The 55,898-nt window shown below is 67.7% G+C and carries 55 protein-coding genes (1 of these 55 cut by a window edge); 27 read left to right on the plus strand and 28 right to left on the minus strand.

Annotated features, from left to right (window positions below; translation table 11 throughout):
• The first annotated feature begins 67 nt into the window (after positions 1-67).
• From VK682_RS16205 to VK682_RS16220, 4 genes are read left to right on the plus strand one after another with little or no spacing between them, the layout of a single operon-like run.
• A complete protein-coding gene (locus VK682_RS16205) occupies positions 68-931 on the plus strand; it encodes an ABC transporter permease (protein WP_089846203.1) in 864 nt (287 codons plus the stop codon).
• Positions 928-1,713, plus strand: coding sequence for an ABC transporter permease (locus VK682_RS16210; protein WP_089846205.1), 786 nt, complete (start codon positions 928-930; stop codon positions 1,711-1,713). Before VK682_RS16205 ends, VK682_RS16210 begins: the two co-directional genes overlap by 4 nt.
• Entirely contained in the window at positions 1,713-2,723 is a 1,011-nt protein-coding gene (locus VK682_RS16215; RefSeq protein WP_324782223.1) for an ABC transporter ATP-binding protein, read from the plus strand. Before VK682_RS16210 ends, VK682_RS16215 begins: the two co-directional genes overlap by 1 nt.
• A complete protein-coding gene (locus tag VK682_RS16220) occupies positions 2,720-3,253 on the plus strand; it encodes a cysteine hydrolase family protein (protein WP_230796719.1) in 534 nt (177 codons plus the stop codon). Before VK682_RS16215 ends, VK682_RS16220 begins: the two co-directional genes overlap by 4 nt.
• On the opposite strand, the gene VK682_RS16225 is transcribed toward VK682_RS16220, so the two are convergent.
• Positions 3,250-5,703 (minus strand): hypothetical protein, encoded by a 2,454-nt coding sequence (locus VK682_RS16225; RefSeq protein ID WP_230796717.1) that lies wholly within the window; start codon positions 5,701-5,703, stop codon positions 3,250-3,252. The genes VK682_RS16220 and VK682_RS16225 overlap by 4 nt on opposite strands.
• A 12-nt stretch (positions 5,704-5,715) precedes the next feature.
• Entirely contained in the window at positions 5,716-6,582 is an 867-nt protein-coding gene (locus VK682_RS16230) for a MurR/RpiR family transcriptional regulator (RefSeq protein WP_230796715.1), read from the minus strand.
• 111 nt (positions 6,583-6,693) lie between these two features.
• Between VK682_RS16230 and VK682_RS16235 the strand changes: the two genes are divergently transcribed.
• Genes VK682_RS16235 through VK682_RS16255 form a run of 5 tightly spaced genes read left to right on the plus strand, consistent with a single transcriptional unit; the run spans position 6,694 to position 11,611 of the window.
• Complete coding sequence (locus VK682_RS16235) at positions 6,694-7,719, plus strand: ABC transporter substrate-binding protein (protein ID WP_230796713.1); 1,026 nt, start codon at positions 6,694-6,696, stop codon at positions 7,717-7,719.
• Between the two features lie 31 nt (positions 7,720-7,750).
• Positions 7,751-8,812 (plus strand): ABC transporter ATP-binding protein, encoded by a 1,062-nt coding sequence (locus VK682_RS16240; protein WP_230796711.1) that lies wholly within the window; start codon positions 7,751-7,753, stop codon positions 8,810-8,812.
• Positions 8,809-9,693 (plus strand): ABC transporter permease, encoded by an 885-nt coding sequence (locus tag VK682_RS16245; protein WP_089846219.1) that lies wholly within the window; start codon positions 8,809-8,811, stop codon positions 9,691-9,693. Before VK682_RS16240 ends, VK682_RS16245 begins: the two co-directional genes overlap by 4 nt.
• Positions 9,693-10,508 carry an ABC transporter permease gene (locus VK682_RS16250; protein ID WP_089846221.1) on the plus strand — a complete coding sequence of 272 codons (816 nt, stop codon included), beginning with the start codon at positions 9,693-9,695 and terminating at the stop codon, positions 10,506-10,508. Before VK682_RS16245 ends, VK682_RS16250 begins: the two co-directional genes overlap by 1 nt.
• Positions 10,505-11,611, plus strand: a complete 1,107-nt coding sequence (locus tag VK682_RS16255) for a DmpA family aminopeptidase (protein ID WP_230796709.1) — start codon at positions 10,505-10,507, stop codon at positions 11,609-11,611. The genes VK682_RS16250 and VK682_RS16255 overlap by 4 nt, the downstream gene beginning before the upstream one ends.
• 42 nt (positions 11,612-11,653) lie before the next feature.
• On the opposite strand, the gene VK682_RS16260 is transcribed toward VK682_RS16255, so the two are convergent.
• Positions 11,654-12,307, minus strand: a complete 654-nt coding sequence (locus VK682_RS16260; protein ID WP_230796708.1) for a flavin reductase family protein — start codon at positions 12,305-12,307, stop codon at positions 11,654-11,656.
• Positions 12,304-12,993: a GntR family transcriptional regulator gene (locus VK682_RS16265; RefSeq protein WP_089846226.1), complete on the minus strand. Its 690-nt coding sequence runs from the start codon at positions 12,991-12,993 to the stop codon at positions 12,304-12,306. The genes VK682_RS16260 and VK682_RS16265 overlap by 4 nt, the downstream gene beginning before the upstream one ends.
• Before the next feature lie 166 nt (positions 12,994-13,159).
• Between VK682_RS16265 and VK682_RS16270 the strand changes: the two genes are divergently transcribed.
• The 9 genes from VK682_RS16270 (at position 13,160) to VK682_RS16310 (ending at position 21,972) form a co-directional block, all read left to right on the plus strand.
• Positions 13,160-14,731, plus strand: coding sequence for an ABC transporter substrate-binding protein (locus tag VK682_RS16270; RefSeq protein WP_230796706.1), 1,572 nt, complete (start codon positions 13,160-13,162; stop codon positions 14,729-14,731).
• Between the two features lie 202 nt (positions 14,732-14,933).
• Positions 14,934-15,926: an ABC transporter permease gene (locus VK682_RS16275; protein ID WP_089846230.1), complete on the plus strand. Its 993-nt coding sequence runs from the start codon at positions 14,934-14,936 to the stop codon at positions 15,924-15,926.
• Between the two features lie 13 nt (positions 15,927-15,939).
• Positions 15,940-16,905, plus strand: a complete 966-nt coding sequence (locus tag VK682_RS16280; RefSeq protein ID WP_230796704.1) for an ABC transporter permease — start codon at positions 15,940-15,942, stop codon at positions 16,903-16,905.
• A 4-nt stretch (positions 16,906-16,909) separates the two neighbouring features.
• Positions 16,910-17,872: an amidohydrolase gene (locus VK682_RS16285; RefSeq protein ID WP_324782225.1), complete on the plus strand. Its 963-nt coding sequence runs from the start codon at positions 16,910-16,912 to the stop codon at positions 17,870-17,872.
• Positions 17,835-18,089, plus strand: a complete 255-nt coding sequence (locus tag VK682_RS16290) for a hypothetical protein (protein WP_324782226.1) — start codon at positions 17,835-17,837, stop codon at positions 18,087-18,089. Before VK682_RS16285 ends, VK682_RS16290 begins: the two co-directional genes overlap by 38 nt.
• On the plus strand, positions 18,089-19,525 hold the full coding sequence (locus tag VK682_RS16295) for a chlorohydrolase family protein (protein WP_230796701.1): 1,437 nt from the start codon (positions 18,089-18,091) through the stop codon (positions 19,523-19,525). Before VK682_RS16290 ends, VK682_RS16295 begins: the two co-directional genes overlap by 1 nt.
• Positions 19,522-20,490 (plus strand): ABC transporter ATP-binding protein, encoded by a 969-nt coding sequence (locus VK682_RS16300; RefSeq protein ID WP_324782227.1) that lies wholly within the window; start codon positions 19,522-19,524, stop codon positions 20,488-20,490. The genes VK682_RS16295 and VK682_RS16300 overlap by 4 nt, the downstream gene beginning before the upstream one ends.
• A complete protein-coding gene (locus tag VK682_RS16305; RefSeq protein ID WP_089846240.1) occupies positions 20,487-21,470 on the plus strand; it encodes an ABC transporter ATP-binding protein in 984 nt (327 codons plus the stop codon). The genes VK682_RS16300 and VK682_RS16305 overlap by 4 nt, the downstream gene beginning before the upstream one ends.
• Entirely contained in the window at positions 21,463-21,972 is a 510-nt protein-coding gene (locus VK682_RS16310; RefSeq protein ID WP_089846243.1) for a nucleoside deaminase, read from the plus strand. The genes VK682_RS16305 and VK682_RS16310 overlap by 8 nt, the downstream gene beginning before the upstream one ends.
• A 19-nt stretch (positions 21,973-21,991) precedes the next feature.
• On the opposite strand, the gene denD is transcribed toward VK682_RS16310, so the two are convergent.
• The 14 genes from denD to VK682_RS16380 form a co-directional block, all read right to left on the minus strand.
• On the minus strand, positions 21,992-22,975 hold the full coding sequence (denD, locus tag VK682_RS16315) for a D-erythronate dehydrogenase (RefSeq protein WP_089846247.1): 984 nt from the start codon (positions 22,973-22,975) through the stop codon (positions 21,992-21,994).
• A 21-nt stretch (positions 22,976-22,996) separates the two neighbouring features.
• Complete coding sequence (locus tag VK682_RS16320) at positions 22,997-24,943, minus strand: D-apionate lactonase family protein (protein WP_324782228.1); 1,947 nt, start codon at positions 24,941-24,943, stop codon at positions 22,997-22,999.
• A gap of 29 nt (positions 24,944-24,972) precedes the next feature.
• On the minus strand, positions 24,973-25,941 hold the full coding sequence (locus VK682_RS16325) for an ABC transporter permease (RefSeq protein ID WP_089846251.1): 969 nt from the start codon (positions 25,939-25,941) through the stop codon (positions 24,973-24,975).
• Positions 25,938-27,851, minus strand: a complete 1,914-nt coding sequence (locus VK682_RS16330) for a sugar ABC transporter ATP-binding protein (protein WP_230796698.1) — start codon at positions 27,849-27,851, stop codon at positions 25,938-25,940. The genes VK682_RS16325 and VK682_RS16330 overlap by 4 nt, the downstream gene beginning before the upstream one ends.
• Before the next feature lie 56 nt (positions 27,852-27,907).
• A complete protein-coding gene (locus tag VK682_RS16335) occupies positions 27,908-28,900 on the minus strand; it encodes a substrate-binding domain-containing protein (protein WP_230796697.1) in 993 nt (330 codons plus the stop codon).
• Between the two features lie 96 nt (positions 28,901-28,996).
• A complete protein-coding gene (locus VK682_RS16340; RefSeq protein WP_230796696.1) occupies positions 28,997-29,761 on the minus strand; it encodes a FadR/GntR family transcriptional regulator in 765 nt (254 codons plus the stop codon).
• 185 nt (positions 29,762-29,946) lie between these two features.
• Complete coding sequence (xylB, locus tag VK682_RS16345) at positions 29,947-31,398, minus strand: xylulokinase (RefSeq protein WP_230796694.1); 1,452 nt, start codon at positions 31,396-31,398, stop codon at positions 29,947-29,949.
• A gap of 23 nt (positions 31,399-31,421) precedes the next feature.
• Entirely contained in the window at positions 31,422-32,120 is a 699-nt protein-coding gene (locus VK682_RS16350) for an HAD family hydrolase (protein ID WP_324782229.1), read from the minus strand.
• 40 nt (positions 32,121-32,160) lie between these two features.
• Entirely contained in the window at positions 32,161-33,222 is a 1,062-nt protein-coding gene (locus VK682_RS16355; RefSeq protein WP_269062013.1) for an ABC transporter ATP-binding protein, read from the minus strand.
• Positions 33,223-33,234: 12 nt separating this feature from the next.
• The gene (locus VK682_RS16360) at positions 33,235-34,287 is read right to left on the minus strand and encodes an NAD(P)-dependent alcohol dehydrogenase (RefSeq protein WP_230796690.1); all 1,053 of its coding nucleotides are present in this window, start codon (positions 34,285-34,287) and stop codon (positions 33,235-33,237) included.
• A gap of 3 nt (positions 34,288-34,290) precedes the next feature.
• On the minus strand, positions 34,291-34,539 hold the full coding sequence (locus VK682_RS16365) for a DUF2160 family membrane protein (RefSeq protein ID WP_230796688.1): 249 nt from the start codon (positions 34,537-34,539) through the stop codon (positions 34,291-34,293).
• 4 nt (positions 34,540-34,543) lie between these two features.
• Entirely contained in the window at positions 34,544-35,380 is an 837-nt protein-coding gene (locus VK682_RS16370) for a carbohydrate ABC transporter permease (protein ID WP_089846266.1), read from the minus strand.
• Between the two features lie 4 nt (positions 35,381-35,384).
• The gene (locus VK682_RS16375; RefSeq protein WP_089846268.1) at positions 35,385-36,260 is read right to left on the minus strand and encodes a carbohydrate ABC transporter permease; all 876 of its coding nucleotides are present in this window, start codon (positions 36,258-36,260) and stop codon (positions 35,385-35,387) included.
• 121 nt (positions 36,261-36,381) lie between these two features.
• Entirely contained in the window at positions 36,382-37,818 is a 1,437-nt protein-coding gene (locus tag VK682_RS16380) for an extracellular solute-binding protein (protein ID WP_324782230.1), read from the minus strand.
• 214 nt (positions 37,819-38,032) lie between these two features.
• Here VK682_RS16380 and VK682_RS16385 point away from each other — a divergent pair, with 214 nt between their 5' ends.
• The 7 genes from VK682_RS16385 (at position 38,033) to VK682_RS16415 (ending at position 44,674) form a co-directional block, all read left to right on the plus strand.
• Entirely contained in the window at positions 38,033-38,989 is a 957-nt protein-coding gene (locus VK682_RS16385; protein ID WP_089846271.1) for a sugar-binding transcriptional regulator, read from the plus strand.
• Positions 38,990-39,228: 239 nt separating this feature from the next.
• The gene (locus VK682_RS16390) at positions 39,229-40,113 is read left to right on the plus strand and encodes a sugar phosphate isomerase/epimerase family protein (RefSeq protein WP_089846273.1); all 885 of its coding nucleotides are present in this window, start codon (positions 39,229-39,231) and stop codon (positions 40,111-40,113) included.
• A gap of 1 nt (position 40,114) precedes the next feature.
• Complete coding sequence (locus tag VK682_RS16395) at positions 40,115-41,089, plus strand: tagatose kinase (protein ID WP_324782231.1); 975 nt, start codon at positions 40,115-40,117, stop codon at positions 41,087-41,089.
• A complete protein-coding gene (locus VK682_RS16400; protein WP_230796679.1) occupies positions 41,086-42,366 on the plus strand; it encodes a D-tagatose-bisphosphate aldolase, class II, non-catalytic subunit in 1,281 nt (426 codons plus the stop codon). The genes VK682_RS16395 and VK682_RS16400 overlap by 4 nt, the downstream gene beginning before the upstream one ends.
• A 28-nt stretch (positions 42,367-42,394) precedes the next feature.
• On the plus strand, positions 42,395-43,162 hold the full coding sequence (locus VK682_RS16405) for an SDR family NAD(P)-dependent oxidoreductase (RefSeq protein ID WP_230796678.1): 768 nt from the start codon (positions 42,395-42,397) through the stop codon (positions 43,160-43,162).
• Between the two features lie 45 nt (positions 43,163-43,207).
• Complete coding sequence (locus tag VK682_RS16410; RefSeq protein ID WP_230796677.1) at positions 43,208-43,933, plus strand: SDR family oxidoreductase; 726 nt, start codon at positions 43,208-43,210, stop codon at positions 43,931-43,933.
• A 9-nt stretch (positions 43,934-43,942) separates the two neighbouring features.
• The gene (locus VK682_RS16415; protein WP_230796676.1) at positions 43,943-44,674 is read left to right on the plus strand and encodes an SDR family oxidoreductase; all 732 of its coding nucleotides are present in this window, start codon (positions 43,943-43,945) and stop codon (positions 44,672-44,674) included.
• A gap of 18 nt (positions 44,675-44,692) precedes the next feature.
• Here the strand turns inward: VK682_RS16415 and VK682_RS16420 are convergent, their stop codons facing one another.
• The 10 genes from VK682_RS16420 to VK682_RS16465 are packed head-to-tail and all read right to left on the minus strand — an operon-like array spanning position 44,693 to position 54,027.
• A complete protein-coding gene (locus tag VK682_RS16420; protein WP_324782232.1) occupies positions 44,693-45,775 on the minus strand; it encodes an ABC transporter ATP-binding protein in 1,083 nt (360 codons plus the stop codon).
• Complete coding sequence (locus tag VK682_RS16425) at positions 45,768-46,721, minus strand: ROK family protein (RefSeq protein WP_230796672.1); 954 nt, start codon at positions 46,719-46,721, stop codon at positions 45,768-45,770. The genes VK682_RS16420 and VK682_RS16425 overlap by 8 nt, the downstream gene beginning before the upstream one ends.
• The gene (locus tag VK682_RS16430; RefSeq protein ID WP_230796670.1) at positions 46,718-47,419 is read right to left on the minus strand and encodes a ribulose-phosphate 3-epimerase; all 702 of its coding nucleotides are present in this window, start codon (positions 47,417-47,419) and stop codon (positions 46,718-46,720) included. Before VK682_RS16430 ends, VK682_RS16425 begins: the two co-directional genes overlap by 4 nt.
• Positions 47,420-47,428: 9 nt before the next feature.
• Positions 47,429-48,208, minus strand: a complete 780-nt coding sequence (locus tag VK682_RS16435) for an alpha/beta fold hydrolase (RefSeq protein ID WP_324782233.1) — start codon at positions 48,206-48,208, stop codon at positions 47,429-47,431.
• Entirely contained in the window at positions 48,205-49,026 is an 822-nt protein-coding gene (locus VK682_RS16440) for a sugar phosphate isomerase/epimerase family protein (RefSeq protein ID WP_230796666.1), read from the minus strand. The genes VK682_RS16435 and VK682_RS16440 overlap by 4 nt, the downstream gene beginning before the upstream one ends.
• Entirely contained in the window at positions 49,026-50,090 is a 1,065-nt protein-coding gene (locus VK682_RS16445; protein ID WP_230796664.1) for a Gfo/Idh/MocA family protein, read from the minus strand. The genes VK682_RS16440 and VK682_RS16445 overlap by 1 nt, the downstream gene beginning before the upstream one ends.
• Positions 50,090-50,917 (minus strand): sugar phosphate isomerase/epimerase family protein, encoded by an 828-nt coding sequence (locus VK682_RS16450; RefSeq protein ID WP_230796662.1) that lies wholly within the window; start codon positions 50,915-50,917, stop codon positions 50,090-50,092. Before VK682_RS16450 ends, VK682_RS16445 begins: the two co-directional genes overlap by 1 nt.
• Positions 50,918-50,919: 2 nt before the next feature.
• Entirely contained in the window at positions 50,920-51,762 is an 843-nt protein-coding gene (locus VK682_RS16455) for a carbohydrate ABC transporter permease (RefSeq protein ID WP_230796661.1), read from the minus strand.
• Positions 51,759-52,709, minus strand: a complete 951-nt coding sequence (locus VK682_RS16460; protein WP_230796660.1) for a carbohydrate ABC transporter permease — start codon at positions 52,707-52,709, stop codon at positions 51,759-51,761. Before VK682_RS16460 ends, VK682_RS16455 begins: the two co-directional genes overlap by 4 nt.
• Complete coding sequence (locus VK682_RS16465; protein ID WP_089846299.1) at positions 52,699-54,027, minus strand: ABC transporter substrate-binding protein; 1,329 nt, start codon at positions 54,025-54,027, stop codon at positions 52,699-52,701. Before VK682_RS16465 ends, VK682_RS16460 begins: the two co-directional genes overlap by 11 nt.
• A 109-nt stretch (positions 54,028-54,136) precedes the next feature.
• Here VK682_RS16465 and VK682_RS16470 point away from each other — a divergent pair, with 109 nt between their 5' ends.
• Entirely contained in the window at positions 54,137-55,321 is a 1,185-nt protein-coding gene (locus VK682_RS16470; RefSeq protein ID WP_230796659.1) for a Gfo/Idh/MocA family protein, read from the plus strand.
• A protein-coding gene (locus VK682_RS16475) for an alpha/beta hydrolase (protein ID WP_230796658.1) crosses the window boundary here: on the plus strand, positions 55,318-55,898 show its 5' portion. 358 nt of this gene lie beyond the right edge of the window; 581 of the gene's 939 nt are visible here — the first part of the coding sequence; the start codon lies at positions 55,318-55,320; its stop codon lies off the right edge, out of view. The genes VK682_RS16470 and VK682_RS16475 overlap by 4 nt, the downstream gene beginning before the upstream one ends.

Here is a 55,898-nt window from a genome sequence, read left to right on the forward strand (position 1 = left end):
GAAACCCGGCTGGCCCGGGCCTGCGGGCCCGGCCCCCGCCCCGCAACCGGACGCGAAGGAGACCGGCATGGCCGACCTTGCCGCCGCGATGGATCGCAGGCGCCTCGTCACGCTGCTGAGCCCCGCTTATCTGTGGCTGCTGGTCGCGGTGTTCCTGCCGCTGTCGGCGATGCTGTTCTTCAGCCTGCTGACCGACCTGCCGCAGGATGCGCCGGACTGGGGGCTGACGCTGGACAATTACGGCCAGTTCCTGACCAATCCCACCTATGCGACGCTGCTGTGGAAATCGCTGAAGCTGGGGGTCATGGTCACGCTGGCCTGCATCCTGATCGGCTATCCCTGCGCTCTGGTGCTGGCCCGCACCATCAGGGGCCGCGCGCGCGAGACGCTGTTCCTGCTGGTGATCCTGCCGTTCTGGTCCAATTCGCTGGTGCGGATCTTTTCATGGGCCATCGTGCTGCGCGGCAATGGCGTTCTGGAGCGCAGCCTTGACTGGCTGCTGCCTTTCGACATCCGGCTGAACCTGATGTTCACCACCCCCGCCGTGGTGATCGGGCTGGTGCACAGCTATCTGCCTTATGTCATCCTCACCTCCTATCTGGCGCTGCAGGCCATCGACGACGACATCATCGAGGCGGCGCGGTCCATGGGCGCCTCGCGCTGGACGATCCTGCGCCGCCTGCTGCTGCCGCTGTCGCTGCCGGGGCTGCTGGCGGGGGCGGTGCTGGTCTTTGTGCCGGTGGTGGGGTCGTTCATGGAACCGCGCATCCTTGGCGGGCGCATGGGCACCTATTATGGCACGGTGATCGAGGACCAGTTCATCGCCGTCTACAACTGGCCGCTAGGGGCGGCGCTGTCCTTCATCCTGCTGGCCGTGGTGCTGCTGATCATCGCGCTGGCCAGCCCCGTGCTGAAAAGGGCCCGGACATGACCCGCGCCGCACTCCCGCTGCTGGGGCGCCTGTGGCTGGCGCTGATCCTCGTGTTCCTTTACGCGCCGATCCTCGTGATGGCGGCGATGTCGTTCAACGCCTCGCCCTTCTACCAGCTGCCCTTCGAGGCCTCGACGGTCTGGTATGAAAAGATGAGCGCCAATCCGCAGATCCTTGCCGCCGCGCTGCGCTCGGTGCTGATCGCGCTGGCAACGACCCTGATCGCCACGACGCTGGGCACCATGGCCTCCATCGCGCTCTTCCGCTATGACTTTCCCGGCAAGCGGGTGCTGCAGGTGCTGCTGTTTCCCCCCATCGCCATTCCGTGGCTGATCACCGGCACCGCCATGCTGATCTTCTTCTTCGCCGTGGGCATCGGGCGCGGCACGCCCGCCGTCATCATCGGCCATGTCGCGCTGGCGCTGCCCTATGTCATCGTCACCGTCACCGCCCGGCTGTCGAGCTTCGACATCACGCTGGAAGAGGCGGCGCGCTCCATGGGGGCAGGCGCATGGACGGTGCTGCGGCGCGTCACCCTGCCATGGATCGCGCCGGGGGTGGTGGCGGGGGCGCTTTTCGCCTTTGCCGTCAGCTTCGACCAGTTCGTGGTCAGCTATTTCCTGTCCGAACCGGGTGACAGCACGCTGCCGGTCCTGATCTATACCGCCATCCGCAAGGGTTTCACCCCTGAAATCAACGCCATTTCCACGCTCATCATCACGCTGTCGATGACGGTCATGGTCCTTGCCGCCCGCTATTCCAGACTAGGAGGAGACCGCTGATGTCCGGGGTCGAGGTGCAGAACATCACCAAACGGTTCGGTCGCGCGCTGGCGCTGGACGATGTGACGGTCAGCTTTCCCGATGGCGGCTTCTTTGGCCTGCTGGGGCCGTCGGGATCGGGCAAGACCACGCTTCTGCGCACCATCGCGGGCTTTCACTATCCCGAGGCGGGGCGCATCCGCATCGGCGACCGCCCGGTGGAACAGGTGCCGGTGGAACAGCGCGACATCGGCATGATGTTCCAGAATTACGCGCTGTTTCCCAATATGAGCGTGGCCGACAATGTGGGCTTTGGCCTGCGCGTGCGCCGCGTGCCCGCCGCCGAGGAACGCCGCCGCATCGCCGAGACGCTGGATCTGGTGCAGCTTGGCGGGCTCGCCGACCGGCGCCCGGCGCAGCTGTCGGGCGGGCAGCGGCAGCGGGTGGCGCTGGCGCGGGCCATCGTCACCAATCCCAAGGTGCTGCTGCTTGACGAGCCGCTGTCGGCGCTGGACAAGTCGCTGCGCGTCGACATGCAGATCGAACTGAAGCGCATCCAGCGCGACATCGGCATCACCACGATCTTTGTCACCCATGATCAGGAAGAGGCGCTGACCCTGTCGGACCGCATCGGCATCCTGCGCGCCGGGCGGATCGTGCAGGTCGGCCCCCCGCGAGAGGTCTATGACCGCCCCATAGATGCCTTTGCCGCGGGGTTTCTGGGCGAGGCGAACTGGATCCCCGACAGCTGTCTTGCCGGGCTCGATCTGCCCGCCTCCCCGCAGGGCCACCGCTTTGCCGTCCGCCCCGAGGCGCTGGCGATCGGCACGGCGCCCGAACCCGCGCGCAATGCGCTGCGGGGGCGGCTGGTGCAGCGCGTCTTTGCCGGGGCCATGGCCACCTGCCTGATCGAGGTGGAGGGCAGCCCGTGGAAGCTGGTCGCGCGTGACCGCGACATTCCCGATCTGCCCGGCGCGGGGGAGGTCTGGCTCAGCTGGGCGGCGCGCGACACCATCGCGGTGCCGTCATGACCGGCTGGCTTCTGGTCATCGACATGCAGCCGGGCTTTGGCCACCCGGACAGCCCGTGGTTCACCCCCGGCTACGAGGCCTGCGCGGCCCGGATCGACGCGCTGCTGCCCCGCTTCGCCGGGCGCGCGCTGTTTACCCGCTTCGTGCCGCCCGCCGAGCCCGAGGGCGCATGGCGCGCCTATTACGCCCGCTGGCCCTTTGCCATGGCGCCGGAAAATGCGGGGCTCTGGGCGGTGGATGCGCGCTGGCGGCATCTGCCTTCGGTCACAAGCCTGCGCTTTTCCAAATGGCGCGAGGCGGAGGCGCTGCTGCCGCCGGAGGTGCCCGTGACGCTTTGCGGCGTGGCCACGGACTGCTGTGTGCTGGGCACCGCGCTGGAGGCGGTGGATGCCGGGCGGCGCGTGGATCTGGTGCAGGATGCCTGCGCCGCCGGATCCGACGCGCTGCACGCGGCGGCACTGACGGTGATGGCCGACCGCGCGCCCATGCTGCGGCTGGTCACCACCGAGGCGCTGCTGGCGGGCAGCTAGTCCGCGCGCCGCAGCAGCGGCACCTGTGTCAGCCCCGAGGCATCGGGCCCGCCGCTGCCCGCAAACGGGGTTCCGGCGTAAAAGGCATTGGCCATGGTATTGGCCGCGTCGATGCGCAGCAGATGCGCCCCCGCCGCCACCCGCCCGAGGTCGAACCGGAACGGCGCGGCAAAGCGCTGGCCCAGATCGCGCCCGTTGAGCCAGACCCGTGCGGTGCAGGCGACGCCGGGCAGATCCAGCACCAGATCCGCCGCCTCTGCCAGATCAAGCGCCCGTTCATACCGCCCGATGCCGGACACTTCCGCCGCCCCCTGCGCCTGCCAGCCGCGATCGACCCGCACCGGGCGGGCCCGGTCGCCCAGATGCAGGGTCCAGCCGTCCTCCAGCTGCTGCAGCACCGGCCCCGGAGCCCTCCGCGTTGGGGCAAGCCGGGCGCTGTCCTGCTGCGCGGGCGCGGGGGTCAGGGTCAGGCAGCGCAGCTCCTGCGGGTCCAGCGGCACGGCGATCCGCCGCGCGGCGCTGTCCATCGTGCCGCAGGCGAGCCCGGTGCGCGACAGGATCTCTGTCACAAGGGGCGCGGCACTTTCGTTGACCAGCACCACGCGCCAGTCGCCTGCCGCATCCCGCCCCGCGACCAGCGCGCGCAGCCCCGGCACCTCTGGCACCACCGGGGCTGCGGCGGACAGGATCTCCGCCAGATCGGCGGGGGGTGCGGTCCAGACCGGCAGGCCAGTGTCGCGCAGCCGCGTCGCAGTCTGCGGTTCGGCAAGGCTAACCGGGCCGGGCAGCGCCACGCCCACTGCGGCACCGGGGCTGTCCAGCGCTGACAGCCCCGCCTCGTCACAGATCAGCGGGCGGTGCCCCAGCGACAGGATCGCCCGGCACCACGCGCCAAAGGCGGTGGCATGGCCATGCCGGGGCCCTTCGCGCAGGGCGGTCTCGTAGGGATAAAGCAGCAGCACCCGTGCGGGCGGCGTGGCGGCTTCGACAAAGGCGGCAAGCTGCGCCATCTCCTCCGCGATGGCACCCAGCACCGGCCACCATGGCTGCAGGTTGTAGCCGGGCGGGAAATCGAACCGCAGATTGTCCAGAACCGAGGCGCGGCTGTCGCCCGACCCGGCATAAAGCGCGTGCAGGATGATGCGGCTGGCGCCCAGCAGATGCAGCCGGATCAGCTGGCCGCGCAGCGCCTCTGGCGTCAGATCCCACTGACCGGCGGCCCGCGCCTCGGAGCGTTCCGAGGTGAGGTAAAGCTCGCACCACGCGCCGCGCCGACCTGCGGCCTGCGCCACGCTGTCCCCCAGCAGCGGCGCCAGCTGCGCGCCCAGATTGTTGGCATCCACCGCCGTCTCGTCGCGCCAGCGGTCGATTCCGAAAAAATCCGCCGCCAGCGCGACGCGCGGATCGATGGCGGAAAACCCGCCATTGAGGTCGAAACTGGCGACATGGGGCAGGATCTCGTGCCCGGTCAGCCGCAGGCCGGTGCGGTCGCAGAAGGCGCGCAGCGGGCCAAGAAAGGCCTGCGTCATCATCCGGGTCAGGGTGCGGTAGACCGTGGCCCGGATCGGGCCGGTGTCCGGCCCGGTGTCGCGCAGCAGCGCCGCAAGCTGCGGGGCAAGCGGGCCGCTGCGGCGCAGGGCGCGCGCCAGCCCGTCGCTCCATGGCAGGCTGTTGCGCAGGTTGCCCTGCCGTTCCGCCCAGTCATAAAGCCCCGGCGCGGGCTGGTCGAAAAACAGGCAGTCCACCGTGCGGCCCAGATGCGGGCCAAGGGCGTCGGCATAGGGCTCCAGCCCCTGCTCGACGAAGCGCGCGCCCGCCTCCGGCATCAGGTAGTTGATCAGCCGCGACCGGGTGGCGCGGGCGCGGGCAAAGACGGTCCAGCGCGCACCCTCTGGCAGCGGGCAGGTCAGGCGGAAGCTGGCCCCCGCCGGGCCGGTGCCGGTCAGGCGCACCGCCTCCGTCACATCCACCGGCGGGCCGCAGACCGGCCAGATCACCGCCGCCACCACCGCCCATGCGCCAAATCCCGGCGTGCCGCCGTCATGGATCCAGTGCCGCACCGCCGGGCCAAGGGCGGCGGCCAGCGTGGCGGTGATGCCGCTGATCCGTGCCTCGGGGCCGGGGCTTTCGGCCCAGAACAGATGCTCTTCGCGCAGCGCATCGGCCCCCGCCACGCTGCGCCCGCCCGCCTGTCCGCTGGTCCATGCGTAATCGTCGTAAATCCCGGCGGTCAGGCCAAGCTCGGCCATGATCGCCACCGCGCGGGCATAGGTGGCAAGATAGGCGGGCGACAGATACAGCGCCCGCGGCATCGACAGCCGCGCCTGAATGAAGATCCGCCCGAAGCCCTGCGCGTGAAACTGCATCAGCTGGCGGCGCAGCTCTGCCTCGGGCGGCAGGTGGTCCCAGAACCAGTAGGCATCCAGCCGGGTGGAGGAAAGCCGCGACATGGGCGCGCTCCGTCAGAAGATGTTGATGCGGTGGGCCAGCCGTTTCCAGTCGCGCAGGCGCTGCGGAATGTCGCGGCCCGGGGCGGTGGCGGTCGCATGGATCAGCAGGCTGGTGGCGGCGTTGAGCCCAAGGATGGATTCCAGAAACAGCCCGGTCTTGGACGGCGTGTTGATGACCGCCTTTGTCACGTCATGCGCCCAGTGGCAGTATTCATCGGTGACCACCACCACCGACCGGCCCTGTTCCCGCGCCAGCCGCGCCAGCGTCTCGCATTCGGCGGCATAGGGGATCACGTCGATGATGAGCAGGCAGCTTGTGCCCGGCGCGGGCGGGTCGAGCCATTCCGACAGCATGCTGTCATGGCCCGACAGAAACCGCACGCGGGGCCGGGCCAGCGCCAGCCGCCGCGCCACATCCTCGGCCAGACCGCGCACGGTCTGGAACCCGGTGACATAAACCTCTTCGGCCTCGCGCAGATGCCGTTCGGCGGCCTGAAAGGCGGGGGTGTTGATCTTGGCATAGACCGTGCGCACCGCGCGCAGTTCGGCATTCATCTGCTCCTGCCAGTCGGGGGGCAGATCGGCGCCGTCATCGGGAAAGCTTTCGGCGCTGACCGAATAATGCTGCAGCAGCATCGCCTTGAATTCCTTCATGCCCGCGCAGCCAAAGCGGCGCAGCATCCGGCCCACGGTGATCTCGGCCACGCCCGCCTTCTGCGCGATGGACTTGCCGGTCTCGAAGGAAATCGACGGCAGGTTGAGCAGGAAATACTGCGCGACCTTGGCCTCCTGCTTTGGCAATCTGGGCAGCCCGGCCTCGATCCTGCCTACAAATTCATCAAGTCGGGCCTCCGCATAGGAGGCAAAGCCCTGTGACATGCGCAAACTCCCCATGACAGAAAACTAACATTTGACGAAAAAGACAGTATCGCATCATTTTCTCGACTCAAGGAAAAACCGCAAAGGCCACCTGACAGGGAGACGACCATCATGAAACCGACCCACCTTGCCCTAACTTCCGCGCTTGTGCTTGCCCCCATGGCGGGCGCCGCACAGGAGACGCTGTCGCTTTACAACTGGGGGGATTACATCAACCCCGAGGTGCTGGACGCCTTCACCGAAGAGACCGGCATCGCGGTGACGCTGGACACCTACGGATCGAACGAGGAGATGCTGGCCAAGATTCAGGCGGGCGCCACCGGCTATGACATCGTGTTCCCGTCGGTGCACATGCATGACATCCTGTTCCAGCTGGGCCTGCTGGCCAAGACCGATATCGGGCAGGCGCCGGGTTTCGAGAACATCGACCCGCAGTTCATCCGCGCCAAGACCGACCCCGAGGCCGAATACTGCCTGCCCTATGCCTGGGGCAATGTGGGCATCGTCTACAACAAGGCGCTGGCGGGCGAGATCACCAGCTGGGAGGACTTCTTTGCGCTGGGATCCGAGGGCCAGAAGATCACGCTGCTGGACGATCTGCGCGAAACCATCGGCATTGGCCTGATCATGACCGGCAGCCCGGTCAATTCCACCGATCCGGCGGAAGTCGAGGCGGCGGCGGATTACATCGTGGACCATCTGCAGGGCGTCACCGCCTTCACCTATGACAGCGTGCCGCAGGTGATCTCTGGCGATGTGGCGGCGGCGCACTGGTATGTGGGCGCCAACATCTTCGTGGCCGACAATTCCGACACCATCGCCTATGTGATCCCCGAGGAGGGCGCCACGCTTTATCAGGAGGACATGTGCGTGCTCGCCTCCGCCCCCAATCCCGAGGCCGCGAAGAAATTCCTTGAATTCTACCTGCGCCCCGAGATTGCCGCGCTGAACGTCAAGCAGCAGATGAACGGCACGCCGAACATTCCGGCACAGGATCTGATCCCCGCAGAGATCGCGTCGAACCCGACGATCTACCCCCCGCAGGAGGTGATCGACACGCTGCAGATCTTCGAGGATCTGGGCCGCGACCTGCAGCTTTACAACACGGAATGGACGCGGATCAAAACCGCGCAGTAACCGGCCCCGCCGGGTCACAGGACGGAAGATCATGGCCGCACCTCTGGAAATCATCAACGCCTGCAAGGTCTTCCGTACGCCGGAGGGCGGCACGATGACGGCGCTGGATGGCGTCTCGCTGAAACTTGCCTCGGCGGAATTTGTCACCCTGCTGGGGCCTTCGGGCTGCGGCAAGACCACGCTGCTGCGCACCATCAGCGGTTTCGAGACGCTGGATGACGGCGACGTCCTGATCGACGGCGCCGCCGTGACCCAGCTGCCCGCCCACCGGCGCCCGGTGAACACGGTGTTCCAGCGCTATGCCCTGTTCGGCCACATGAGCGTGGCCCGCAACGTGGGCTACGCGCTGGAGATCGCCGGGCGCGACCGGCGCGAGATCGACAGCCGCGTGGGCGAGATGCTGGATCTGGTCGGCCTGTCGGGCATGGGCCAGCGCCGCATCTCGCAGCTGTCGGGCGGGCAGCAGCAGCGGGTGGCGCTGGCCCGCGCGCTGGCGGGCAAGCCCAAGCTTCTGCTGCTCGACGAGCCGCTGTCGGCGCTGGACAAGAACCTGCGCCAGAAGATGCAGCAGGAGCTGAAGGCGATCCAGCGCGAGCTGGGGATCGGCTTTGTCTTCGTCACCCACGATCAGGAAGAGGCGCTGACCATGTCGGACCGCATCGCCGTTCTGGCGCATGGGCGGATCCAGCAGATCGGCGCGCCGTCGCTGCTGTATCAGAGCCCCGCCAACCTCTTCACGGCGGAATTTCTGGGCGAAAGCAACCTGCTGCCCGTCACGCTGGAAGGCGGCCATGCGCGGCTTTCTGACGGGCAGGGCTTCGCCTGCACCCACGCCCCGGGCCGCGCCACGCTGCTGCTGCGCCCCGAGGCGCTGGTGCTGACCGCCCCGGAGGGGCCCGCGCTGCGCTTCAGCGGCACGCTGCGCGAGACCTATTACACCGGCAAGGATCACCAGATCGCGCTGGAAACGCCCGGTTTCGGCATGATCCGCGCGCTGCTGCGCACCGGCGGCACGCTGCCCGAACCGGGAGCGCCGCTGACCCTGCACGCGCCCGCCACGGGCCTGCATCTGATCGACGAGGTGGCGCCGTGACCCTTGCCCGCCGCAAGCTTCTGCAACTGATCGGCCTGCTGGGGGTGCCATCGGTCTTTCTGCTGGTGTTCTTCCTGTGCCCGCTGGTCATCATGCTGATCTATAGCGGGCTGACGCCCGGGCTTTACGGCGGGGTGGACTGGGTGTTTTCCCACCTCAATTATGGCCGCATCCTTGGCTGGGCCGACACGCGTTACGAAAAATTCGATCCCGTCTATCTGGCGATCTTCCTGCGCTCGCTGCGGCTGGCGGCGCTGACCGTGCTGGCCAGCCTGCTGATCAGCTATCCGGCGGCGTTCTGGATCAGCCGCATGCGCCCGGCGCGGCGGGATTTTGCGATCTTCCTCGTCACGCTGCCGTTCTTTGTCAGCCTGATCGTGCGGCTTTTTGCATGGGTGCTGATCCTGCGGCCCACCGGCTTTCTCAATCAGGGGCTGATGGGACTGGGGCTGACCTCGGCGCCGGTCGAGTTTCTTTATACCGATTTCGCCGTCATCCTTGGCATGACTTACGTCTTCATCCCGTTCATGTTCCTGCCGCTTTACGGATCGCTCGAAAAGCTGGACATGACGCAGATCGAGGCTTCCGCCGATCTGGGCGCGTCGCGGCTGCAGACCTTCCGCAAGGTGGTGCTGCCCGCCACCCTGCCCGGGATCATCGGCGGGTCGATCATCACCTTCATCCCGGCCTTGGGCAATTTCATCGTGCCCTCGGTGCTGGGCGGGGCCAAGGTGCTGATGATCGGCAACCTGATCGAACAGCAGTTCCTGTCGGCGCGCAACTGGCCCTTCGGCTCGGCGCTGGCGATGCTGGTGATGACGGCGGTGCTGGTGCTGCTGGTGGTGCAGCTGCGCCTTGCCCGGCGGGAGGGGATGTCCTGATGCTGCGCCGTCTTCTGGGGCTTTATGGCCTGCTGTTCTTTGCCTTCATCTATGCGCCGATCCTGCTGGTGGTGGTCTATTCCTTCAACGCCAATACCGTGAACATGATGGTCTGGGACGGCTTCACGCTGGACTGGTACCGCCAGATCTTTGGCCTGCAGACCACCGTCACCGAAAGCGCCACCTATGTGGACAGTTCCGCGCAGCTTTACGCGGCGGTGCGCACCAGCCTTGTGGTGGCGGTGACCACCTCCGTGCTGTCCACCGTGTTCGGCACGGCGCTGGCGCTGGCGGTGGCGCGCTACCGCTTCCGGCTGGCGGGGCTTTACCGCACCGCGATGATGGTGCCGATGATCATGCCCGACATCGTGCTGGGGCTGGCGCTGCTGATCTTCTTCATCACCATCGGCATGAACCTGTCGCTGCTGACCATCATCATCGGCCAGTCCACCTTCCTCATCTCTTATGTCTTCGTCACCGTCTCGGCCCGGCTGGCCGAGGTCGATACCAGCGTCGAGGAGGCCTCTGCCGATCTGGGCGCCACGCCCGCGCAGACCTTCCGCAAGGTGACGCTGCCGGGGATCGCGCCGGGCATCCTTGGCGGCTGGCTGCTGGCCTTCATCATCTCCATGGATGATCTGGTCATCACCTATTTCATCGCGGGCACCGGCGACACGACGCTGCCCGTTCACATCTGGGGGATGCTCCGCCGGGGCATCAAGCCGGAAATCAACGCCATTGCGACCCTGATGCTGCTCTTCACGCTGGGGGTTGCGGCCATCGGGCTTTACTTCAGATCGAGACGCCAGAAATGACCCTGCCCTGCAAACCGCGCGCCCGCGCGCTTGGCCTGCCGCTGCCCGGCACTCCCGGCCCGCTCAACGCCATCACCGACGTGCCCGGGGTGGAGGTGGGCACGACCGAGCTTCTGTCCTCGCGCGAGCCTGCTCTGGCCCGGCGCGGCATTCAGGTGCAGACCGGCGTGACCGCGATCCTGCCCCGGGGCCGCGATCCGGTGCCCCGCCCGGTCTGGGCGGGACAGTTCAGCCTGAACGGCAATGGCGAGATGACCGGCGCGCACTGGATCCGCGATGGCGGCTGGCTGGCCGGGCCGATCCTGCTGTCCAATTCCCATGCCATCGGTCCCTGCCATGGCGCGGCGGTGCGCTGGATGATCGACACCTATGGCGCCACATGGGAGGACAATCACCTTTGGGCCATGCCGGTGGTCGCCGAAACCTATGACGGGGTGCTGAACGACATCAACGGCCTGCATGTGACCGAACAGCATGCCCGCGCGGCCCTTGACGCCGCCCGCCCCGGCCCGGTGGCGGAGGGCAATTCCGGCGGTGGCGCCGGGATGATCTGTTACGAATTCAAGGGCGGCACCGGCACCGCCTCGCGCCGCGTGCCGGTCGAGGGGCAGGAGTTCACCCTTGGCGCGCTGGTGCAGGCCAATCACGGGCTGCGGCCATGGCTGACCGTGGCGGGGCGACCCGTGGGCCCGCAGATGCCGGAGGACCGCATCACCGGCATGACCACCGAACGCGGATCGATCATCGTGATCCTCGCCACCGACCTGCCGCTGGGGCCGGGACAGCTGGAACGGCTGGCGCGGCGCGCCGCGCTTGGCATCGGGCGGGGCGGCACGCCGGGGGGCAACAATTCCGGCGACATCTTTCTGGCCTTTTCCACCGCCAATGCCATGCCGCTGCCGCAGCTGTCGGGACCGTGGCGGCAGATGACCACGCTCAATGACGAACGGCTGGACCCGGTCTATCTCGCGGCGGTGGAGGCGGTGGACGAGGCGGTGCTGAACGCGCTCTGCGCCGCCGAAGACGTGCCGCTGGCCCGTCCCGCCACCGGCATCTGCCGCGCCATCGACACCACGCGGCTGCAGGCGCTGGTCGCAGGCTGAGACGGGAAGGGGGGCGCGAGGCCCCCCGCGCCCGCGCCCGCGTCAGGCCTTGACGCGGCGCTTGTCCAGAACCTCGGCAGCCGTGGGCGTGGGCCAGTCGAAATAATCCAGCGTCCCGGCATAGCCGTTGCCGCCCATGCGCCCGATGGCATCAAGCCGCGCGTGATCGGAATACTGCGTCGCGGGGTCAAGGATGTCCTCGCGCACATGCGCCATGACGATGCGGCCCAGAATGATTTCGCGCGCGGAACTGACCTCGATGGCCAGATAGCGTTCGCATTCAAAGGCCACCGGCGCCTCGGCGATGCGGGGGCTTGCCACCTTCACGCCCGGAATGGCGGTCAGCCCCGCCATCTCCAGCTCGTCGACCTCGGGGGCAAAGGCGGCAGCGGTGACGGCCATCGCCTCGACATTGGCGCGGTCGACGATGTTGACGGTGAAACATTCCGTCATGCGGATGTTCCACGCGGTGTCCTTGAAGCTGCGGTCGGGCTTGTTTTCCACCCCCAGCGCAAGGATCGGCGGATCGGCGGAAAGGCAGTTGAAAAACGAATAGGGCGCGGCATTGACCACGCCGTCGGGCGACACCGTGGTGACCCATGCGATGGGGCGCGGCACGATGGTGCCGATCATCACCTTATAGGCCTCGCGCGGGGTGAGGGCGGAAAAATCCAGTTCGTGATGGGTCTTGCTCACGGGGCAAGCTCCTTTCCGTAATGTGACAGGATCTCCTGAACGCTTTCGGCTCTGGGAGACAGTTCCGCCCGCCCGGCCACCGCGCCAAGATGATGGCCCATGATCTCGATCGCGCGGGACTGGTCGCCGCTGCGGATCGCCTCGATGATCTGGGAATGCTCGTCCACCGCGCAGTCGGACGAATGGCTGCGGGCATAAAGCGACATGATGAGCGAGCAGCGCAGCACCACCTCGCGCACGTAGCGGGCCAGCACCTCGTTGCCGGTGAGTTCGGCGAGCAGGATGTGAAATTCCCCCGCCAGCCGGATCGAGACCGGGCCATCCTTGCCGCGCGCGGTGTTTTCGCTGCGCACATGCGATTCCAGCTGGTCGAAGCCGCTGCGCGGCATGCGCAGGCACAGCATCCGGATTACCTCGTTTTCCAGACAGCGGCGCACCTCGAAAATCTGCTGCGCCTCCTCGCGCGAGGGTTCGGCGACAAAGGCGCCACGGTTGCGGCGGGTGACCACCAGCCCTTCGTTTTCGAGCCGGACAAGGGCGTGGCGCACGATGGTGCGGCTGACGCCGAACTGGTCGCCCACCGTGTCCTCGGGCAGGCGCATGCCGGGTTTCAGCGCCTGTTCGATGATCGCGCGGCGCAGCAGGTCATGCACTGCATCGGTCAGGGTCGTCTTGCTGTCAGTCATGTCGCTCGCTGCTCATCAAAGGTGCGGTCGTCATATCGCATACAGATTTTTCCGTCAATTGGATACAATTTACTTGATTCACCGTATCCGGTCCGGCATCAAACTTGCATCGTATCCAATCACAGCGAATCCAAGATACAATCCTCAGGGAGAGGGAGACATGCAGATGAGACGGATTTTGCTCGCATCCGCCGCCATTGCCGCTTTTGCAGGCACGGCACAGGCGGAGACGGTGCTGAAATGGGGCGCCAACCGGGACATCGGATCGCTGGATCCCTATTCCTACGGCGACAGCTTCACCATCAACGTGCTGAACCACGTCTATGAAGGGCTGGTGCGCTACAACCGCGATCTCAAGATCGAACCGGCGCTGGCCACCAGCTGGGAGATCCTAGAGGATCAGATCACATGGCGGTTCACGCTGCGCGAAGACGTGACCTTTCACAACGGCAATCCCTTCACCGCCGAGGATGTCGTCGCCTCGCTGGAGCGGGTCAGCCACGAGACCTCGCCGCTGAAGGGCAATCTGCCCGCCTATGTCAGCGCCGCCGTGGTCGACACGCATACGGTTGATGTCACGCTGAACGGCACCTATCCGCTGCTGCTGAACGACCTGACCAACATCCATATCTTCGACAAGGAATGGATGACCGAGCATGACGCGCTGCTGCCCACCGACATTGGCGCGGGCACCGAAGGCTATGCCACCTACAATGCCAACGGCACCGGGCCCTTCGTGGTGGAAAGCCGCCAGCCCGACGCAAAGACGGTGTTCGTGGTCAATCCCGACTGGTGGGACGAGGCGCAGCACAATCTGGACCGGATCGAACTGACCCCGGTGACCTCTGCGGCGACCCGAGTGGCCGCGCTGCTGTCGGGCGAGATCAATTTCACCAATGACGCGCCGGTGCAGGATCTGCCGCGGCTGGCGGCAGCACCCGACGTGCAGGTGCTGGAAGGCGTCGACCTGCGCACCGTGATGATCGGCTTTCCCTTCCGCGAGACACTGAGCACCGGCGCCCCCAATCCGTTTTCCAAGCGCGAGGTGCGCGAGGCGCTCTATCGGGCCATTGATCTGGATCTGATCCACCAGCGGGTGATGCGCGGCAAGTCGCGGATCGCGGGGGCCACGGTCGCGCCCGAGATCCCGGGCTATGTGGAGGCGCTCGACACGGTGCCGGGCTTTGATCCCGACGCGGCGCGGACGGCTTTGGCCGAGGCGGGGGTGCCCGAGGGGCTGGAATTCGAGTTCAACTGCCTGAGCGACGGTCTGGTGAACGAGGAGCAGGTCTGTCAGGCCATCGCCTCCATGTGGTCGCGGATCGGGCTTGCGCCCAAGCTCGACGTGGCGCCGCGCGCGGTGCAGACGCCGAAGCGCACCGGCGGCACCACGGATGTCTATACGCTGGGCTGGGCCACGCTGCCGATGCTGGACGCCTATTCGCCGCTTCTGCAGATTTTCCACACCAAGGAAGGCAATTCGGGCGTGTTCAACTGGGGCGGCTGGTCCTTTCCCGAGCTTGACGCGCTGGTGCAGGCCGCAGGCAGCGAGCTCGACGTGGAGAAGCGCCTGAGCCTTGAGACCGAGGCGCTGCAGATCGTCAAGGACCAGCACATCATGATCCCGCTGCACCAGCAGCCGATGGCATGGGCGGTGACCGGGGAGGTGGCGGAGATGCCGCTCTTTCCGGACAACAAGCCGCGGCTGTGGTTCGCGCGGGTGACCCCCGACGCCTGAGCGCGGCGCTGCGGACCGCCACTGGCGGTCCGCCTGCGAGAGGTTTCGGATCGCCTTTGGCGATCCGGCTGGGAAGAGGTTTCGGATCGCCTGCGGCGATCCGACCGGCCGGGGGATTTCATCCCCCGGACCCCCTGAGAGTTTACTTGGCAAGATGAAGGGGCGCGGGCGGCCCCGGGCGTGAGCCGGATCGGAGACAGAGATGATTGCCTTTCTCATCAAGCGCATGGCCAATGCGGCCTTTGTGATGCTGGCGGTGGCCCTGCTGGCCTTTGTCATCTTCCGGTTCTTCGGCGACCCGGTGGAGATGATGGTCAACGAGCAGGCGACGCAGGCCGACCGGGCCGAGCTGCGCGAGCGGCTGGGGCTGAATGACGGGTTTGCCACGCAATATGCCCGATTTGTCACCAATGCCGTGCAGGGCGATTTCGGCATCTCCTATCGCAACCAGCAGGATGTGATGGTGCTGATCAAGGACCGCTTTCCCGCCACGTTCGAGCTGGTGCTGGTGGCCACGGTGATTTCGCTGGTGGTGGGCATTCCGCTGGGGGTGATCACGGCGGTGCATCGCCGCTCGCGGCTGGCGCAGGCGCTGCAGCTGGGATCCATCGTGGGCGTGTCGCTGCCGAGCTTCGTGGTGGGGATCCTGCTGATCCTTGGCTTTTCCGTCTCGCTGGGCTGGCTGCCCGCCTTTGGCCGGGGCGAGACGGTGCAGATCGGCTGGTGGTCGACCGGGCTGCTGACGCCTTCGGGGCGCGCGGCGCTGGTGCTGCCCGCGGTGTCGCTGTCGACCTTTCAGATCACGCTGGTGATGCGGCTGGTGCGGGCCGAGATGCTGGAGACGCTGCGCAGCGATTACATCAAGTTTGCCCGGGCGCGCGGCGTGCCTGCGGCGCGGGTGCAGTGGCGCCATGCGCTGCGCAACTGCCTGATGCCGGTCATCACCCTGACCGGCATGCAGATCGGCAATCTCATCGCCTTCGCGCTGGTGACGGAGACGGTGTTCCAGTGGCCGGGCATGGGGATGCTGTTCATTCAGGCGGTGACCTTTGTCGATATCCCGGTGATGGCCGCCTACCTGCTGCTGGTGTCGCTGATCTTTGTGGTGCTGAACACCGTGGTGGACATCACCTATGCCTGGGTCGACCCGCGGCTGCGCGATGACAGCGCCCGATCCGGAGGCGCACATGGCTGATCAGGAGAGCCCGATGGACCACACCGCATCCCCCGCCGCCCCGGCGCGGCCCGAGACCGCCGCACGACCGTCGCGCCTGACCCGGCTGCGGGACAGCGACCTTGCGCATTCCTTCCGCGCGCATCCCTCTGCGATGCTTGCCGCCGCGGTGCTGGCGCTGGTCGCGCTGAGTGCGGTGCTGGCACCGCTCATCACCCCGCAGAACCCCTATGATCTGGCGGCGCTGGAGCTGTGGAATTCCGAGATCCCGCCGATCTGGCAGGCGCAGGGCCAGTGGCCATATCTGCTGGGCACCGACACGCAGGGCCGCGACATCCTGTCGGCCATCCTTTATGGCTCGCGGATTTCGCTGATCATCGGCTTTGCCTCGGTGCTGCTGGCGCTGAGCGTCGGCCTGTCGCTGGGGCTGGTCGCGGGCTATCTGGGCGGCTGGGTCGACAATGTGATCATGCGCGTGGGCGACGTGCTGCTGTCCATGCCCTTCATCCTGATCGCGATCCTGATCACCGCCATCGCCACCGCCTCGCTGCCCGCCGGGCTGCGCGACGTGCTGGCGGCGCCGATCCTGATCTTCGCCATCGCCGTGCCCTCCTGGGTGCAATATGCCCGCACGGTGCGCGCCTCGGCCATGGTGGAGGCGAAGAAGGAATATGTGCAGGCGGCGCGGCTGATCCGGGTGCGGGCGTGGCGGATCATGCTGCACCACATCCTGCCCAACTGCCTGACGCCGATCATGGTGGCGGCGACGCTGAATTTCGGCCTTGCCATCCTGTCCGAGGCGACGCTGTCCTTTCTGGGCGTGGGCATGCCGCCGGACCAGCCAAGCCTTGGCACCCTGATCCGGATCGGCAACCAATACCTGTTTTCCGGCCTGTGGTGGATCGTGGTCTTTCCCTCGGTCCAGCTGTGCCTGATCGTCCTGTCGGTCAACATGATCGGCGACTGGCTGCGCGACGCGCTCAACCCCAAACTCCGGTGATGTGATGACTTCCCTGACCCTCAAGAATGTCCGCCCCATGGCGGGCGCCCTGACCGACCTTTACATCCGCGATGGCCGTTTCGCCGACAGCGCCCCCGAGGGGGCGGAGGTGATCGACGGCGGCGGGCGCATCGTGATCCCCGGTCTGGTCGAGGCGCATACCCATCTCGACAAGTCGCTGCTGGGACTGCCGTGGTATCGCAACGAGGTGGGGCCGCGGCTGATCGACAAGATCACCAACGAGCGCGAGGTGAAGGTCGCTCTGGGGCTCGATCCGCAGGTGCAGAGCGAACGGCAGGCCATCCTGTCCATGAGCCATGGCACCACGCAGATCCGCAGCCATGTGGATGTGGACACGCATCACGGGCTTGCCGGGATCGAAGGCGTGATGGCCACCCGCGAAAAGCTGGCCGGGCTGGTGGAGATCGAGATCGTGGTCTTTCCGCAATCCTCGATGATGCCGCGCCCGGGCACGCTGGAGCTGATGGACGAGGCGCTGGCGCTGGGGGCCGAGGTGGTGGGCGGCATCGATCCCTGCGGCATCGACCGCGATCCGAAGGGGCATCTGGATGCGGTCTTTGCGCTGGCCGAGAAACACGGCAAGCCCGTCGACATCCATCTGCACGAACGCGACGCGCTTGGCGGCTTTTCCATGGAGGAGATCATCGCCCGCACCAAGGCGCTTGGCATGCAGGGCAAGGTGACCATCAGCCATGCCTTCTGTCTGGGCGCGCCGGACCGGGGCTATGTCGCCGGGCTGCAGGACCAGCTGGCCGAGCAGCGCATCCATATCGTCACCACCGCCCCTGCCTCGGCCCCGGTGCCGCTGGTGAAGGAACTGCGTGCGGCGGGCATCCTGACCGGGGCGGGATCGGACGGCATCCGCGACACATGGGGCCCCTATGGCAATGCCGACATGCTGGAGGGCGATGTTCATCGGGCTGCGCAACAACCTGCGCCGCGATGACGAGGTGGAGCTTGCGCTTGACATCTGCACCTTCGGCGGCGCCGCGATCATGGAGACCGAAGGCTACGGGCTCGGGCCGGGCGACCGCGCCGACTGCGTGCTGGTCGAGGGCGAGACGCTGGCCGAGGCGGTGGCGCTGCGCGCGCCGCGTCCGCTGGTGCTGAAGGGCGGGCGGGTGATCGCGCGCAACGGCACCTGCGTGATCGAGGCGCCGTGATGGGGCGGCGCATCCTGCTGACCGCGCGCTGGGTGATCGGCCATGCGGCGGACGCGCATGTGATCCACGAACAGGGCGTGGTGGTGATCGAGAACGGCGCGGTGCTGCATGTGGGGCCGTCCTTCGATGGCGAGGTGGCCGAGCGCATCGATTACGGGCAGGCGGTGATCTCTCCGGGGTTTGTCGATCTGGACGCGCTGGCCGATCTGGACACCACCATTCTGGGCTATGACAACGGCCCCGCGTGGAAAAAGGGCCGGGTCTGGCCGGAAAGCTATGTCGCGCGCGGCCCCTACGAGATGTATGGCCCCGAGGAACTGGCCTTTCAGAAACGCCATGCCTTCGCGCATCTGATCCGCAACGGCATCACCACGGCGCTGCCCATCTCCTCGCTGTTCTACCGCGAATGGGCGGAGACGGTGGCGGAATTTGATGCCGCCGCCGAAGCCGCCGCCGTTCTGGGGCTGCGGGTCTATCTGGGCCCCGCCTATCGCAGCGGCGGGCAGGTCACCGACGATCAGGGCCGCATCACCGCGCGGTATGACGAGGCGCGCGGGCTGGCCGGGCTGGAGGAGGCCGCAGCCTTTGCCGCCCGGATCGAGGGGCGCGCGGGCGGGCTGATCCGCGCCATGTTCGCCCCCGACCGGATCGAGACCTGCACGCCCGCGCTTCTGCAGCGCACCGCTGCCCTTGCCGCCGAACTGGGCGCGCCGGTGCGCCAGCACTGCTGCCAGTCGCCCACCGAACTGCGGCTGATGCAGGAGCAGCACGGCACCAGCCCCATCGTCTGGCTGGACCGGCTGGGGGTGCTGGGGCCGCGCTGGCTGCTGCCGCATGGCACGCAGGCGACCGAGGCCGATTTCGACCACCTTGCCACCAGCGGCGCGGCTCTGGTGCATTGTCCGCTGGTGAGCGCGCGCCATGGCAGCGTGCTGCGCAGCTTTGCCCGCTGCCGCGACCGGGGCATCGTGACCGGGCTGGGCACCGACACCTTCCCGGCGGACATGATCCTGAACATGCAGGTGGGCATGATGATGGCCCGCATGGTCGATGGCACAGAGGCGGTGCGGTCCGAGCATCTGTTCGACGCGGCGACCCTTGGCGGGGCGCAGGCGCTGGGGCGGTCCGATCTGGGCCGTCTGGCCCCGGGGGCGCGGGCGGACATTGCCGTGATCGACCTGCGCCATGTGCTGCAGACCCCCGACCCGGTGCAGACGCTGATGACCTCCGCCTCGGGGCGCGACACCCGCGATGTCTGGATCGACGGGCGGCGGGTGATGCGGGACGGCGTGATCCCCGGCGTGGACGCGCTGGCCGATGCCGCTCGCGCGCAGGCGCAGTTTGACGGGCTGGTGTCGAAATACCCCGACCGCACGGCGGGCCATCCGCCGGTGCAGGAAATCTTCCGCCCGAGCTATGAAAGGCGCGACGCATGAGCGACATCGTTCTGGACATCCGCAATTTGCGCGTCGAATTTCCCACCCGCCGCGGCGTGCTGACCGCCGTCGATGACATCTCGCTGCAGATCCGGCGCGGTGAGATCCTTGGCATGGTGGGGGAAAGCGGCGCGGGCAAGTCGATGACCGGCATGGCGATCCTTGGCCTGCTGGAACCGCCGGGCCGCATCGCCGCCGGATCCATCCACCTGTCGGGCGACCGGATCGACGGGCTGGACGACCGCGCCCTGCAGGCGATCCGGGGCCGCCGCATCGGCGCGATCTTTCAGGATCCGCTGACCTCGCTCAACCCGCTGTTCCGGGTCGGCGACCAGCTGGTGGAAACGATCCGCCTGCATACCGGCCTGTCGCGCAGCCGCGCCCGGGCGCGGGCCAAGGATCTGATGCACGAGGTGGGGATCCCGGCGGTGGAGGAACGCATCGACAGCTACCCGCACCAGTTTTCCGGCGGCATGCGGCAGCGCATCGTGATCGCGCTGGCGCTTTGTGCCGAGCCGGAACTGATCGTGGCGGATGAACCCACCACCGCGCTCGACGTGTCGATTCAGGCGCAGATCACCGCGCTGCTGCGGCGGCTCTGCCGCGAACGGGGCACCGCCGTGCTGCTGGTCACCCATGACATGGGGGTGATCGCGGAAACTGCCGACCGGGTGGCGGTGATGTATGCCGGACGGCTGGCCGAGCTTGGCCCGGTCGACGAGATCGTGCGCCGCCCGAACCATCCCTATACCAGCGGGCTCATGGGCTCGATCCCGTCGCTGCGCAAGGATGTGGACGAACTGCAGATGATCCCCGGATCCATGCCCCGGCTTGACGCCATCCCGCCCGGCTGCGCCTTCAACCCGCGCTGCGCCCATGCGGGCCCCAGATGCCGCCGCGAGACGCCGCGGATCGACAGCCCCGGCGCCGCCTGCTGGCTTGCGCTTGAAGGAGAGGTTGCATGACCCAAAGATCCGGAGCCATTCTGGAGGTCGACGCGCTGGAGCGGCGGTTCGACGTCTCCGCGCCATGGCTGAACCGCCTGCTTGAAGGCAGGCCGCGCCGCACGCTGCGCGCGGTGGACGGGGTGGATTTCACCATCCAGCGCGGCCAGACGCTGGCGCTGGTGGGGGAATCCGGCTGCGGCAAAAGCACCATCGCCAAGCTGGTGACCGGGCTGCACGCGCCCTCGGGCGGGGCGATCCGCTTTCACGGCGACCGCGACCGGATGCAGATGATCTTTCAGGATCCCTTTGCCAGCCTGAACCCGCGCTGGCGCGTGGCGCGCATCGTGGCCGAACCGCTGCGGACCCTGCGCCCCGACACACCCGAGCCGGAGGTGACGGCGCGGGTGGCGGATCTGCTGCGCACCGTGGGGCTGAGCCCCACGGACGGCACCAAGTTTCCGCACGAATTTTCCGGCGGCCAGCGGCAGCGCATCTCGATCGCGCGGGCGCTGGCCGGAGAGCCGGAGTTTCTGGTCTGTGACGAGCCGACCTCTGCGCTTGACGTGTCGGTGCAGGCGCAGGTGCTGAACCTGATGAAGCGGCTGCAGCGCGAGATGGGGCTGACCTATCTTTTCATCAGCCATGACCTGAGCGTGGTGCGCCACATGGCCGATGTCATCGCGGTGATGTATCTGGGCCGCATCGTGGAAATCCAGCCGACCGCCGACCTGTTCGCGGCACCGCTGCATCCCTATACGCGGCTGCTGCTGGACACGATCCCCGATCTGGAGGCGCCCGACCGCAACCGCATCCCCATGGGCGGAGAGGTGCCTTCGCCGGTATCGCCGCCGCCGGGCTGCAGCTTTCACCCGCGCTGCCCGCTGGCCTTTGACCGCTGCCGGACCGAGCGTCCGGAACGCCGCGCCGATGTGCATGACCGCCGGGTCGCCTGTTTTGCCTGCGAAACCCCGGCTGACGGAGCCGCTGCCGATGTATGACGAAACCTTCCTGCGCCACGCCATAGCGCTGTCGGCGCGGGCGATGACCCTGCCGGGGACGGAACCCTTTGGTGCTGTGGTGGTGCGCGAGGGTCGGATCGTCGGCACCGGGCTCAACCGGTCGCGGCTGCACAGCGATCCCACCTCCCATGGCGAGACCGAAGCGATCCGCGATGCCTGCCGCAGGCTGGGCACCGTCGATCTGCGGGGCTGCGCGCTGTATTCCAGCTGCGAACCCTGCCCGATGTGCGTGGCGGCCATGGGGATCGCGGGGATTTCCGTGCTGTATTATGCGGCGGACATGGATCAGGCGGGGGCAGCGCTTGGCGATCTGCCCGAAGCGGCACGGTTTCCCGTCGACGTGGCGCGTCTGGTGCAGGACTGCGGCAGCGACGTGACGCAGCGGCAGATGCCTGCCCATCAGCACCTTGCCGCAGAGGCGGCGGAGGTGCTGACCGGCTGGGCTTCCATGGCGCGCGACAGGGCGCGGACCGGGGGCTGAGCCCCGGCCCGGCCATCGTTCAGATCTGGCCGCCCAGTTCATCCTCGATATGGATGCGGATGATCTCCTCGAACGAGGATTCGGCCCGGAACCCCAGCGCCTCGGCGCGGGCGGTGGTGAAATCGCGGGGCCAGCCTTCGACGATGGCCATGATCGCGGGATCGGGTTCGGGACGGATCAGCGCCACCGCCTTGTCGCCCGCCACCTTGCGCAGCGCCTCGATCTGTTCGCCGACCGTGGCCGAGAGCCCGGGCATCGACAGCGCCCGCCGCGCCCCCAGCGGCGCCAGATCCATGGTCGCGGCATGGATCAGGAAGCCCACGGCGGCACGCGGGCTGGCATGCCAGTGCCGCACGTCCTCGGGCACCGGCAGCACCGCTTCCTTGCCCGCCAGCGGTTCGCGCAGGATGTTGGAGAAAAAGCCCGAAGCCGCCTTGTTGGGCAGGCCGGGGCGGATGCAGATGGTCGGCAGCCGGATCGCGATGCCGTCCAGAAAGCCCTTGCGAGAATAATCCGACAGCAGCAGTTCGCCCACCACCTTCTGTACGCCATAGCTGGTGCGCGGGGTGCAGAAGAATTCGTCGTCGATCTTGTCGGGGAAGGGCGCCCCGAACACCGCGATGGAGGAGGTGAAGACCACGCGCGGCCGGTAACCTTCGGCCTGATGTGCGGCGCGGATCGCCTCCAGAAGCTGCCGGGTGCCATCAAGGTTGACCGCATAGCCCTTGTCGAAATCCACCTCGGCCTCGCCCGAGACGATGGCGGCCAGATGGAAGATCACGTCGGGCCGGTCAGCCACCAGCCGGGGCGCCGTGGCGGGGTCGGCGATGTCCGCGGCATAGCGGGTGCAGGGGCCGGAGAACCCGGCAGGCGCCGCGGGTTCGATCACGTCGACCAGCGTCAGCGCGGTGATGGCGGCCCCGCCCAGCTGTCCCTCCGCGACAAGTCGGGCGGTCAGTTTGCGGCCCACCATGCCAGCGGCGCCAAGGATCAGGATATGCATGTGGTTTGGTCCTTCATTGTCTCAGAACGCGCCCAGAAGGCGCAGCACGGAATAGGCATCAAGGCTGATCCCGGCATCGGGCACCGGGGCCAGCCTGTCAAGAAAGCCCGGATCCCCCGCCGCCTCGGCAAACTCCGCCGCCGACAGGCACGCCATCTGCCGCGCCCCCTGCGGCAGGTGCAGCCGGACCGGATCGGCGGTGAGGTTGGCAAGCCAGATCTCGGTCTCGCCGGGGGCGCCCACGGCCAGACCCAGCACGCGGGCGGGGTCGGAGCTGTCGACGCGCCGCAGCGGCTGCCCGCGACGCCGGGCCAGCCCGCGCAGCGGATGGAACAGCGGATAGAGCCCGCCATGATCGTCATACCATGGCTGCGGGAACCGGGTCGGGACATGCACCGCGCCAAAGGCGCCGACCGGCGCACCAAGCGCCACCGCTTCGGCCCCGCCGGTGGCGAACTGCGCCAGCGCGCCCAGTGTCCATGCCGCCCCCAGCAGGCCGCGCTGGCGCGGATCGTTGAAATTCATCGCCTGCCGGATGTTGTCGGGGTTGTCCTTGGGGGCGGCGCCATAGGGATTGGCGCGCATGCCCATGGCCGAGGGCCCCACCGCGAAGGGCAGCGGACGGGCGATCTCTGCCGCGCTGCGGGCGATGGCGGGCAGCGCTTCAAGGCTTTCCATCACCGACCGGTCATCCCCGGCATGCACCATCGCCGAGGTGGTGAAGCTGACCAGATCAAGCGCGTCCACCGGCGGGCGCTTGCGGTTCAGTTCGGTGAAATAGCTGAACATGCCGCCGCCAAGCCGCGCGCCGGGAAAGGCCCGCCGCGCCACCTGCGCCAGCGCCGCCGCATCGGGCGCCTCGGGCCAGACGCTGCCCGGCAGGGTGCATTTCAGATCGGGCGCGGGCGACAGCAGCACGGTGGCGAAAGGCGCGCCAAGCCCGGCCACGGTGACGCCAAGCGCCGTCACCTCGGCCTCGGCCCCGGCATCGTCGGTGGCGGCGATCACCGCCTCCAGCCATGGCTCCGCCCCAAGGGCCTGCGCCACGTCCAGCTGTGCCTGCAGGCTGGCGCGGTCATGGCCGCGGCGCGGATCGTGATGGCAGAGCAGATGCGCCGGGCCAAGCGCGCGCAGCGGATCGGCGCAGGTCAGCGCCGCTGCCGCATCGCCGGGATCAAGCCCCATGCCAAGCGCGGGCATCCGCCCCGCCTCCCTGCCCAGATCCAGCGTCACGCCTTCGGCGCGGGTGGCGGCGCCCGCCGCCCCGGTGATGCGCAGGGTGATCTTCTGTTCCAGCCGCGCGCCCGGCTCCAGTTCATAGGGCCATGGCAGCGCCAGCGGGCGGACATAGGTCTTGTAGGAGGCATCGGTCCAGTTGCGCTGGTCCTCCATCTCGAAGGTGTCCCCTTCCATCAGGCAGTGCACGCGGTGGCCTTCGGGGCTGACATGCTCCAGCGCGCGCAGATCCATCATCGGCTGCACCGGGTCGATGAGGTCGGGGAACCGCCCCTCCACCTGCCGTCCGTCCACATGGGTCAGCATCACCGGCCCGCCCGCCACGCCCGCGATGGGATGCAGGATCACAAAGCCGGTGCGGTTGGTCAGGAACGGTGTTTCGGCGGCGCCGCTGCCGGTGAAGGTCAGCGTGCCATCGGCCCGGCCTTCGATCCGCGCCTCATAGGCGAAGGCCTGCCCGGGCTCCGCGACGCGGGCGCGGTAGGTGACCACAAAGCGGTCGGGCTCCTGCTGCACCTTGAGCGCGTCAAGGGTGGGGCTGTAGGTGCCCCAGTCCTTGTCGCGCACGATGTAGGACACGGCGCGCAGCACCTCTGCCCCGGCGAAGCGGATGTCGCGCAGGTTGCCCGCCTCCAGCTCGGCGCTCAGCGGTCCGGCGGTCAGCAGGCGGGGCGGCGGCACCTGTTCTTCGGTGCCATAAAGCGCCACGGCGCGGGAGGGGGTCGGGGTCATGGGGGATCTCCTTGTCTGCGGGCGCGGCCTCAGCGGGCCGAACGCCAGTTGAACAGCCGCTCCGCCAGCAGCGCGAGAATGATGATGGAACCGATGGCCGTGCCCTGCCAGAACGGCGAGACCCCCATCAGGTTCAGCCCGTTGCGGATCATCACCATGATCAGCACGCCGATCAGCGTGCCGATGATCGAGCCGCGCCCGCCGTAAAGGCTGGCCCCGCCGATCACCACGGCGGCGATGGCATCAAGCTCCATCTGGTTGCCCGCCAGCGGATCGGCGGACAGGATCTGTGCGATGGAAAAGGTGATGGCCACCGCCGCCAGCGCGCCCGAGATGACGTAAGGCAGGATCGAATAGCCCAGCACGTTCAGCCCCGCCGCCCGCGCCGCCTCGCGGTTCGATCCCACGGCATAGATGGTGCGCCCGCCCTTGGTGTAGGTCAGATAGGCCCATGCCGCGAGATAGAGCAGCAGCAGGAAGATCACGTTGGCGGGGATGCCCAGCACCGTGGTGTAGACGATGGCCGACAGGCTTTCGGGAATGCCGGAAATCGCGGTCTGCCCGGAAAAGATATAGGCCAGACTGCGCCCGATCGCCATCATGCCCAGCGTCACCACAAAGGGCGCAAGCCCGAACACCGCGACCAGCACACCCGAGATCAGCCCGATGAAGGCCCCTGCCGCCACCGCCGCCGCGATGGCCAGCGGAATGGGCAGGTCGCGCAGCGCCAGCCCCAGCACGATGCCGGTCAGGCCCGCGACCGACCCCACCGACAGGTCGATGCCTCCGGTCAGGATCACGAAGGTCATCCCCACCGCGACGATGCCGATGACCACGGACTGGTCGAGGATGTTGAAGATGTTGTTCTGGGTCAGGAAATAGGGCGACATCAGCGACAGCCCCACCGCGATGACAAGCGCAAGGCCCAGCATTCGGACTTCCAGCGTGCGGATCAGGCGGCCCGGCAGGGCAGGGCGGGCGGCGGTGGGTGCGCTCATGCGGCGTCTCCTTCGATGTCGTCGCTGTCCCGGGTCAGGCGGCGCACCTGCGCCGCGATCTGTCCGGGGTCGGGCAGGGGGGTGTCGGCGGCGGCGGTCAGGCCGATCCAGCCCAGATCATGGCCGCGGGCATTGCGCAGCGGCACCAGCAGCGTGGCAAGCGCGCCGTCCGTCACGATGCCCTGCGCGCGCGCCGCAAGGGCGCGGGGGATGGGGGTGTCCCGAGGGTGCAGCGCCTCTCCGGCGCGCAGGTCAAGCGGGGGCGCCGTGGCGGCGGTGGCGGTGCCAAGACAGATCAGCGAGTCCTCCTCCAGCAGCGCCCACCACGCGAAGGCGCCATGCTCCCGCGCCAGCGTTTCCAGCAGCGCGCGGTTGCGGGTGGTGGAACTGCGCGGCGCGGCCAGCAGGGTCAGCTTTTCCTCGGTCAGGATCGGCGTCGGCAGATCGGCGATGGTGATGCCGTCGCTCATCACCACCACGCGTTCGGTGACGCCCAGCAGTTCTTCGAAATCCGAGGAGATGACCACCACCGCCACGCCCTGATCGGCGATGTCGCGCAGAATGCGGTAGATCGCGCTGCGGGTGCCGATGTCGACGCCCTTGGTCGGCTCGTCAAGGATCAGCACCTCGGGGTCGATCAGCAGCCAGCGCGCCATGATGATCTTCTGCTGCATGCCGCCGGAAAAGGTCAGCAGGCTTGCGTCCATCCGGTCGGTGGGCAGGCCAAGCTGCGCCAGAAGCGTGTCCACCCGGTCCTGCCGCTGCCGGTAGCCCAGCCCAAAGCCGCGATGGCGGCCCAGATGCGCCAGCATCAGGTTCTCGCGCACGCTGAGATCGGGCACGATGTTCTGCGCGCGGCGGTCTTCGGCGACAAAGCCGATGCCCTGCCGGATCGCATCCACCGGCCTGCGCAGCGCGATCTCGCGCCCCTTCAGCCGGATGGTGCCGCCGTCGCGCGGACGCAAGCCGAACAGCGCCTCCATCGCTTCGGAGCGGCCCGCACCCACCAGCCCGCCAATGCCCAGAATCTCGCCTCGGTGGACGGTGAAGCTGACATCGCGCACGATGGGCTTGGCGGACAGGTTCGTCACCTCCAGCACCGGGTCACGCGCGCCGCCGCGCCGGTCGAGCCCCGGCGTGGCATAGATCGCCCCCAGATCGCGCCCGACCATGTGGCGGATGATGTCGGTCTGGGTCAGCCGCGCGGTGTCGAGGCTGGCGGCGACGGTGCGGCCTTCACGCAGGATGGTGACGCGGTCGGTGACGGTGAACACCTCCTCCAGCCGGTGCGAGACAAAGATCAGCGCATGGCCCTGCTCGCGCAGCCGCGCGAGGATGTCGAACAGCCGGTCCACCTCCGACGGCGAGAGCGAGGCGGTGGGTTCGTCAAAGATCATCAGATCGGCGTCAAGCGCCAGCGCCTTGGCGATCTCGACCAGCTGGCGCTGCGCGGCGGACAGGCGCCGCACCTCCTGATCCAGCGGCAGCGCATGGTCGCGCCCCAGCCGGGCAAGGATGTCACTGGCGCGGCGGCGCATGTCGGGAAAGGACAGGCGGCCCGGACGGCCCAGTTCGGGCAGGAAGATGTTTTCCAGCACCGACAGATCGGGCGCGAGGCTGGTTTCCTGCGCCACCAGCGCGATGCCGGAATCCAGCGCCTCGCGGGTGGAGCGGGGCGACAGCGTGCGGCCCCGATACAGCAGCTCGCCGCTGTCGCGTCCGACATGGCCGCAGATGATCCGCGACAGCGTGGATTTGCCCGCGCCATTCGCCCCCAGCAGGCCATGCACCTCGCCCGCGCGCACCTCAAGGCTGGCATCGGACAGCGCCTGCGTGCTGCCGAACCGCTTGGCGACCGACCGGGCGATCAGCGCCGGGCCGCTGTCCGGGGCGGACATCGGATTGCTCATGCTCGTCTCCGTGGAAAGGTCCGGCACCGGGGAAGCCGGTGCCGGAACGGCGTCGCTCAGCTGTCGCCCAGCTCGCCTGCAAAGACGGTTTCGGTGATGGTCGGCAGCATCTCTTCGATGTTCTGGTCGGTCACCACCACGATCGGCACGAGGATTTCCTTTTCAGGCGTCTCGCCGTTCAGATGGGCGAACAGCGCCTTGGCGGATTCCTCGCCCATCAGATGCGGCTGCTGCATGCCGGAGGCGACGATTTCCCCCGATTGCAGCATCGGCACAAATTCCGGAATGCCGTCAAAGGCCGCCACCAGCACCTCGCCCTGACGCCGCGCCGCCTTGATCGCGCGCAGCGCGCCGATGGCGGGCTGGTCGGTCTGCACAAAAATCCCGCGCATGTCGGGATTGGCGGTCAGCATGTCCTGGGTAAAGCGGAAGGTCTCGTCGGCGGTGTAGGACTGCATCTGCTGCAGGCCCGCCTCCTTGGCCACCCCGGCTTCGGTCACCGCGTCCTTGAAGCCCTTGGTCCGGGCCTGCCCGTTCAGCCGCGCCTGACTGATCGCCACGATGCCGACCGAGCCGTCTTCCCAGCCGCGTTCCTTCATCGCGGCGGCCAGCGCCTCTCCGGTGCCATGCGCGCCTTCGTAATTGTCGGAGATGATGAAGGACACATAGGTGCCGCTATTGGTGCCGATATCGGCGATCACCACCGGAATCCCCGCCTTTTCCGCAAGGCTCAGCACGCTGGGGGCGGTGGAACTGTCGGTGGGCGACAGCACGATGCCCGCCACCCCGCGCGCGATGGCATCCTGCGCATTCTGAAGCTGCTGCTGCGCGTCATTGTGCGAATCCAGCGCCTGAAAGCCGTAACCTTCGGCGGTGGCCACCTTTTCGACGCCCTTGGACAGGTAGCGCCAGAACGGCAGGTCAAGGCCGGGCGTTAGATAGACGACCTCCTTGTTCTGCGCGGCGGCGGGCATGGCCCCGCCCAGCGTCAGGCTCGCCGCGGTCAGGGCCGCTGTGGCGACCCCCAGAATATGACGTCTCTTGAACATGGTGTCTCCTCCCGTGGTGGCCCCTCCTCCAAAGGGCCCGTGATGGCGGCCTTGTTGGGCCTGCCTCTGGGTGCGCCGCATGCGGCGCGCCCGGTGTCAGGATCCCGCTCCCGGCGACGTGTCGCGTTCGGAAAGCAGGGATCGTGTGGTGGTGTAGATGCGGTCCTCGTGCCGGGCAAAGGCGGCGCGGGTGCGGGCGGCGTCGCGCGCCTCCAGCGCGGCAAGGATCTCGGCATGGTCGGACAGGCTGCCCGCGATGGCACCGGGCCGCGACACGATGCGGCGGCGATACTCCATCATATAGGTGTAAAGGTCGGTCACCACGTCGCTCAGCAGGCTGTTGCCGCTTTCGCGATAGATGGCGACGTGAAATTCTCGGTCCGCGATCAGAAACCGCAGCGGATCCTCCAGACAGCCCTGCTGCGTGACCAGCGACCGGCGCAGATCCTCCAGCACCCGGTCCGAGATCCGCGCCGCAGCCTCCCCCACCACCTGCTGTTCGATGAGCAGCCGGGCCGCGTGGACCTCGTCCACGTCATAGCGGTTGACGTCGATCTGCCGGATCATCCCCACGGCCATGGCGCCGATGTCATCGGTCAGCACCTTGGTGCGCGCGCCCTGACTGACCGCAAGGATGCCGCGCGCGGCCAAGGTCTGGATCGCCACGCGCACGGTTTCGCGGCTGACCGACAAGGCGGCGGCAAGGTCGCGTTCGCTGGGCAGTTCATCCCCCGGCGCCAGCAGCCCCGAGCCGATCATCGCGGCGATCTTTTCCGCGATCACGTCTTTCATGGTCAGCCGCCGCATGTCGCGCCCGATCTCGCTGGCACTGTCGAGCAGCAGCTTCTGGACATTTCGCACTGCCGCACTCCCCCTGCCGCGCAGATAGACAACTGGTCCGGTCACCATGCCAGCTAAGGTGAGTCTGCTGCGGCTGTCAATTCCGCAGCGTTGCGGGGACACGCAGCGGTCAAGCTGCGCCGGCCCGAACGACAACAGCCCCGGCCCATCGGGCCGAGGCTGTTGCAGACAGACGGAGAGGGGCGTTACTGCGCGGCGCGGATCGCCGGATAGGCCTGCCGGAACCTTTCATAGGCGGCGTCGAACTCCGCCCGCAGCGCGGGATCGGGTGCGATCTCCTCGCGGATGGCGGGCTGGGTCATCACCTCTTCGATGGTGCCGTCGCCCACCGACAGCATCGCCAGCCGGGCCGCGCCAAGGGCCGCGCCAAATTCGCCGCCGCTTGGCAGATCCAGCGTGACGTTCAGCGCCGTGGCGATCAGTTTCAGCCAGTAGCGCGATCCGGTGCCGCCGCCGATGGCCATCAGCCGGTCCAGCCGCAGCCCGGTGCCCGCCAGCGCGGCCTGACTGTCGCGCAGCCCGAAGGCGACACCTTCCAGCACCGCGCGGGTCAGGTCGTCGCGCGTGGTTTCGGCCCCGAGCCCGGTGAAACTGCCGCGGATTTCCGCATCATTATGCGGCGTACGCTCTCCGGAGAGGTAGGGCAGGAACCGCACCCGGCCCGGCGCGCGCAGCGTGTCCCCCAGCGAGGCGGTCAGATCCTTGGGTGGCGTGCCGGTGATCCGCGCCAGCCAGTTGAGGCTGTCCGTGGCCGACAGCATGACCCCCATCTGATACCAGCGCCCCGGCACCGCGTGACAGAAGGTGTGCAGCGCGGTTTCAGGCGCGGGCCGGTAGCCGTTGCGCGCCGCCAGCAGCACGCCCGAGGTGCCAAGCGAGACAAAGCCCTGCCCCTCGTCCATGGCGCCGATGCCGCAGGCGGCGGCGGCATTGTCCCCCGCCCCGGCGGCCACCACCACGGGGCCAGTCAGGCCCCAGCGCGCCGCAAGCTCCGGCTTCAGTTCGCCGCCGGGCTGGCAGCCCTCCAGCAGGTCGGGCATCTGGTCGCGGCGCATGCCGCCTGCGGCCAGCAGCGCCTCGGACCAGTCGCGCGCGCCGGTATCCAGCCACGAGGTGCCCGCGCTGTCGGACATGTCGGCAAAAAAGCCCCCCGTCAGGTAGAAGTTCAGATAGGCCGCAGGCAGCAGCACCTTGGCGATCTGGGCAAAATTCTCGGGCTCGTGCCGCCGCAGCCAGTCAAGTTTCGGCGCGGTGAAGCCCGGAAAGACGATGTTGCCGGAAATCTGGCGGAAGCCTTCGGTGGCGTCCAGCGCCGCCGCCTCGGCATGGGAGCGGGTGTCGTTCCACAGGATGCAGGGCCGGATCACCGCGCCGTCCGCATCCAGCAGCGTGGCGCCGTGCATGTGCCCCGCCACCCCGATCCCGCGCAGGTCGGCAAAGCGCGGATGCGCCGCGCGCAGATCCCCGATCGCGCCGTCCAGTGCGGTGATCCAGTCGCCCGGATCCTGTTCAGACCAGCCCGACCGGGGATGATCCGCCGTATAATGCCGTTCGGCAGCGCCAATCGGCGCGCCTTTTTCGTCCATCAGCAGGGCGCGCAGCCCCGATGTTCCCAGATCAATGCCCAGATAGACCATGTCTTTTCCTCCCGGCGGCAAGCTCAGCGCGGCGCATGCCGCAGGGCGCTGAGGGCCGCATACATTTGTGACATGTCCGCGAGCACCTCCTCCGCGCCCGCCTGTCTGAGGGTATCTGCGTGCACCTCGCGCCGTCCGTCAAGATGCGTGCCGCCGGTAAAGCCGATGGCGCGCATTCCGGCGGCGCGGGCGGCCTTTACCCCATGCGGGGAATCCTCGATCACCACGCAGATCTCTGGCGGCACGCCAAGCTTGCGCGCGGCCAGAAGAAACAGATCCGGCGCGGGCTTGCCCTGCGCCACCTGATCGGCGCTGAAGCCGCGTTCCTCGAAATAGGGGGCAAGCCCCGACAGGCGCAGCGTCGTGGCAAGGCGCAGCAGCGATCCCCCGGTGCCGATGGCCATGGGCACCTCTTCGGCCTGCAGCTGCTGCAGCAGGTCGGGCACGCCGGGAATGCAGGTCAGCCCGGTTTCATAGGAGGCAAACAGGCGGCGTTCGAAATTCGCCGAAAACTCCGGCGGGCAGGGCGCGCCGGACCGGCGTTCCACATAGTCATGGATGACGCTGATCGACACGCCCAGAAACCGCGCGCCGATCTCTTCGGGGGTGGCATCCGCAATCCCCAGCGCCCGCATCTCGGCGGCGACCGCCGCCAGAGACTGCGGTTCGCTGTCCACAAGGCAGCCGTCTAGATCGAAGATGATGGCCTGCGCCTGCGTCATTGCCTGTCCTTTGCCTGTCTCTGCCCTGCCGCGCGCCGTCTCAGATGCGCTGTTCGGTCTCGCGGTCAAAAAGATGCACGTTCACCGGATCGATCAGGAAGCCGACCTCGGTTCCGGGCCGCACCATGATGCGGTCCTTGACCACGGCGTCAACCAGATCGGTCCCTGCGCGGGCAAAGATCTGCGTCTCTGACCCGGTGGGTTCCACCACCACCACGCGCACCGGCACGCCACCTTCGCCCACGCCGATATGTTCGGGGCGGATGCCATAGGTCACCTTCTGCCCGTCCTGCGCGGAGGTCTCCGGCAGCGGCAGGACCAGCCCGCCCTCCGAGACGAAGCGCTTTGCCCCGTCGCGCATGGCGATCTGGCCATGCACAAAATTCATCGAAGGCGAGCCGATGAACCCCGCCACAAAGACGTTCCGGGGCCGGTCATACAGATCCAGCGGCGCGCCGATCTGTTCGACCCGGCCATCGCGCATCACCACGATCTTGTCGGCCATGGTCATGGCCTCGATCTGGTCATGGGTGACATAGACGATGGTGGTTTTCAGCCGCTGGTGCAGTTCCTTGATCTCGACCCGCATGGTGACGCGCAGCTTGGCGTCAAGGTTCGACAGCGGCTCGTCGAACAGGAACACCTGCGGATCGCGCACGATGGCCCGCCCCATGGCGACCCGCTGCCGCTGCCCGCCCGACAGCTGCTTGGGGTAGCGGTCCAGATAGCGGTCAAGATCAAGGATCTTGGCCGCCTTGGTCACCTTGGCGTCGATTTCGGCCTGCGGGCGCTTGGCCATCCGCAGCGGGAAGCCCATGTTTTCCGCCACGGTCTTGTGCGGGTAAAGCGCGTAGCTCTGGAACACCATGGCGATGTCGCGCTCCTTGGGGGGCACGTCATTGACCACGCGCCCGCCAATGGCGACGGTGCCGCCGCTGATCTGCTCCAGCCCCGCCAGCATGCGCAGCAGGGTGGATTTGCCGCAGCCCGACGGGCCCACCAGCACGACAAATTCGCCGTCCTCGATGTCGACGCTGACGCCATGCATGACCTGCAGGCTGCCGTAGCGCTTGACGACATTGTCGATCTTGACCTCTGCCAATGTCCTGTTCCCTTATTGCGGCAATGCGATCTGCATCTTCACGTCGGCCGGCGGCGCGGATGCGGCGATTTCGAAGGCGCGGACGCTGTCCTCGAAATCAAAGGTTCTGGTGATGAGCGGTTTTACGTCGATGGCGCCAGAGGCCAGCATCGCCACGCAGCGCGGAAAGGCATGGGCGTAGCGGAAGATGTTCTCGACCCGCGCCTCGCGCACCATGGCAGCGCCTGCGTCATACAGGATGGGATCGGGCTGACCGCCGATCATCACCACGCAGCCGCCGGGGGCCAAGGGCTCGAACACGCCCGCCGCCGCCTTGGGCGAGCCTGTCGCCTCGAACACGATGTCGGCGCCCCAGCCTTCGGTCTCGGCGTGCACCTGTTCGGCAAGCCGGCCCGGCTGTGCCGGAACCGGCACGATGGCGCGGCTGAGCGAGGCGGCGATCTCCAGCTTCTTTTCGGAAAGGTCGGTCACATAGACCCGCGCGCAGCCTGCGGCCAGCGCCGCCAGCGCCGTGACCAGCCCGATGGGCCCCGCCCCCAGCACCACGGCGATGTCGCCCGGACGCACCCGCGCCTTGGTCGCGGCATGCACCCCCACGGCCAGCGGTTCGACCATTGCGGCTTCGGCAAAGCTGACAGTGTCGGGCAGCTTGAAGGTGAAGGCGGCGGGATGCACGCAGGTCGGGCGCAGCACGCCATGCACCGGCGGCGTCGCCCAGAAGCGCACGGCGGGATCGACGTTGTAAAGACCAAGCCGGGTCGCCCGGGAATTGGGGTCGGGGATGCCCGGTTCCATGCAGACGCGGTCGCCCACGGCCAGATCCTGCACCTCTGCCCCGGTTTCGATCACCGTGCCGGAGGCTTCGTGGCCAAGGATCATCGGCGCCTTCACCTCGAACTGGCCGATCTTGCCATGGGTGTAATAATGCACGTCCGATCCGCAGATGCCCACGGTGTGCAGCTTGATCCGCACGTCGCGCGGACCCAGCACCGCCTCGGTGCGGTCGATTTCGGGGAAGTCGCGCAGCGACAGCTCGTCTTTGCGTTCGAGAACGAGAGACCTCATGGGTTAGCCTTTCGTGATGATAAGGACGGCCACCGCAAGGGCAATGGCGTTGGAAATCCAGATGGAGGGGCCAAAGGGTTCGATGAAGCGGAACCAGACCAGCGACAGGGCCACCCAGATCACCACGGAAATGAACAGCCGGTCAAACCAGTTGGTCTGGATCGGCAGGAAGCCGGTCTCCTCCTCCTCGGGGGGTGGCGGCTCGTTGTCGCGCAGATCCAACTTTTCGTCCATGTCGGGGGGAATGGTCATGATCTTATCCCTTCACGGCGCCAAAGGTCAGGCCCGCCACGATATGTTTCTGCACCAGACCGAAGACAATCAGCGCGGGGATCAGGGTAAAGACCGAAATCGCCGCCATGATCCCCCATTCGGTGCCGGTGGTGGTGACATATTCCGACAGGCCGGTGGTCAGGGTGCGGGCGTTGAAATTGGTCAGGGTCGCGGCCAGAAGGTATTCGTTCCACGCAAAGACCCAAGTCAGGATCAGCGTGACCGCAAGGCCGGGCCGGGCCAGCGGCAGCACCACTTCGGTAATCACCTTCCACGGGCTTGCGCCGTCGACATAGGCGGCCTCGTCCAGCTCCTTTGGGATGCCGTCCACGGTGGGGCGCAGCGTCCAGATGGCGAAGGGCAGGTTGAAGGTGCAGTAGACAAGGATCATGCCGATCCGCGTGTCCAGCAGGCTGAAATCGCCGATGCGGTAGACCTGCGTCATCAGCAGGAACAGCGGCAGCAGGAACACCGCCGGGGGTGCCATGCGGTTGGTGATGGTCCAGAAAAAGATGCTTTCCTTGCCGCCCATGTCGAAGCGCGACAGCGCGTAGCAGGCGAAAAAGCCCAGCACCGTGCACAGCACCGCATTGCCGGTGGAGATCACCAGCGAATTGACCATATAGCCGCGCAGGGTGCGGTCGTTCAGCACGTCGATGTAGTTCTGCCAGTAGAAGCTCTTGATCAGGATGTCAGGGGTCGAGAACAGGTCGACCGCCGGTTTCACCGAGATCACGAACAGCCAGTAGATCGGGAACAGCGTCAGAAAGCTGACCACGATCCAGAACAGCGAGTAGAGCCATGGGCGGTTCTTGCGCATCGTCTCAGGCTTTCTTGTTGCGGGGCGCGATCAGGCCGACATACAGCAGCCAGCACGCCACGATGGTGAGGTAGAGGACGACAACCGAGATGGCCGAGCCATAGCCGTAATTCGTCCGCGGAAAGACCTCCTTGAAGATGTGCACGCCGACATAGCGGGTCGCGGATCCGGGGCCGCCGCCGGTCAGCATCAGCACCTCGTCAACCGTGCGCAGCGCGTCCATCAGCCGGATGAAGACGGTGGCGAGGATGGCCGGGCGGATCATCGGCAGCGTGATGTGCCAGAAGATCTGCCGCTTGTTGGCGCCGTCGATCTGCGCCTGTTCGAACGGGTCGGGCGGCAGCGACACCAGTGCCGCGATCAGCGTCAGCGTCACCAGCGGCGTCCAGTGCCAGATGTCCATGATGACGGTGGTCACGAAGGCGGCGATGGCGCTTTGCCCGATGTTGAGATCATAGCCGAACCAGTTGTCGAGCAGGTTGGGCAGAATCCCGATGGAGGGCGTGGTCATCAGCTTCCAGATCGAGCCCACGATGATCGGCGCCATGATCAGCGGCAGCGTGTGGATGGTGCGGAAGATCGCCTTGCCGGGGAAGTCCTTCATGAAGGCCTGCGCCAGCATATAGCCGAGGATCAGTTCGGAGATCACCGCGAAAAAGACGAAGGCTGCCGTCACCCCGAGCGAGGCCAGAAACTGCGCGTCGAAGACCACGCGGCGGTAATTCTCGGCCCAGTTGAACACCATGTCCGGATTGACCGCGAACGGGTTCCACTGGTGGAACGAGACATAGAGCACGTAGATGAAGGGGAGCACGCCGAAGAAGAACAGCACCAGCAGCGTCGGTGCAAGCAGCAGCCATCCCAGTTTGGTGGAATGCATCGGATGGTCCTTGTGTGGCAAAGGGGTGCGGCGGTCCTGTGTCCCGGCGCCCGGATGCGGCGGGGAAACGCGGGCCGCCCGAAGGCGGCCCGGCTGCGGCATGCCCCTGCGGGCGTGACGCTTACTGACGATATCCGAGGTCGGTCAGTTCCTGCTCGGCCTTTTCGGCCATCTGGTCGAGCCCGGCATCGGGGTCGATGCTGCCGGTCAGGATCTCGTAGAAGATCGGGGCGACCGCCTCGCGCAGCTGCGCATGGAAGGGATAGGCGGGCGCACCGGCGAACAGACGGCCCTGATCCTTGAGCATGTCGTAATAGCCGCCCAGTTCGGTGTTCATGTCCTGAACCCCGGCATCGTCATAGGTGGCGGTATGGGTGATGCGCGGAGCCGCGACTGCCCAGCCGGGCTGCACCGATTCCTGCCCGATATACTGCAGGAACAGCAGGGCGGCGTCGCGGTTCTTGGACGTGACCGGCAGGCCGAAGGCGCCGCCGTCGTAATAGCCGATATAGCCTTCGCCGGACTCGGCGGCCTCCATCACGCCATCCTGCAGCGGCGGCAGTGCCACACCGACATTGCCCACCACGCGCGATTTGGTGTCATCCGAGGCGATCCACGCGGCGTTTTCGCCATAGACCAGCCCCTGAGCGGCGCGCCCGGCGGCGAAGGTGGTCGCCACCTCGGTCCATGTGGACTGCACCGATTCCGGCGGCGCGATGTCGCGCATGTGCAGCCACCATCTCAGCGCGGCCTTCGCCGCGTCGGAATTCATCGCCCCGCCGTTTTCCACGGTGGCGGCATAGTTGTTGTCGGGATCGATCCCCCAGCCATAGACGCCGAAGGTCGGGGCGACGGATTCCACATATTCATACCACGAAGCCGGATGGCCGGTATGGGCCTGCGCCGTGGTGCCCCACAGATCCATGTCATGATCCTCGCCCCACTGGGTGAAGAACTCGGCAATCGCCTGATAGTCCTCATGGGTGGTGGCGGGGGCAAGATCCTTGCCGGTCTTTTCCTTGTAGGCCGCCTGAACCTCGGGATCGCTGAACAGATCCGTGCGATAGAGGTAGATCTTGATGAAGGCTTCCATCGGGATCCCGTAAAGATCCCCGTCATCGCCGCGGAAATAATCGGCGAAGGTGGTGAAATCGGCCTCGTCGAAAGACGGCGCCTTCAGGTCCGGATTTTCCTCCAGCGCCTGCGTCACGTTCACCAGAAAATCGCGGGCCAGATAGGCGTAAACGATGTCCTGCTCGATATAGACCATGTCATAGATGCCGGTCCCGGCCTCCATGTCCTTGATGGCCTTGTCATACATCTGGTCCCACGAGGTGGTTTCGATCTCGACCCGGATGCCGGTCTTTTCCTCGAATTCGGGGGCCAGCACGTCGCTGATGTAATTGGATGGCGGCGTGGCCTCGGTCACCCCGCGCAGGGTCACCCCTTGGAACTGTTCTCCGGCCTTGGCCCAGAATTCATCATCCTGCGCAAAGGCGCTTCCGGCCGCAACGGATAGGGCAAGCGCCGACACGCCCAGCCTGACTGCAAAGCTCATGGTTATCCTCCCTAAGAAATTCGGTTTGGCGCCGCCCTCCGCAGCAGCTGCGGCTCCTCTCCGCGATGCCTCTCCCGACGTCACCAATACAAATGTATGGGCTTCCATTCAAGTGAAATATTCATATGTAAATCATACGAGACAGATGTATTGTCTGGTGATGCCGTCAGGGATGCTGCTAGTCTGGACGCCGCTCGAATGATGGGAAGTCGGAATGCTCAAGGAAAAAGAGGACGAGGCGTTCTCGTTCGTCAGCGAAGTCTGCTGGCATTATTACATCAACGGCATGACTCAGGCCGAGATCGGCACGGCGCTTGGCGTCACGCGGCTGCGCGTCAATCAGGCGATCCAGAAGGCCAAGGCGCTGGGGATCGTGAAGGTGCAGATCGAATCCCCCTTCCTGCCCCGGGTCGAACAGCAGAACGACCTGCGCGCGGCGCTGGGGCTGGATCAGGTGCTGATCGCGCCCGCCAACCGCGACCAGTATGATTTCCACACGCCCGTCGGCGCGGCGCTGGCCTCTTTCCTGTCGCGGCATCTGGAAACGGCGGGCTGGCAGAAGATCGGCGTATCCTGGGGCATGACGCTGCAGCGCGCGATCACCCACATGGCGCGGCAGAATTTTCCGGATCTTGAGATCATCTCGATGATCGGCGGCACCACCAAGGGCGCGATCTTCAACTCCTTCGGCATCGCCTCGGGGTTTGCCGAACGGCTGGGGGCCAGCTATTCGCTGCTGGCGGCGCCCATCTTCCTGTCCGAAGGCATCGACCGCGAGGCGTTTCTGGGGCAGGAAATCTTCCGCGAACATCTGGCCAAGTTCGAACAGCTTGACGCGGCGATCCTGACCGCCAGCGACATTTCGGCCCGCTCCTATCTCGTGTCCTCGGGCCTGCCTTCGACGGATCATGCCGAACGCCTGCTGCAGCTTGGGGCGATCGGCGATGTGGTGGGGCGGTTTCTGGACGCCGAAGGCCACAGCGTCACCAACGATCTGGACGCGCGCACCATCGGCATCACGCTCGACACGCTGGCGGCGATTCCCGAAAAGATCCTCGTGGCTGCCGGTCCGCACAAGGTCAACGTGATCCGCGCCGCCGCGCGGCACGGGCTGGTGACCATGCTGATCACCGATGACGTGACCGCCGATCTGCTGCTGGCCACCGCCTGAACCCGCGCAAATCCCCGTCCTGCAAGGGCTCTGACCTGTGCCCCGGGTCAGAGGGGGCGCACCTGAGCCCGTGCCTTCCAAAAACCTGCCGCGCGTAAAGAAATCATTTGTAAGTCCTGCGATGCACTTGTAATCTCCGTTGTGTTCGGGGTGTCTCTGCCTGCCCCGACCCTGCCCCCGTGGGCAGATCCCCGGTTGGGAGGCCGGGGCCGCAGATGGAGCCACAAGGGAGGAGCTGCATGGGACAGCTGGGGATTCACTCGTTCGTCTGGACGGGTGGCCAGACGCAGGACGATCTGGAACGCGCGCTGGAAAAGACGGCGGAACATGGCTACCGCGCCATCGAATTTGCCTATCTGCGGCCCGAACTCTTTGACCTTGACCGGCTGGCGCAGCGGGCGCAGGCGCTGGATGTCGCCATCGGCGTGACCATGGGCCTGCCCGCCGACAAGGACGTCTCAAGCGAGGATCCGGACCGGGTCGCGGCGGGCAAGGCGATGCTGCGCGACGCGGTTCAGGCGGTGCGCGACATCGGCGGCACCAAGCTGGGCGGCATCCTGTTTTCCGCCCACATGAAATATGACCGCCATCCCACCGAAACCGGCTGGAAGAACAGCGTCGAGGCCATCGCCGAAACCGCAGAGATCGCCAAGGCCGCAGGCGTCGATCTGGTGCTGGAAATCGTCAACCGCTTCGAAAGCAACCTGCTCAACACCACGGCGCAGGGGCTGGCCTTTCTTGACGCCACCGGCTCCGATCATGCGCGGCTGCATCTTGATACCTTCCACATGAACATCGAAGAGGCGAACCCCGCCGCGGCGATCCGGCTTGCGGGGGACAGGATCGGCTATTTCCATATCGGGGAAAGCAACCGCGGCTATCTGGGCTGCGGCACCATCGATTTTCCGCTGATCTTCGACGCGCTGCTGGAGATCGACTACCAGCGCGACATCGTGTTCGAGAGCTTTTCCAGCGCCGTGGTGGATGGCGCCCTGTCGCGCGCCTGCGCGATCTGGCGCGACACATGGACGGACAGCGATCCGCTGGCGGCCCATGCCAAGGGCTTCATCGAACGCGGCCTTGACGAGGCACGCCGCCGCCGCGCCACCACCGCGCAGGCCTGACATGAGCTTCCCTGCCCCGGACAGCCTTGGCCCCACGCTCTGCGTCGGGGAGATCCTTGTGGAGATCGTCGCCACCACGCCGGGCTGCGGCTTTCGCGCGCCGCAGCCGCTGATCGGCCCCTATCCCAGCGGCGCCCCGGCCATCTTCATGTCGCAATGCGGCAGGCTGGGCGGGGCTGCGGCGCTGGTCGGCTGCGTCGGCGATGACGATTTTGGCCAGCTCAATCTGGACCGGCTGCGGCAGGACGGGGTCGAAACCGGCGCCATCGGCATTGATCCGGACTATCCCACCGGCAGCGCCTTCGTGCGCTACCGACCTGACGGGCAGCGGGATTTTGTGTTCAACCTTGCCAAATCCGCCGCCGCGCGCTTCGGCTGGACCGCCGGAACCGAGGCGCTGTGCGACCGTGCCGGGCATCTGCATGTGATGGGCACAGCACTGGCCATGGCAAGCGCGTGGGAGGTGACCGACCGCGCCCTGCCCCGGATCAAGGCGCGGGGTGGCAGCGTGTCCTTTGATCCCAACCTGCGCAAGGAACTGCTGCGCGATCCCGACATCCTGCCGCGTTTCGCGCGCATGGTCGCGGAGTGTGATCTGCTGCTGCCCTCGGGCGCCGAACTGCAGCAGGCCGCAGGGGTGGAGGATGCCGAGGCGGCAATTGCGGCCCTGCTGCAGGGCGGCGTGGCCGAAATCGCGCTCAAGCAGGGCGAGGCGGGCGCCACCGTCTACCGCCGCGACGCGCCCCCGGCCCATTCCCGGGCCTTCGCGGTGGAAGAGATCGACCCCACCGGCGCGGGCGACTGTTTCGGCGGGGCCTATGTGACCTGCCGCAGGCTGGGCCTGCCGGTGGCCGAGGCGCTGACCTATGCCTGCGCCGCCGGGGCGCGCAACGTCACCCGGCGCGGCCCGATGGAAGGGGCGGGCACGCGCGCCGATCTGGATGCGTTCATCGCCGCCACGGGGTATCGCGCATGACCGCGCTGGCGCTGACCGATCTGGCGCGGCTGCGCGGCCAGCGCGGCCTGACCTCGGTCTGTTCCGCCCATCCGCTGGTGCTGCGCGCGGCGCTGCGGCTGGGGCGCGCCACCGGCGAGACCGTGCTGATCGAGGCGACCTGCAATCAGGTGAACCATCAGGGCGGCTATACCGGCATGACGCCGCACGATTTTGCCGGGCTGGTGCGGCGGCTGGCGGCAGAGGAGGCGCTGCCAGCGGAGCGTCTGCTGCTGGGGGGCGACCATCTTGGCCCCAATCCGTGGCGCGACCGCCCCGCCGCAGAGGCGATGGAGGAGGCGGAGGCGATGGTCGCTGCCTATGTGGCGGCGGGCTTCGGCAAGATCCATCTGGATGCGTCCATGGGCTGCGCGGGCGAACCCGACGCGCTGGATGACGAGACGACGGCGGCGCGCGCCGCGCGCCTTGCCGCCGCCGCCGAACGCAGCGCTGCCGCCGCAGGCCTGCCCGCCCCGCATTACGTGCTGGGCACCGAGGTGCCGCCCCCCGGCGGGGCCGATCACCTGCTCGACCGGGTCGACCCCACCGCCCCCGAGGCGGCACAACGCAGCATCGCGGTGCATCGCCGGGTCTTTGCCGAGGCGGGGCTGCAGGCGGCGTTCGACCGCGCCATAGCGCTGGTCGTCCAGCCCGGCGTGGAATTCGGCAACCGCAACGTCATCCGCTATGCGCCCGACCGCGCAGAGGCGCTGAACGCGGTGCTGCGCGCCGAGCCGCAATTCGTCTTTGAGGCGCATTCCACCGATTATCAGGGCCCCGAGGCGCTGGCAGCGCTGGTGCGGGACGGCTACGCGCTGCTGAAGGTCGGGCCAGAGGTCACCTTTGCGCTGCGCGAGGCGCTTTACGCGCTGGATCTGATCGCCTCGGATCTGCTGCCCGGCTATGGCGCCCGCCCGCTTCTGGCCGCGATGGAGGGGGCCATGCTGGCGGCGCCCGGTCCCTGGCAGCGCCATTACGGCACCGGGGCAGAGGCGCGCCTGCTGCGGCATTATTCGCTGTCCGACCGCATCCGCTATTACTGGCCCGCGCCACAGGCGCAGCACGCGGTGGACCGGCTGCTGGCCGCGCTGCGCGGCCAGCGCCTGCCGCTGCCGCTGCTGCGCCAGCACCTGCCCGCAGCCCAGGATCTGGCCGATGTGCCGCTGGATCCCGAAGCGCTGCTGATCGACCGCGTCATGGCGGCGCTGCGCCCCTATTCCGCCGCCTGCCTGCAGCGCGGCGCCCCCCTTCCGGCCTGAGGCCGGATCACCAGACGGAGGAAAATCCATGTCTCTCGACCAGTTCCGCCTCGACGGCAAGACGGCCCTGATCACCGGCGGCAACCGTGGCATCGGGCTTGCCATCGCGCGGCTTTTTGGCGAGGCGGGCGCCACCTGCCTGCTGACCAGCCGCAGCCAGACCCCCGGCCTTGCCGCGCTGCTGGAGGCGCATCCCGACCGCTACCGCTGGGTGCAGGAGGATGTCACCGACCCCGAGGCCGGTGCCCGTCTGGTCGCCGCCACCTGCGAGGCGTTTGGCAGGCTCGACGTGCTGGTGAACAATGCCGGTGTCGCCGCCAATGGCAATTTCCACGAATTCGACGACGCGCAGCTTGACTACATCATGGGCACCAACCTGATCGCGCCGTTCCGCATCGCCCGCGCCGCCGTGGCGCAGATGCTGGCGCAGGGCGGCGGCGGCACGGTGGTCAATGTCGGCTCCATCTCCGGCTATGTGGCCAACAAGCCGCAGCTGCAGGTCGCCTACAACTCCTCCAAGGCGGCGATCCACCAGATGACCAAGACCATGGCCTTTGAATATGCCGCGCGGGGCATCCGGGTGAATGCCATCGCACCGGGCTATGTGATTTCCGACATGACCAAGGGCGGCATCGCCAATCCGGACTGGAACCGCATCTGGACCGAGAACACGCCCATGGGCCGCTTCGCCGAACCCGAGGAAATGGCCACCTGCGCGCTGTTCCTCGCCGCTCCCGCCTCCAGCTACGTGACCGGGGCAATCCTCGTCGCGGATGGCGGCTACACCACGCATTGACCACACCACGCGGGGCCGGACCGGCCCGCCAGAGGGAGGACTGACATGACACAACTGGAAGGAAAGGTGGCCGCCGTCACCGGCGCGGCCTCGGGGATCGGGCTCGCCTCGGCGGAGGCGATGCATGCGGCGGGGGCGACCGTCGTGCTGGTCGACCGCGACGCCGCCGCGCTGGAGCGGATCACGACCCGGCTGGGCGCGCGCGCCATCGCGCAGGTGACCGATCTGCTGGACCCCGAAAGCTGCGATGCGATGGTGCCGCAGGTGCTGGAGAAGGCGGGGCATATCGACATCCTGCACTGCAACGCGGGCAGCTATATCGGTGGCGATCTGACCGAAACCACCGCCGCCGCGATCGACCGGATGCTGAACCTCAATGTCAACGCGGTGATGAAGAACGTGCACGCGGTCGTGCCGCACATGACCGACCGGGGCAGCGGCGACATCGTGGTGACCTGTTCCGTCGCGGGGCATTCCGCGATCCCGTGGGAGCCGGTCTATTCCGGGTCGAAATGGGCGATCACCTGTTTCGTGCAGACCATGCGCCGCCAGCTCTTCCGGCACGGGATCCGCGTCGGGCAGGTGTCGCCCGGTCCGGTGATCTCTGCCCTGCTGGCGGACTGGCCCGAAGAGAACCTGCGCAAGGCCAAGGAGAATGGCAGCCTGATCGAGCCCGAGGAGGTGGCAGAGGCGGTGATGTTCATGCTGACCCGCAAACGCACGGTGACGATCCGCGACGTGATCGTGCTGCCGACGAATTTCGACATCTAGGGGGCGGGCATGTCTGATCTTTCAGGGCTCACCGCCCTCATCACCGGGGCGGCGGGGGGCATTGGCACGGCAATGGCCGAAGGCTTCGCCCGCGCCGGCGCGCGTCTGGCGCTGGTGGATCTGCGCGACACCTCCGATCTGGCCGCAAGGCTGGGGCCGGAGCATCGCGCCTTCACGCTGGATCTGGAGGATCCGGAGGCGATCGCCTCGGTCTGTGCCGGGATCGGCGCGGAGATGGGCATCGACATTCTTGTCAACAATGCCGGGCATGGCGTGATCTTTGCCGCCGCAGATCCGCAGGTAGAGGTCTGGGACCGCACCATGCGCATCAACCTGCGCGCGCCATGGCTGCTGTCGGCGGCGGCGCTGCCCTATCTGCAGCGGTCGGGGCGCGGGCGGGTCATCAACATCTCGTCGCAGGCGGGGGTGGTGGCGCTGGACGAACATGCCGCCTATGGCGCCAGCAAGGCCGGGCTGAACCTGCTGACGCGGGTGCAGGCCTTTGAATGGGCGCGGCACGGGGTGACGGTGAACGCCATCGCCCCCACCGTGGTCGACACGCCCATGGCGGTGATCGGCTGGTCCGGCGAAAAGGGCGACAAGGCGCGCGCCGAAATCCCGGTGGGCCGTTTCGCCAAACCCCGAGAGATCGCGGCGGCGGCGCTCTATCTTGCTTCCGAAGACGCGGCCATGGTCACCGGCGAGACGCTGATGGTCGATGGCGGCTATACCATGCGCTAGGCCGCATCCGGGCCCGCGTCACGCGGGCTCGGCCCTCCGGGCCTCCAGATCGACCCGCTGTTCGGCGCTGTCGAACAGATGCAGCCGCGCGCGGTCGGCCCACAGATCCAGCGCATCCCCCGGGCGCCCGTCAAAGCCGCCATCGGTCTGCACCACCAGCCCGGTGCCGTCGGGCAGATCCACATGCAGGTTGCTGAGCCCGCCCAGCCGTTCGATCAGCCGCAGCGTGCCGGACCACGCGAGCCCGCCGGGACGGGCGGGCCCCAGCGCGATATGTTCGGGGCGCAGGCCCAGCACCATGCCCTCGGCGGCCTGCATCCCCGGCAGCACCGCGCCGCCCGGCAGCCGCAGCGCGCCGGATCCTGCCTGCAGCGGCAGGAAATTCATCTTCGGCGCACCGATGAAGCCCGCAACGAACATGTTGGCGGGGCGGTTGTACAGATCCATGGGCGCGCCCACCTGTTCGATCCGCCCGTCGCGCAGCACCACGATCTTGTCGGCCATGGTCATGGCCTCGGTCTGGTCATGGGTGACGTAGATCATCGTCGCCTGCAGCCGCTGGTGCAGGCGCATCAGTTCCAGCCGCATGTTCACGCGCAGCGCCGCATCAAGGTTGGACAGCGGCTCGTCAAACAGGAAGATTTTCGGATTGCGCACGATGGCGCGCCCGATGGCGACCCGCTGGCGCTGACCGCCCGACAGTTCGCGCGGGCGGCGGGACAGCAGATGGCCCAGTTCCAGCACCTCGGCGGCCTCCCGCACCATGCGGGCGCGGTCCTCCTTGGGCAGTTTCGCCACCCGCAGGGCAAAGCCCATGTTCTCTTCGACCGTCATGTGCGGATAGAGCGCGTAGCTCTGGAACACCATCGCCAGCCCGCGATCCATGGGTTCGCTGTCATTCTCTCGCTGCCCGTCGATGAGCAGATCGCCCGAGCTGATCGGCTCCAGCCCAGCGATCATCCGCAGCAGGGTGGATTTGCCGCAGCCCGACGGGCCGACAAACACCACGAATTCGCGGTCCCTGACGGTCAGGTCGACGCCCTTGATCACCTCCAGCCCGCCAAAGCTCTTGCGCAGGCCCTTCAGCTCCAGATCAGCCATGTGTTCTCTCCCTCCCGCTGTCCGGCGCAGCCTGCCGGACGATATGCGCCATGCCCACCAGCCCCGCCGCATCCCCCAGCGCCGCGCGCAGCAGGGGCGTGTCGCGGTAATCGGGCATGGCGGACTGCGCGATTTCCGCGCGGATCCGGGGCGCGAGCAGGTCAAAGCCATTGGCCAGCCCGCCGCCCATCACCAGCACGTCTGGCGCGTAAAGATGCAGCAGATTGGCAAAGCCCCGGCCCAGCCAGCGCGCATGTCCCGCCACCAGACGCAGCGCCAGCCGGTCGCCGCCGCGCGCCGCCTCGATCACGTCGCGCCCGGTGGGGGGCGCCGCACTGTCGGGCGCGCCGCGCCGCTGCTCTGCCGCGCGCCGCCCCAGTGCCGAGCCGGAGGCCAGCGCCTCGAAACAGCCGCGCGCCCCGCAGGCGCATTCGGGGCTGTGTTCGGCAATCTTCATATGGCCGATCTCTCCGGCCAGACCGCCGCGCCCGCGCAGAATATGGCCATCGACGATCACGCCGCCGCCAATGCCGGTGGAGACGGTGATGAACACCAGCGACCGTGCCCCCTGCCCCGCTCCGAACAGCTGTTCACCTAACGCTGCGGCATTGGCGTCATTCTCCAGCAGCACGGGCAGGCCCAGCCGGTCCCCCAGCAGCGCCGAGGCAGGCACGTTGCGCCAGCCCTGCAGCGTTGGCGGCGCCAGCATCACGCCGCGCGCGGCATCCAGCGGGCCGGGCGCGCAGAGCCCCGCCGCGCGCGGCGCCGGTCCCTGCGCCAGACAGGCGGCGGCCAGAGTGCAGAGCCCGTCCAGCACCGCGCCGACCCCCTCCCGCGCCGGGGTTGCGCCCTCGGCCATGGCCAGCACGGATCCGTCCCCGGCCACCAGCGCCGCACGCATCCGCGTGCCGCCAAGGTCAAAGGACAGGACGGGCGCGGCGGTCATGCCTGCTGCGCCCCGAGCCCGCGCAGCCAGCCGAAACGCGCGGCAAGGTCGTCCGCGCCAAAGGCGAGCGAGCCCATCACCACGGTGTCGGCCCCCGCCGCGCGCAGATCCGGCACGGTGGTGTCGCGGATGCCGCCATCGGCGGCCACCCGCACCCGCCCCAGCCCCTGCGCCGCCAGTGTCTGCCGCAGCGCCCGGATCCGGGGCACGGCCTCGGGATCAAGCCCCGCGCCCTTGATGCCGATGCGCGTGCCCATCAGCGTCACCATGGCCACGCGGGGCAGGAACGGATCCAGCGCCGCCAGCGGCTGGTCCAGCGTCAGGGCCACGCCCGCCGCCGTGCCGCGCGCCGCCAGCAGCTCCAGCGCGGCCAGCCCCTCGGCCCCGGTTTCGGCATGGACGGTGACCAGATCGGCGCCCGCCTCGGCGAACTGGCGGGCCTGATCCACCACGATGTCGCCCCGCGTCATCAGATGCACATGCACCGGCGCCTGCGCCACGTCGGCGATGCGGGCGACGAGATCGGGAAAGAACAGGAACCCGGGGGTGAAGCGGGCATCGGCCACGTCGACATGCAGGATGTCGCCATAAGGCGCGATGCGGGCCATATCCCGTTCAAGGTTCAGCAGATCGGCGGACCAGAGCGAGATCTCGGCCAGAAGCCGGGTCCGGGGAAGCGTGTCGAGAAACAGGGTCATGACCGTCCTTCAGTCAAGTTGGGCAAGGAACTGCGCGATGGCGCGGGCGGCGGCCTGCCGGTGCGCCTGTGGATCGGCGGCCTTGTCGGGCAGGGGCACCAGCGTCGCGCGCGGCAGGCGGCGGGCCAGATCCTCGGCCAGCGCGGCGGGGTGGATCAGGTCGCGCGGCGCGGACAGCACGAGGGCGGGCAGGTCCAGCGCCGCAATCTGCGCCCCGGTCAGGCCGGGATCATCCGCCGCCAGCGCGGCCAGCACCGGGGCAAATTCCGCAGCATCGGGCCGGGTGAAATAGCCGCGCAGCGAGGCGAGATTGTCCGGAGAGGCGGCCATGTCGCGGGCAAGGCTGCTGTCCTCGAACCGCTGCCCGGCAAGCAGAAGCCGCGCCGCCTCGGCCACGGGCGCCATGTTCGCCGCCACGGGGCCCACGCCCCATGCCGGACGCAGCAGGATCAGCCCGCGCACCCGCCCCGGACCCGCCACCGCCAGCCGCAGCGCCAGCGCCGCGCCCATCGACACGCCACCCAGCACCAGCGGCGCCCGCGCCTCGCGCGCCAGCAGCGCCTCAAGATCGGCGGCGAACTGCGCGAAGCTCCAGCCGCCTAGGCCCTTGGGCGAGCCGCCATGGCCGCGGCAGTCCAGCGTCAGCCGGGTGACGGGCAGGCTGTCGGGCCAGAGCGCCGCCACCTGCGCCGCATCGCCGCCCAGCCCGTGCTGGACCAGCGCCAGCGGGCCGGATCCGGCGCGGTGCACGGCCAGCGGCAGGCCATCGCGGCAAAGCGGCGCGGTCATGCCAGCCACGCGGTGAGGCGCCGCGCGGTCTGCGCCACCTCGGCCTTGGCGATGCCATGGGTGACCAGCGCGCCGTCATAGCCTGCCGCCGCAAGGCGCCGCACAAAATCCGGAAAATCCACCGCACCATCGCCGGGCGGCACCACGCGGCCCTCGGGCGTGCGGTCCTTGGCATGGGCAAGACCCAGCAACGGCGCGGCCTCGTCCACCGCGCGGGCCACGATCTCGCGCACCTCGGCGGGGGAGCCGTGGTCAAAAAGATTGGCGGGATCAAGGATGAGGCGCAGCCGGTCGGTGCCCAGTTCCTGCGCGAGCCGCAGCGCGTCTCCGACGCTGCGGACCACATTCGCCTGCTCCGGCTCGATGCCCAGCACCACGCCCGCGCCTTCGGCCATCTCGGCCAGCTCAGCCATGGCGGCGCGCATGTCGGCCCATGCCTCGGGGGTGGCGTTGTCGGGATGGGGCGCCCATTGATCGGCGGCGTTGCGGCTGCCGGTGCAGAGCGTCACCATCGGAATGCCCGCCGCCGCCGCGCAGCCGATCACCCCGCGCAGCCGGGTCACGCCGGACTGGCGGATGGCCGGATCGGGATGGGCCAGATTGCAGGTGCCCGAGAGCGCGGGCAGCGCCACGGCACAGGCCGTGGCCGCCGCACGGAGGGAGCCTGACACGCCCTCGGGCACCACCTCGGGCACCGGGTCCAGCCCGGCGCAGGCGAGGTTGAACTGCGCGGCGGCAAAGCCTGCCGCGCGCACCTGCATCAGCACGGTGTGCGGATCGTGTCCGGCAAAGGTCTTGGCAAAGATCCCCGCCTGCATCACACCGCCCCCGTCACATCGGCCAGCGCCACCCGTGCGCCGCCCTGCCGGACGGAACTGGCAATGGCCACCATGGCGCGGATCGAGGCGATGCCGTCTTCGACGCCTGCGCCGCGCATCGGCGCGCCCTGCAGGATGGTGTCGGCAAAGCCTTCAAGCTGGCGGCGGAAGAAATGCCCGTCGGCGGCCAGCGGCATGCGGGTGGTGGCGTCTTTCTCGTGAAAGATCTGCACTTCGGACGACCGGAAATACCACGGGTTGAAGGTCTTGGCGAGGATGGAGCCATGTTCGCCATACATCTGGAAGCCCTCGTGCCAGTCCATGCGCACCGCCACCGTCAGGTCAAGATGCCCCAGCGCGCCATTGGCGAATTCCGTCTCGACGAACCAGCACCACATCCCCGCCCGCTCCAGCAGGCGCGCGGTGACGGCGGTGATCTCGCCACACATGAACCGCGCCGTGTCCACCAGATGCGACCCATGGGCCAGCATGTAATACTGCCGCTTGTCGGCCTTGGGATCGCCCGCAGGCCTGCGCGCCTGCGCCGACAGGATCGGTTTGGGCTGCACGGCATCGGTGTTGGTGTAGCGGTGGGTGCTGTCGCAATACCATGCCTTCAGGGCGATGATCTGGCCCATCTCGTCGCGCACGAAATCGCGCGCCGTCTCCAGCGCGGGATCAAAGCGTTTCATGTGGCCCACCTGCAGGATCCGGCCACTGGCCCGCACGGCGGCAGCCAGCGCCTCGCCCTCTTCCACGGTCACGCCGATGGGCTTTTCGCAGAGCACATGTTTGCCCGCCTCCAGCGCGCGCAGGGCTGCGGGCACGTGAAACGCGTCAGAGGTGGCGATGATCACCGCATCCAGCGCGGGATCGGCCAGCATCTCGTCATAGTCGGCAAAGGTATGGCCGGGCTGGTAGGTGGCGCGCATCCGCTCCAGCAGGTCGGGGGCGGCATCGCAGATCGCGTGCAGGCGGGCATTGCGCGCCTTCACGCAGGATTCGAAATGCGCGAACTGCGCGATGGGGCCGCAGCCAAGGATCCCGACATGAAGCTCGGTCATCACAGGCCCTCCGCCGCCAGCATCTGTCGCAGCACGCGGTGATTGGTGGCCACCGCCGCGGCGGGATCGCGGCCCGCCGTATCGGATTCCTCCTCCAGCACCAGCCAGCCGGTGAAGTGGGGCGCGCGGGCGGCAAGCCGCGCCACCTCGGCCACGTTGACGACCCCCTGCCCCAGCATCGCCCAATCGCCTGCGGCATCCACGTCCTTGAGGTGCACGTAGCGGATGCGGTCGCGCCAGCGGGTCATTGCCGCCGCCACGCTCTGGCCGCCGCGCAGGATATGGCCGGTATCGGGCACCCAGCCGACCCGCGGATCCATCCTGTCAAACAGCGCGGCGTAATCGGCCTCGTCAAAGATCAGCGTGTCATGGTGCGAACTCGGATGCACCGCCAGCGCCACGCCTTCTGCCGCGGCCGCCTCGAAACAGGCGTCATAGACCTGCGCCGCGATGTCATGCTTTGCCGCGCGCGGGCCGGGGGACATCACCGTGGCCGATCCCATCGAGATCAGCGCGCCGGGAAAGCGCGCCACGAAGCGCGCCGTCTCGCGCATCCGCGCCACATCCGCCGCGACCTGCGACGCCTCGCAATAGCCGCTGGCGGAGGCTGTGGCATAGGCGACCAGCGTCAGCCCGGCGCGGTCCAAGGCGGCGGCAAATCCGGCGGGATCGTCGATATAGTGCCCGATCATCTTGTCGGTGATCTCGATCCCCGTATAGCCCGCCGCCGCAATCGCCGCGAGCAGGTCATCCGGCCCGCCGGTCCAGCCCGCCCCGAGCATTTCCCATGTGAAGGTCTGGCAGCCCAGTCTGAAGTCTTGTCCCATGATCATTCCTTGATCCCGCCTTGGGTCAGCCCTTCGATGATGTGCCGCTGGAAGATCAGCACAAGCAGGATGAGCGGCGCGGTCACAACGGCGGAGGCCGCCGCGATGTCGCCCCAAGGCACGAAGTAAAGATTGGTGAAATTCGCGATCCCGACCGGGATCGTCTGGTGGTCGATGTTCGAGGTGAAGGCGAGCGCGAACAGGAATTCGTTCCACGCGGTGATGAAGGCAAGCAGCCCGGTGGTCACAAGGCAGGGCAGCGACATGGGCAGAATGATGAACCAGCAGGTGCCAAGCGCGCCCAGCCCGTCCATCCGCGCCGCCTCGTCGATCTCGCGCGGCAGGGTCTCGAAATAGCCATACATCACCCATGTGACCAGCGGCAGCACCAGCGCGAGGTAGACCAGCACAAGGGCGGTATAGGTGTCGAGAAGCTGCAGCGTGGAGGCAAGAATATAAAGCGGCCCGACAAGGGTGATCTGCGGAAACATCGACACCGACAGGATCACCAGCAGCAGCCCGTAGCGCCCGCGGATGTTGAGCCGCGACAGCGAAAATACCGCCAGCGAACCGAAAGCAAGGCAGAGCGCGGTGGTGGACAGCGACACGATCAGCGAATTCAGCACATAGCGGTGCAGCTGCTTTTCGAAGAAGACGTTGTAATAATGCTCCCATGTGAAGGGATCGGGGATCAGGGTCGGCGTGCCCGAGGTCAGCGCCTTGTCCAGCTGGAACGAGGTCGCGAACTGCCACACGAAGGGCGAGGCGGACCAGAGCAGGATCATGAGCGCCGCCAGATACAGCCCGGCGCGGCGCAGCAGGGCGGAGGGGGAGGTCAGGGTCATGTCACCCTCCGGATCGTGCGCACCAGCCACAGGCACAGGATGCCCGCAAGCACCGCCTCGGTGAGGAACATCGCGGTGGACACGGTGGAGCCATAGCCGAATTCCAGCGTGGAAAAGAGCTCCTTATAGGCCAGCGTCGACAGCGTCTCGGTGCTGTCGGCGGGGCCGCCGCCGATCAGCACATAGACCAGATCGAACACCCGGAACGCGTCCAGCGCCCGGAACAGCCCCGCGATCAGCAGCGTCGGCATCAGCAGCGGCAGGCGGATCGACCAGAACACCGTCCAGGGCCGCGCCCCGTCCATGCGCGCCGCCTCGGTCAGGGATTTCGGGATGGTCTGCAGCCCGGTCAGCAGCAGCAGCGCCATGAAGGGCGCGGTTTTCCAGACATCGGCGATGATCAGCGTGGTCAGCGCGGTGTCGGGATCGCCATACCAGTTCACCTTGGCGTCGATCAGGCCAAGCTGCAGCAGGATCCAGTTCACCACGCCGTTCTGCCCGTCAAAGAGCCAGCCGAACATCTTGGAGGTGACCACCGTCGGCATCGCCCATGGCACCAGCATCGCCGCGCGCACAAGACCCCGGCAGGGAAAGCGTTCATACAGCACCAGCGCCATGCCAAGCCCGATCAGCGTTTCCAGAACCGTGGAGGCGAAGGTGAACCAGACCGTGTGGCCCCATGCGTTCCAGAAGCGGCTGTCGGACAGAAGCCCCGCGTAATTGTCGAACCCGACAAAATCCGACTGCCGTGTGATGAGCGAGGTGTTGGTGAAGGACAGCCGCAGGCCTTCGAGGATCGGCCAGAAGGCGACCGCCCCGATGGCGACAAAGGTCGGCAGCAGCAGCAGCCACGGCCAGACCCAGCGCGGCAGGGCCGGGCCGGGGCGGGCAGACAGGTCTGCCCGCGCCACGGAAGATCGCGCCACGCCCACGGGATCAGCCGACAATCTTGTCCAGCTGGTCCGACAGCGCGGCCATTTCCCGCTCGACCTCGCCATTGACCAGAGCTTTGGACAGGCCCGACTGCAGCGCCAGCGTCACCTTGGCATATTCCGGCGTGACCGGGCGCGGCGTGGCGCCGGTGAAGACCGGGCGCAGCGTCGCCATGAAGGGCTGCTGTTCGTTCAGATCGGCGTCATCGAACAGCGCCGGGCGGCTTGGCCCAAGCCCGAAATTCAGCGCGATGCGCTTCTGCTGCTCGGGCGCCGACATCCACGACATGAATTCCCATGCCGCGTCACGCTCCTTGGTATTGGCGTTGAGCCCCAGCTGGTAACCGCCAAGGCAGGAGGCGCTTTTGCCGCCCGCAAAATGCGGCAGCGGCCCGGCGCCGACCTTGCCCACGATCTCGGAAACCGAGGGATCCTGCGCGATCGGCCAGACATAGGACCAGTTGCGCAGGAACATCGACCGCCCCGCCGTGAAGGGCTGGCGCGACGGCTCCTCGTCCCAGCTCAGCACGTCGGCAGGGCTGATCCGCGCGGTGTTGATGGAGTCGTAAAGGAACTGGATGGCCTCGATGGCGGCGGGCTCGCCGATGCGGGCGCTGCGCCCGTCTTCCGCAAGGATGCCGCCCTTGTTGGAGGCGATGGCCTCCACCGCGTCGCAGACCAGAACCTCCGCCTGCTTGCCCTGCCACAGGAAGCCGAATTCGGTATCGCCCGCCTCCATCGCGGCCTTGCCGATGCGCGCCATCTCGTCCCATGTGGCAGGCACCGTCTCGCCATACTGGTCCAGCAGATCCTTGCGGTAATACAGCATGCCGGTGTCCATGAACCACGGCAGCGCGGTCAGCTTGCCATCCCATGTGCAGGCGGCGAGCGTGCCTTCGAAATATTTCGAGGTCATGTCGGCATCGACGAATTCATCCAGCGGCAGCGCCCATCCGGCAGCGGCAAAACCCGCGATCCAGATCACATCCTGCGAAAACACGTCCGGCGTGCCGTTGCCCCGCGCCAGCTGCTGCACCAGCCCCTGATAGACCTCGGTCGAGGAACTGGGCGGCGGCAGCTCGATATAGCGGACCATCACCCGGTCCTGGCTTTCGTTGAAGCTGTCGACCAGATCGCCAAAACTCTCGCTGCCGAAGAACGAGGCGGTGGCAAAGCTGATCTCCTTGCGGCCTGCGGCGCGGGCCCGGCCCGGCAGACCCAAGGCTGCGGCCCCCAGACCGGCGGCGCCGGTCGACAGAAAGCTGCGGCGGTCAAATCTTGTCACATGGGCAGGCCCGGAACGGCCCCCCGACGGCGGGTTTGAAACTGTCATCTCACTCCTCCCAAAGCGATGGCCTCCCAACCATCGATTTACTCACGTTTCTAAATTTTTTGTCGCGCGTCAACAAATAAAAATCTACAAGACAAGAAGAGCGCCGCAGATGCGGCAGCAGGTTCTGGCCACGAGGGAGGAAATCTTGGGTCTGACAGAGCAAAAAGAGCTGCGCATCGGCGTGGTGGGCTGCGGCAACATCTCGGCCATCTACATGAAAAACGCGAGCCTGTTCCGGCGCCTGCGCATGGTCGCCTGTGCCGATCTGCGGCCAGAGGCGGCAACGCTGCGCGCCAAGGAATTCGGGCTGCGCGAGATGCCGATTGAGGCGATCTTTGACGCGCCCGACATCGACCTTATCCTTAACCTGTCGGTGCCCGCCGCGCATCACGAGGTGTCGATGCGCGCGATCCGGTCCGGCAAGCACGTCTTCACCGAAAAGCCGCTCTGCGCTTCGGCGGCAGAGGCGCGCGCGCTGCTTGATGCGGCGCGGGCGGCGGGGCTTGTGGTGGGGGCGGCGCCCGACACCTTCCTTGGCGCTTCCGGGCGCCGCGCGCGGCAGCTGATCGACAGCGGCGCGCTGGGGCAGGTGGTGACCGGCACCGCCTTCATGTTAGGGCGGGGCATGGAACACTGGCATCCGAACCCTGCCTTCTATTACCAGCCCGGCGCGGGGCCGGTGCTGGACATGGGTCCCTATTACCTGACAATGCTGACCTATCTTCTGGGTCCGGTGCGGGCGGTGACCGCCGTCACCTCCTTTGGCGCCAAGACCCGGACCATCACCGCGCCGGGGCCGCTGCAGCACAGCACGTTCGAGGCGGGCACCCCCACCACCGCGCTGTCGCTGCTGGAATTCCGCTCCGGCGCCATCCTCAGCTTCGGCGCCTCGTGGGATGTGTTCCGCCATTCCAGCGCGCCCATCGAACTGCATGGCACCGGCGGGTCGCTGCGCCTGCCCGATCCGGACAATTTCGGCGATGTGGTGGCGCTGTCGGAGCAAGGCGCGGACTGGGTCGCCCATGCCTCCGAAGGCACGCCCTTCGGCACCACCAACTACCCGGTGGAGGCGCCGGACCGCGCCAATTACCGCGCGCTGGGTCTGGCCGAGATGGCAGAGGCCATGGAAATGGGCCGCCCGCCACGCGCCAGTGGCGCGCTGGCCTTTCACGTGCTGGAAGTGCTGGAAAGCATCCTGCATTCGGGCGAGACGCGGAGCCGGGTCGAGATCACCTCCTGCCCGGACCAGCCCGCCCTGCTGGACGAGGCGGCGGCAGAGGGGCTGCTGCAATGAGCCGCCCGCCGCTCTCCCCCGGCGCGCGTGCCACGCTGGCCGCGCAGGCGCAGATGCCGGGCCCGCCCTTCGAGCAGATGTCCGCCCCCGAGGCCCGCGCCAGCTTTGACACAGGCTGGCCCGCGCTGCAGCTGCCGCCCGATCCGGCGCTGGCCGAAGGGCCGGTGCCGCTGCTGCTGGCCGACCGTCCCGCGCTCTGCTGGCGCGGCGCCGGGGCGCCCGCCACCGGCGCCCGCGCCCTTCTTTACCTGCATGGCGGCGGCTGGGTGGTGGGCAGCCCCGCCTCGCATGCCGCGATCTGCCAGCGGCTGGCGGCGGCCTGTGGCGCGGTGGTGATCTGCCCGGATTACCGTCTGGCGCCCGAACATCCCTTTCCGGCAGCGGCAGAGGATGCCATCGCCTGCCTTGCCGCGCTGCCGCAGGTGGCGGCAGAGCTTGGTCTTGCCCCCGACCGGATCATCGTGGCCGGGGACAGCGCGGGCGGCAATCTGGCGGCGGTGGCAGCCCTGGCCGCGGCCCGCGATCCCGCGCTGCCGCAGCCCCGGGCGCAGCTGCTGTTCTACCCCAACACCGATGC

Source organism: Salipiger marinus (assembly GCF_035481585.1).
In the GTDB taxonomy this organism is placed as follows: Bacteria; Pseudomonadota; Alphaproteobacteria; order Rhodobacterales; family Rhodobacteraceae; genus Salipiger; species Salipiger marinus.

Excerpts from the sequence above, each read along its gene's own strand:
- xylB (WP_230796694.1), bottom strand. The coding sequence starts at position 31,398 with ATGGTCTATCTGGGCATTGATCTGGGAACATCGGGGCTGCGCGCCCTG.
- VK682_RS16225 (WP_230796717.1), bottom strand. The coding sequence starts at position 5,703 with ATGTCGCGGCTTTCCTCCACCCGGCTGGATGCCTACTGGTTCTGGGAC.
- VK682_RS16415 (WP_230796676.1), top strand. The coding sequence starts at position 43,943 with ATGTCTGATCTTTCAGGGCTCACCGCCCTCATCACCGGGGCGGCGGGG.
- VK682_RS16215 (WP_324782223.1), top strand. The coding sequence starts at position 1,713 with ATGTCCGGGGTCGAGGTGCAGAACATCACCAAACGGTTCGGTCGCGCG.
- VK682_RS16325 (WP_089846251.1), bottom strand. The coding sequence starts at position 25,941 with ATGAGCGCACCCACCGCCGCCCGCCCTGCCCTGCCGGGCCGCCTGATC.
- VK682_RS16395 (WP_324782231.1), top strand. The coding sequence starts at position 40,115 with ATGAGCTTCCCTGCCCCGGACAGCCTTGGCCCCACGCTCTGCGTCGGG.
- VK682_RS16425 (WP_230796672.1), bottom strand. The coding sequence starts at position 46,721 with ATGACCGCCGCGCCCGTCCTGTCCTTTGACCTTGGCGGCACGCGGATG.
- VK682_RS16220 (WP_230796719.1), top strand. The coding sequence starts at position 2,720 with ATGACCGGCTGGCTTCTGGTCATCGACATGCAGCCGGGCTTTGGCCAC.
- VK682_RS16445 (WP_230796664.1), bottom strand. The coding sequence starts at position 50,090 with ATGACCGAGCTTCATGTCGGGATCCTTGGCTGCGGCCCCATCGCGCAG.
- VK682_RS16285 (WP_324782225.1), top strand. The coding sequence starts at position 16,910 with ATGACTTCCCTGACCCTCAAGAATGTCCGCCCCATGGCGGGCGCCCTG.
- VK682_RS16320 (WP_324782228.1), bottom strand. The coding sequence starts at position 24,943 with ATGACCCCGACCCCCTCCCGCGCCGTGGCGCTTTATGGCACCGAAGAA.
- VK682_RS16310 (WP_089846243.1), top strand. The coding sequence starts at position 21,463 with ATGTATGACGAAACCTTCCTGCGCCACGCCATAGCGCTGTCGGCGCGG.
- VK682_RS16380 (WP_324782230.1), bottom strand. The coding sequence starts at position 37,818 with ATGAGCTTTGCAGTCAGGCTGGGCGTGTCGGCGCTTGCCCTATCCGTT.
- VK682_RS16370 (WP_089846266.1), bottom strand. The coding sequence starts at position 35,380 with ATGCGCAAGAACCGCCCATGGCTCTACTCGCTGTTCTGGATCGTGGTC.
- VK682_RS16305 (WP_089846240.1), top strand. The coding sequence starts at position 20,487 with ATGACCCAAAGATCCGGAGCCATTCTGGAGGTCGACGCGCTGGAGCGG.
- VK682_RS16465 (WP_089846299.1), bottom strand. The coding sequence starts at position 54,027 with ATGACAGTTTCAAACCCGCCGTCGGGGGGCCGTTCCGGGCCTGCCCAT.
- VK682_RS16400 (WP_230796679.1), top strand. The coding sequence starts at position 41,086 with ATGACCGCGCTGGCGCTGACCGATCTGGCGCGGCTGCGCGGCCAGCGC.
- VK682_RS16450 (WP_230796662.1), bottom strand. The coding sequence starts at position 50,917 with ATGGGACAAGACTTCAGACTGGGCTGCCAGACCTTCACATGGGAAATG.
- VK682_RS16470 (WP_230796659.1), top strand. The coding sequence starts at position 54,137 with ATGCGGCAGCAGGTTCTGGCCACGAGGGAGGAAATCTTGGGTCTGACA.
- VK682_RS16330 (WP_230796698.1), bottom strand. The coding sequence starts at position 27,851 with ATGAGCAATCCGATGTCCGCCCCGGACAGCGGCCCGGCGCTGATCGCC.
- VK682_RS16230 (WP_230796715.1), bottom strand. The coding sequence starts at position 6,582 with ATGTCACAGGGCTTTGCCTCCTATGCGGAGGCCCGACTTGATGAATTT.
- VK682_RS16350 (WP_324782229.1), bottom strand. The coding sequence starts at position 32,120 with ATGACGCAGGCGCAGGCCATCATCTTCGATCTAGACGGCTGCCTTGTG.
- VK682_RS16270 (WP_230796706.1), top strand. The coding sequence starts at position 13,160 with ATGAGACGGATTTTGCTCGCATCCGCCGCCATTGCCGCTTTTGCAGGC.
- VK682_RS16405 (WP_230796678.1), top strand. The coding sequence starts at position 42,395 with ATGTCTCTCGACCAGTTCCGCCTCGACGGCAAGACGGCCCTGATCACC.
- VK682_RS16365 (WP_230796688.1), bottom strand. The coding sequence starts at position 34,539 with ATGACCATTCCCCCCGACATGGACGAAAAGTTGGATCTGCGCGACAAC.
- VK682_RS16360 (WP_230796690.1), bottom strand. The coding sequence starts at position 34,287 with ATGAGGTCTCTCGTTCTCGAACGCAAAGACGAGCTGTCGCTGCGCGAC.
- VK682_RS16295 (WP_230796701.1), top strand. The coding sequence starts at position 18,089 with ATGGGGCGGCGCATCCTGCTGACCGCGCGCTGGGTGATCGGCCATGCG.
- VK682_RS16240 (WP_230796711.1), top strand. The coding sequence starts at position 7,751 with ATGGCCGCACCTCTGGAAATCATCAACGCCTGCAAGGTCTTCCGTACG.
- VK682_RS16375 (WP_089846268.1), bottom strand. The coding sequence starts at position 36,260 with ATGCATTCCACCAAACTGGGATGGCTGCTGCTTGCACCGACGCTGCTG.
- VK682_RS16275 (WP_089846230.1), top strand. The coding sequence starts at position 14,934 with ATGATTGCCTTTCTCATCAAGCGCATGGCCAATGCGGCCTTTGTGATG.
- VK682_RS16385 (WP_089846271.1), top strand. The coding sequence starts at position 38,033 with ATGCTCAAGGAAAAAGAGGACGAGGCGTTCTCGTTCGTCAGCGAAGTC.
- VK682_RS16430 (WP_230796670.1), bottom strand. The coding sequence starts at position 47,419 with ATGACCCTGTTTCTCGACACGCTTCCCCGGACCCGGCTTCTGGCCGAG.
- VK682_RS16210 (WP_089846205.1), top strand. The coding sequence starts at position 928 with ATGACCCGCGCCGCACTCCCGCTGCTGGGGCGCCTGTGGCTGGCGCTG.
- VK682_RS16435 (WP_324782233.1), bottom strand. The coding sequence starts at position 48,208 with ATGACCGCGCCGCTTTGCCGCGATGGCCTGCCGCTGGCCGTGCACCGC.
- VK682_RS16440 (WP_230796666.1), bottom strand. The coding sequence starts at position 49,026 with ATGCAGGCGGGGATCTTTGCCAAGACCTTTGCCGGACACGATCCGCAC.
- VK682_RS16280 (WP_230796704.1), top strand. The coding sequence starts at position 15,940 with ATGGACCACACCGCATCCCCCGCCGCCCCGGCGCGGCCCGAGACCGCC.
- VK682_RS16235 (WP_230796713.1), top strand. The coding sequence starts at position 6,694 with ATGAAACCGACCCACCTTGCCCTAACTTCCGCGCTTGTGCTTGCCCCC.
- VK682_RS16335 (WP_230796697.1), bottom strand. The coding sequence starts at position 28,900 with ATGTTCAAGAGACGTCATATTCTGGGGGTCGCCACAGCGGCCCTGACC.
- denD (WP_089846247.1), bottom strand. The coding sequence starts at position 22,975 with ATGCATATCCTGATCCTTGGCGCCGCTGGCATGGTGGGCCGCAAACTG.
- VK682_RS16255 (WP_230796709.1), top strand. The coding sequence starts at position 10,505 with ATGACCCTGCCCTGCAAACCGCGCGCCCGCGCGCTTGGCCTGCCGCTG.
- VK682_RS16205 (WP_089846203.1), top strand. The coding sequence starts at position 68 with ATGGCCGACCTTGCCGCCGCGATGGATCGCAGGCGCCTCGTCACGCTG.
- VK682_RS16390 (WP_089846273.1), top strand. The coding sequence starts at position 39,229 with ATGGGACAGCTGGGGATTCACTCGTTCGTCTGGACGGGTGGCCAGACG.
- VK682_RS16420 (WP_324782232.1), bottom strand. The coding sequence starts at position 45,775 with ATGGCTGATCTGGAGCTGAAGGGCCTGCGCAAGAGCTTTGGCGGGCTG.
- VK682_RS16290 (WP_324782226.1), top strand. The coding sequence starts at position 17,835 with ATGTTCATCGGGCTGCGCAACAACCTGCGCCGCGATGACGAGGTGGAG.
- VK682_RS16455 (WP_230796661.1), bottom strand. The coding sequence starts at position 51,762 with ATGACCCTGACCTCCCCCTCCGCCCTGCTGCGCCGCGCCGGGCTGTAT.
- VK682_RS16250 (WP_089846221.1), top strand. The coding sequence starts at position 9,693 with ATGCTGCGCCGTCTTCTGGGGCTTTATGGCCTGCTGTTCTTTGCCTTC.
- VK682_RS16300 (WP_324782227.1), top strand. The coding sequence starts at position 19,522 with ATGAGCGACATCGTTCTGGACATCCGCAATTTGCGCGTCGAATTTCCC.
- VK682_RS16265 (WP_089846226.1), bottom strand. The coding sequence starts at position 12,993 with ATGACTGACAGCAAGACGACCCTGACCGATGCAGTGCATGACCTGCTG.
- VK682_RS16410 (WP_230796677.1), top strand. The coding sequence starts at position 43,208 with ATGACACAACTGGAAGGAAAGGTGGCCGCCGTCACCGGCGCGGCCTCG.